47 protein-coding genes, 3 tRNA genes and 1 pseudogene (2 of these 51 running past the window's edge) are annotated in these 57,398 nt (G+C 69.6%); 18 read left to right on the top strand and 33 right to left on the bottom strand.

Annotated features, from left to right (window positions below):
- The 4 genes from Q0863_RS16445 to Q0863_RS16430 all read left to right on the top strand — a co-directional run.
- On the top strand, positions 1–818 hold the 3' portion of the coding sequence (locus Q0863_RS16445; protein WP_298580983.1) for an acetyl-CoA carboxylase carboxyltransferase subunit alpha. 142 nt of this gene lie to the left of the window's left edge; 818 of the gene's 960 nt are visible here — the last part of the coding sequence; its start codon lies beyond the left edge, outside the window; its stop codon occupies positions 816–818.
- A gap of 67 nt (positions 819–885) precedes the next feature.
- Positions 886–2,208: a tRNA lysidine(34) synthetase TilS gene (gene tilS, locus Q0863_RS16440; RefSeq protein WP_298580980.1), complete on the top strand. Its 1,323-nt coding sequence runs from the start codon at positions 886–888 to the stop codon at positions 2,206–2,208.
- Between the two features lie 46 nt (positions 2,209–2,254).
- On the top strand, positions 2,255–2,524 hold the full coding sequence (locus Q0863_RS16435) for an exodeoxyribonuclease VII small subunit (protein ID WP_298580977.1): 270 nt from the start codon (positions 2,255–2,257) through the stop codon (positions 2,522–2,524).
- Complete coding sequence (locus Q0863_RS16430) at positions 2,511–3,416, top strand: farnesyl diphosphate synthase (RefSeq protein WP_298580975.1); 906 nt, start codon at positions 2,511–2,513, stop codon at positions 3,414–3,416. The genes Q0863_RS16435 and Q0863_RS16430 overlap by 14 nt, the downstream gene beginning before the upstream one ends.
- A gap of 30 nt (positions 3,417–3,446) precedes the next feature.
- On the opposite strand, the gene Q0863_RS16425 is transcribed toward Q0863_RS16430, so the two are convergent.
- From Q0863_RS16425 to pmbA, 3 genes are all read right to left on the bottom strand, one after another.
- Positions 3,447–3,875: a DUF4870 domain-containing protein gene (locus Q0863_RS16425; RefSeq protein WP_298580972.1), complete on the bottom strand. Its 429-nt coding sequence runs from the start codon at positions 3,873–3,875 to the stop codon at positions 3,447–3,449.
- 156 nt (positions 3,876–4,031) lie between these two features.
- A complete protein-coding gene (locus Q0863_RS16420) occupies positions 4,032–4,388 on the bottom strand; it encodes a DUF4870 domain-containing protein (RefSeq protein ID WP_298580970.1) in 357 nt (118 codons plus the stop codon).
- 85 nt (positions 4,389–4,473) lie between these two features.
- Positions 4,474–5,850, bottom strand: a complete 1,377-nt coding sequence (pmbA, locus tag Q0863_RS16415; protein ID WP_298580968.1) for a metalloprotease PmbA — start codon at positions 5,848–5,850, stop codon at positions 4,474–4,476.
- A 17-nt stretch (positions 5,851–5,867) separates the two neighbouring features.
- On the opposite strand from pmbA, the gene yjgA reads away from it, so the two are divergent.
- The gene (yjgA, locus tag Q0863_RS16410; protein WP_298581010.1) at positions 5,868–6,431 is read left to right on the top strand and encodes a ribosome biogenesis factor YjgA; all 564 of its coding nucleotides are present in this window, start codon (positions 5,868–5,870) and stop codon (positions 6,429–6,431) included.
- Between the two features lie 17 nt (positions 6,432–6,448).
- On the opposite strand, the gene tldD is transcribed toward yjgA, so the two are convergent.
- From tldD to Q0863_RS16390, 4 genes are all read right to left on the bottom strand, one after another.
- Positions 6,449–7,906, bottom strand: a complete 1,458-nt coding sequence (gene tldD / locus Q0863_RS16405; protein WP_298580964.1) for a metalloprotease TldD — start codon at positions 7,904–7,906, stop codon at positions 6,449–6,451.
- A 52-nt stretch (positions 7,907–7,958) separates the two neighbouring features.
- Positions 7,959–11,864, bottom strand: a complete 3,906-nt coding sequence (locus Q0863_RS16400) for a YhdP family protein (protein ID WP_298580962.1) — start codon at positions 11,862–11,864, stop codon at positions 7,959–7,961.
- 102 nt (positions 11,865–11,966) lie between these two features.
- Complete coding sequence (gene rng, locus Q0863_RS16395; RefSeq protein ID WP_298580959.1) at positions 11,967–13,451, bottom strand: ribonuclease G; 1,485 nt, start codon at positions 13,449–13,451, stop codon at positions 11,967–11,969.
- A 7-nt stretch (positions 13,452–13,458) separates the two neighbouring features.
- Complete coding sequence (locus Q0863_RS16390; RefSeq protein ID WP_298580955.1) at positions 13,459–14,079, bottom strand: Maf family nucleotide pyrophosphatase; 621 nt, start codon at positions 14,077–14,079, stop codon at positions 13,459–13,461.
- Between the two features lie 184 nt (positions 14,080–14,263).
- On the opposite strand from Q0863_RS16390, the gene Q0863_RS16385 reads away from it, so the two are divergent.
- The 3 genes from Q0863_RS16385 (at position 14,264) to Q0863_RS16375 (ending at position 16,205) form a co-directional block, all read left to right on the top strand.
- Positions 14,264–14,926 (top strand): SIMPL domain-containing protein, encoded by a 663-nt coding sequence (locus tag Q0863_RS16385; RefSeq protein ID WP_298581007.1) that lies wholly within the window; start codon positions 14,264–14,266, stop codon positions 14,924–14,926.
- A 2-nt stretch (positions 14,927–14,928) separates the two neighbouring features.
- Entirely contained in the window at positions 14,929–15,093 is a 165-nt protein-coding gene (locus Q0863_RS16380) for a hypothetical protein (protein WP_298580952.1), read from the top strand.
- A gap of 425 nt (positions 15,094–15,518) precedes the next feature.
- Positions 15,519–16,205 carry an energy transducer TonB gene (locus tag Q0863_RS16375; protein WP_298580949.1) on the top strand — a complete coding sequence of 229 codons (687 nt, stop codon included), beginning with the start codon at positions 15,519–15,521 and terminating at the stop codon, positions 16,203–16,205.
- A 112-nt stretch (positions 16,206–16,317) separates the two neighbouring features.
- Here the strand turns inward: Q0863_RS16375 and rlmH are convergent, their stop codons facing one another.
- Positions 16,318–16,788: a 23S rRNA (pseudouridine(1915)-N(3))-methyltransferase RlmH gene (rlmH, locus tag Q0863_RS16370; protein WP_298580947.1), complete on the bottom strand. Its 471-nt coding sequence runs from the start codon at positions 16,786–16,788 to the stop codon at positions 16,318–16,320.
- Between the two features lie 185 nt (positions 16,789–16,973).
- Here rlmH and Q0863_RS16365 point away from each other — a divergent pair, with 185 nt between their 5' ends.
- The 4 genes from Q0863_RS16365 to dxs all read left to right on the top strand — a co-directional run bounded on the left by Q0863_RS16365 (position 16,974) and on the right by dxs (position 21,754).
- Positions 16,974–17,774: a S1/P1 nuclease gene (locus Q0863_RS16365; protein ID WP_298580944.1), complete on the top strand. Its 801-nt coding sequence runs from the start codon at positions 16,974–16,976 to the stop codon at positions 17,772–17,774.
- A 159-nt stretch (positions 17,775–17,933) separates the two neighbouring features.
- Complete coding sequence (locus Q0863_RS16360; RefSeq protein WP_298580941.1) at positions 17,934–18,608, top strand: HNH endonuclease; 675 nt, start codon at positions 17,934–17,936, stop codon at positions 18,606–18,608.
- Positions 18,609–18,741: 133 nt separating this feature from the next.
- Positions 18,742–19,794, top strand: coding sequence for a hypothetical protein (locus tag Q0863_RS16355; protein ID WP_298580937.1), 1,053 nt, complete (start codon positions 18,742–18,744; stop codon positions 19,792–19,794).
- Positions 19,795–19,846: 52 nt separating this feature from the next.
- Entirely contained in the window at positions 19,847–21,754 is a 1,908-nt protein-coding gene (dxs, locus tag Q0863_RS16350) for a 1-deoxy-D-xylulose-5-phosphate synthase (RefSeq protein ID WP_298580934.1), read from the top strand.
- 10 nt (positions 21,755–21,764) lie between these two features.
- Here the strand turns inward: dxs and Q0863_RS16345 are convergent, their stop codons facing one another.
- From Q0863_RS16345 to thrS, 13 genes and pseudogenes are all read right to left on the bottom strand, one after another.
- Positions 21,765–22,838, bottom strand: coding sequence for a TraB/GumN family protein (locus Q0863_RS16345; protein WP_298580931.1), 1,074 nt, complete (start codon positions 22,836–22,838; stop codon positions 21,765–21,767).
- 43 nt (positions 22,839–22,881) lie between these two features.
- On the bottom strand, positions 22,882–23,349 hold the full coding sequence (locus Q0863_RS16340) for a cupin domain-containing protein (RefSeq protein ID WP_298580928.1): 468 nt from the start codon (positions 23,347–23,349) through the stop codon (positions 22,882–22,884).
- A 55-nt stretch (positions 23,350–23,404) separates the two neighbouring features.
- Positions 23,405–23,599, bottom strand: coding sequence for a hypothetical protein (locus Q0863_RS16335; RefSeq protein WP_298580925.1), 195 nt, complete (start codon positions 23,597–23,599; stop codon positions 23,405–23,407).
- 75 nt (positions 23,600–23,674) lie between these two features.
- Positions 23,675–24,612, bottom strand: a pseudogene (locus Q0863_RS16330) (manganese catalase family protein).
- Positions 24,613–24,969: 357 nt separating this feature from the next.
- A tRNA-Pro gene (locus tag Q0863_RS16325) sits at positions 24,970–25,046 on the bottom strand.
- Between the two features lie 87 nt (positions 25,047–25,133).
- Positions 25,134–25,490 (bottom strand): MerR family transcriptional regulator, encoded by a 357-nt coding sequence (locus Q0863_RS16320; RefSeq protein ID WP_298580921.1) that lies wholly within the window; start codon positions 25,488–25,490, stop codon positions 25,134–25,136.
- On the bottom strand, positions 25,483–25,785 hold the full coding sequence (locus Q0863_RS16315) for an integration host factor subunit alpha (RefSeq protein WP_280942356.1): 303 nt from the start codon (positions 25,783–25,785) through the stop codon (positions 25,483–25,485). The genes Q0863_RS16320 and Q0863_RS16315 overlap by 8 nt, the downstream gene beginning before the upstream one ends.
- Before the next feature lie 22 nt (positions 25,786–25,807).
- Positions 25,808–28,195, bottom strand: a complete 2,388-nt coding sequence (pheT, locus tag Q0863_RS16310; protein WP_298580919.1) for a phenylalanine--tRNA ligase subunit beta — start codon at positions 28,193–28,195, stop codon at positions 25,808–25,810.
- A gap of 122 nt (positions 28,196–28,317) precedes the next feature.
- Positions 28,318–29,313 (bottom strand): phenylalanine--tRNA ligase subunit alpha, encoded by a 996-nt coding sequence (gene pheS, locus Q0863_RS16305; RefSeq protein ID WP_298580916.1) that lies wholly within the window; start codon positions 29,311–29,313, stop codon positions 28,318–28,320.
- Between the two features lie 202 nt (positions 29,314–29,515).
- Positions 29,516–29,875 carry a 50S ribosomal protein L20 gene (rplT, locus tag Q0863_RS16300; RefSeq protein ID WP_298580913.1) on the bottom strand — a complete coding sequence of 120 codons (360 nt, stop codon included), beginning with the start codon at positions 29,873–29,875 and terminating at the stop codon, positions 29,516–29,518.
- A gap of 13 nt (positions 29,876–29,888) precedes the next feature.
- Positions 29,889–30,086, bottom strand: a complete 198-nt coding sequence (gene rpmI, locus Q0863_RS16295; protein WP_024889803.1) for a 50S ribosomal protein L35 — start codon at positions 30,084–30,086, stop codon at positions 29,889–29,891.
- A 362-nt stretch (positions 30,087–30,448) separates the two neighbouring features.
- On the bottom strand, positions 30,449–30,970 hold the full coding sequence (gene infC, locus Q0863_RS16290) for a translation initiation factor IF-3 (RefSeq protein ID WP_298581004.1): 522 nt from the start codon (positions 30,968–30,970) through the stop codon (positions 30,449–30,451).
- A gap of 94 nt (positions 30,971–31,064) precedes the next feature.
- A complete protein-coding gene (gene thrS, locus Q0863_RS16285; RefSeq protein ID WP_298580903.1) occupies positions 31,065–32,969 on the bottom strand; it encodes a threonine--tRNA ligase in 1,905 nt (634 codons plus the stop codon).
- Between the two features lie 322 nt (positions 32,970–33,291).
- Between thrS and Q0863_RS16280 the strand changes: the two genes are divergently transcribed.
- A complete protein-coding gene (locus Q0863_RS16280) occupies positions 33,292–34,332 on the top strand; it encodes a LacI family DNA-binding transcriptional regulator (RefSeq protein ID WP_298580900.1) in 1,041 nt (346 codons plus the stop codon).
- 150 nt (positions 34,333–34,482) lie between these two features.
- Here Q0863_RS16280 and Q0863_RS16275 read toward each other — a convergent pair whose 3' ends face one another.
- Positions 34,483–36,267, bottom strand: a complete 1,785-nt coding sequence (locus Q0863_RS16275; protein WP_298580897.1) for an alpha-amylase family glycosyl hydrolase — start codon at positions 36,265–36,267, stop codon at positions 34,483–34,485.
- A gap of 1 nt (position 36,268) precedes the next feature.
- Positions 36,269–37,774, bottom strand: coding sequence for an MFS transporter (locus tag Q0863_RS16270; RefSeq protein ID WP_298580896.1), 1,506 nt, complete (start codon positions 37,772–37,774; stop codon positions 36,269–36,271).
- Between the two features lie 275 nt (positions 37,775–38,049).
- Between Q0863_RS16270 and Q0863_RS16265 the strand changes: the two genes are divergently transcribed.
- Positions 38,050–39,702, top strand: coding sequence for an alpha-glucosidase (locus tag Q0863_RS16265; RefSeq protein WP_298580893.1), 1,653 nt, complete (start codon positions 38,050–38,052; stop codon positions 39,700–39,702).
- 148 nt (positions 39,703–39,850) lie between these two features.
- A complete protein-coding gene (locus tag Q0863_RS16260; protein ID WP_298580890.1) occupies positions 39,851–42,601 on the top strand; it encodes a TonB-dependent receptor in 2,751 nt (916 codons plus the stop codon).
- 553 nt (positions 42,602–43,154) lie between these two features.
- Here Q0863_RS16260 and Q0863_RS16255 read toward each other — a convergent pair.
- A tRNA-Val gene (locus Q0863_RS16255) sits at positions 43,155–43,229 on the bottom strand.
- A 298-nt stretch (positions 43,230–43,527) separates the two neighbouring features.
- Positions 43,528–45,561: an excinuclease ABC subunit UvrB gene (gene uvrB, locus Q0863_RS16250; protein ID WP_298580888.1), complete on the bottom strand. Its 2,034-nt coding sequence runs from the start codon at positions 45,559–45,561 to the stop codon at positions 43,528–43,530.
- Between the two features lie 130 nt (positions 45,562–45,691).
- Here uvrB and Q0863_RS16245 point away from each other — a divergent pair, with 130 nt between their 5' ends.
- Positions 45,692–46,243 carry a GspH/FimT family pseudopilin gene (locus Q0863_RS16245; protein ID WP_298580886.1) on the top strand — a complete coding sequence of 184 codons (552 nt, stop codon included), beginning with the start codon at positions 45,692–45,694 and terminating at the stop codon, positions 46,241–46,243.
- Between the two features lie 57 nt (positions 46,244–46,300).
- Positions 46,301–46,377 (top strand) — tRNA-Asn (locus Q0863_RS16240).
- Between the two features lie 47 nt (positions 46,378–46,424).
- On the opposite strand, the gene Q0863_RS16235 is transcribed toward Q0863_RS16240, so the two are convergent.
- The 6 genes from Q0863_RS16235 to Q0863_RS16210 are packed head-to-tail and all read right to left on the bottom strand — an operon-like array spanning position 46,425 to position 52,920.
- Positions 46,425–46,856 carry a type IV pilin protein gene (locus Q0863_RS16235; RefSeq protein ID WP_298580883.1) on the bottom strand — a complete coding sequence of 144 codons (432 nt, stop codon included), beginning with the start codon at positions 46,854–46,856 and terminating at the stop codon, positions 46,425–46,427.
- A gap of 2 nt (positions 46,857–46,858) precedes the next feature.
- The gene (locus Q0863_RS16230) at positions 46,859–50,464 is read right to left on the bottom strand and encodes a PilC/PilY family type IV pilus protein (protein WP_298580880.1); all 3,606 of its coding nucleotides are present in this window, start codon (positions 50,462–50,464) and stop codon (positions 46,859–46,861) included.
- 44 nt (positions 50,465–50,508) lie between these two features.
- Positions 50,509–51,033 (bottom strand): PilX N-terminal domain-containing pilus assembly protein, encoded by a 525-nt coding sequence (locus tag Q0863_RS16225; RefSeq protein ID WP_298580877.1) that lies wholly within the window; start codon positions 51,031–51,033, stop codon positions 50,509–50,511.
- A 53-nt stretch (positions 51,034–51,086) separates the two neighbouring features.
- Entirely contained in the window at positions 51,087–51,902 is an 816-nt protein-coding gene (locus Q0863_RS16220; protein ID WP_298580874.1) for a prepilin-type N-terminal cleavage/methylation domain-containing protein, read from the bottom strand.
- Between the two features lie 23 nt (positions 51,903–51,925).
- Entirely contained in the window at positions 51,926–52,336 is a 411-nt protein-coding gene (locus Q0863_RS16215) for a type IV pilus modification protein PilV (protein ID WP_298580871.1), read from the bottom strand.
- Positions 52,337–52,389: 53 nt separating this feature from the next.
- On the bottom strand, positions 52,390–52,920 hold the full coding sequence (locus Q0863_RS16210; protein WP_298580868.1) for a GspH/FimT family pseudopilin: 531 nt from the start codon (positions 52,918–52,920) through the stop codon (positions 52,390–52,392).
- 142 nt (positions 52,921–53,062) lie between these two features.
- Here Q0863_RS16210 and Q0863_RS16205 point away from each other — a divergent pair, with 142 nt between their 5' ends.
- Positions 53,063–54,097 carry a histidine kinase gene (locus Q0863_RS16205; protein ID WP_298580865.1) on the top strand — a complete coding sequence of 345 codons (1,035 nt, stop codon included), beginning with the start codon at positions 53,063–53,065 and terminating at the stop codon, positions 54,095–54,097.
- 69 nt (positions 54,098–54,166) lie between these two features.
- On the opposite strand, the gene ppnN is transcribed toward Q0863_RS16205, so the two are convergent.
- Positions 54,167–55,561, bottom strand: a complete 1,395-nt coding sequence (gene ppnN / locus Q0863_RS16200) for a nucleotide 5'-monophosphate nucleosidase PpnN (protein ID WP_298580862.1) — start codon at positions 55,559–55,561, stop codon at positions 54,167–54,169.
- 102 nt (positions 55,562–55,663) lie between these two features.
- A protein-coding gene (locus Q0863_RS16195; protein ID WP_298580859.1) for a TonB-dependent receptor crosses the window boundary here: on the bottom strand, positions 55,664–57,398 show its 3' portion. Its footprint extends 1,439 nt past the window's final position; the window shows 1,735 of its 3,174 coding nt (coding positions 1,440–3,174); its start codon lies beyond the right edge, outside the window; its stop codon occupies positions 55,664–55,666.

Here is a 57,398-nt window from a genome sequence, read left to right as displayed (position 1 = left end):
CCGCGCACATCTTCCGCGACCTCAGCCCCTGGCAGGTCTCGCAGCTCGCGCGGCATCCGATGCGTCCGTACACGCTGGACTACATCAAGGTGTTCTGCGACGGGTTCGAGGAACTGGCCGGCGACCGCGCCTACGCCGACGACCCGGCGATCGTGGGCGGCCTGGGCCGGATCAACGGCCGGCCGGTGGTGATCATCGGCCACCAGAAGGGCCGCGACACCAAGGCCAAGGTGCGCCGCAACTTCGGCATGCCGCGCCCGGAGGGCTACCGCAAGGCGCTGCGGCTGATGAAGATGGCCGAGCGCTTCAAGCTGCCGCTGCTGACCTTCATCGACACGCCTGGCGCCTATCCCGGCATCGGCGCGGAGGAGCGCGGCCAGTCCGAGGCCATCGCCCGCAACCTGATGGAAATGGCCGAACTCAGGACCCCCGTGATCTGCACCGTGATCGGCGAGGGCGGCTCGGGCGGCGCGCTGGCCATCGGCGTGGGCGACCGCACCATCATGCTCGAGTACAGCACCTACTCGGTAATCTCGCCCGAGGGCTGCGCGTCGATCCTGTGGAAGGACGCGGGCAAGGCGCGCGACGCCGCCGAACAGCTGGGCCTGACCGCCCGCCGGCTGCGCGGGCTGGGCCTGGTCGACAAGGTCGTGCGCGAGCCGATCGGTGGCGCCCACCGCAATCCGCGCCAGACCGCGGTGCGGCTCAAGACCGTGCTGATGAACGAGCTCGACGCGCTGCAGCAGCTGCCGCTCGACGAACTGGTGCAGCGCCGCTACGAGCGCCTGCGCGGCTACGGCGCCTACGACAACGCCTGAGCCGCGCGTCGCGGGTGCCGGCGCGCGCGGGCAACAGGGGGAGGCGGTGACCCGGTCCGAACGCAGCATGGCAGCCGCGGCGCCGCTCGTCCTGGCGGCGGCGCCGCTGGAACGGCCGCTGCTGGTGGGCTACAGCGGCGGCCTCGACTCGACCGCGCTGCTGCACCTGCTGGCCAGCGACGCCGCCGCGCGCGCGCGCGGCGTGCGCGCCATCCACGTCCACCATGGCCTGCATCCCGATGCCGGCAGCTGGGCGCGGCACTGCCTCGACACCTGTCGCGGGCTGGGCGTGCCGCTCGAGGTGGTGGAAGTGAGGGTCGCGCGCGACGGCGGCAGCGGCCTGGAGGCGGCCGCGCGGGCCGTGCGCCACGCCGCCTTCGCCGATGCGCTGGGCGCGGACGAGGTACTGGTGCTGGGCCACCACCGGGACGACCAGGCCGAGACCTTCCTGCTGCGCGCCCTGCGCGCCTCGGGCGCCGACGGACTGGCCGCGATGCGCCCGTGGCGGCGTTTCGCCGGCGGCTGGATGTGGCGGCCGCTGCTCGGGCATCCGCGCCAGGCGCTGCTCGCCCATGCGCAACGCAACGCCCTGCGCTGGATCGAGGATCCGTCCAACGACAGCGAAGCGCACGACCGCAATTTCCTGCGCCACCAGGTCATGCCCCTGCTGCAGGCCCGCTGGGCGCACGCCGGCGCCGCGTTCGCACATGCCGCCGCGCTGCAACGCGAGGCTTCCGAACTGCTGGAGGAATCCGACGCACAGGCGCTCGCCCGCCTGCGTGGCGTCGATCGGAACTGCCTGCACGTCGCGCCACTGGCCGCGCTGCCGGCCGCGCGTCGCGCCCGGGTGCTGCGGCGCTGGGTGGACGAAACCGGCCTGCCGCCGCTGCCGTCGCGCGGCGTCGCGCAGCTCGCGCCGCTGCTTGCCGCCGGGCAGGACGTGCGCGGCGAGTTCGCCTGGCACGGCGCGGTCATCCGTCGCTGGCGCGACCTGCTCTACGCCGGCATGCAGCCGCCCGTGCCCGAAACCGCGCCCCGGGCGTGGGACGGCCGCGCACCACTGCACTGGGGGGGCGGCACGCTCGCGCTGGAGCCGGCGCTGGCGCCTGGCGAAACCTTCGAAACGCAGGAGGATGCCGACGCACCCGCCTTCATGGCGCATCCGCGCGGTGGCGGCGAGCGCATCGTCCTGCCCGGCCGCGCCCACTCGCACGCGCTCAAGCACGTGCTGCAGGACCTGGGCGTGCCGCCCTGGACCCGCGAACGCCTGCCGCTGCTCTCCGATCGCGCCGGCACGCTGCTCGCCGCCGGCGATCTCGTGCTGTCGGGCCGCTTCGATGCCTGGCTGCGCCGCACGGGTCGGCGACTGCGCTGGGATGGCGCGGACTGAGCGCCACGACCATGTCGTCCGCCGGCGCCTGGCTTACACTGCGCGCATGGGCCAGAAAGCCGAAACCGCCGCCTCCGACGCGTCTCCCGTCGCCGACTTCGAATCCTCGCTCGACCAGCTCGAACAGCTGGTGGAGAAGATGGAACACGGCGAGATGAGCCTGGAGGAATCCCTCGCCGCCTACGAGCGCGGCGTGGGCCTGTATCGCCACTGCCAGCAGGCGCTGGAACAGGCGGAGCTGCGCGTGCGCCTGCTCGCCGACCCCGACGCTCCGGAACGGGCCGAACCCTTCCCCGGCATCGATGGCGAGGCCTGAAGCCGGCGGGGCCGGGCTCGAGGGCATCCTCGCCGACTGGCGCCGCCGCACCGACACGACGCTGGCAGCCGCGCTCGACGCGCTCGACGGCCACACCGAACCCCGCTTGCTCGCGGCCATGCGCCATGCCGTACTGCTCGGCGGCAAGCGCATGCGTCCGCTGCTGGCCTATGCCAGCGGCCACGCCTGCGGGGCCGGCGCCGGCCAGCTGGACGCGGCCGCGGCCGCCGTCGAACTGGTGCATGCCTATTCGCTGGTGCACGACGACCTGCCCGCCATGGACGACGATGCCCTGCGTCGCGGCCAGCCCACCGTGCACGTGGCCTTCGACGAGGCCACCGCGATCCTCGCGGGCGACGCGCTGCAGTCGCTGGCGTTCACGTTGCTGGCCGGCGCGCCGCTGCCGGACGCCACCCGCGTGGCGATGCTTGCCGAACTGGCCGGCGCGGCCGGCGCGGCCGGCATGTGCGGTGGCCAGGCCTTCGACCTGGCCGCAACCGGGACCGCGATCCCGCTCGGGGCGCTCGAGCGGCTGCATGCGCTCAAGACCGGGGCCCTGCTGCGCGCGGCGGTGCGCCTGGGCGCCATCGCCGCCGGGGGCGACGCGCAGGCGCGCCAGGGACTGGACACATTCGCGCAGGCGCTGGGCCTGGCCTTCCAGATCCGCGACGACCTGCTCGACATCGAGGGCGACAGCGCCACGCTGGGCAAGACCGCCGGCAAGGACGTCGCCCAGGACAAGGCGACCTTCCCCGCCCTGATCGGCGCCGACGCTTCGCGCGAACGGCTGGCCGGACTGGCGCGGGACATGGCGCAGGCGCTGGACGCCCTGCCCGGCGACACCGCGGCCCTGGCCGCGCTGGCCCGTCGCGCCATCGAACGCGACCACTGAAGAAGGCGCGGCATCGCCGCCCCGTTGCGCTCAGAGCAGGCGCAGGGTCAGCGGATAGCGGTAATCCTCGCCGTTCCAGGCCCGCACCGCGGCCACGATGCCGCACGCCAGCCACATCACCGCGATCGCGCCAGCCGCAACCAGCAGCATGAGGCCCGCCGGCAAGGTCAGGATCAGGCCGAGGCCCAAGGTGAGCACGGTCGCGCCGAGCAGCAGCGCGCCGACCAGGCACACCGCGCAGGCATACAGGAACATGCTCAGGTTGAAGTTGAACGCCTCGCGGGCGTGCGCGGCGATGAACGGCGATTCGTCGCGCTTGAGCAGCCAGACCAGGCCGGCGGCGAGCATGCCGGCGAATCCGGCGGTCCAGCTGGTGAGCAGCGCCAGTACCAGCGCGGCCACGTGCGCGCCCGCGGCCCACTGCCGATCGGCCGGCGACGCGTCTTCACGATGCAGCATGGCATTCATCGTCCGTCTCCCGCCGGAAACGGTCCGGCGCAGGAACGATGTTGCTCCCGCCAGCGGGGAACTCAACCCAACTGAAGCACTAGGGCGCGCATGGCGCCGTCGCACGCCGCGGGAGCAGGCTCCCGCGGCGGCAGTCGGTGCAGCCGGTCAGTTGATCAGGCGGATGGCGAACGGATAGCGATAGTCCTCGCCCTTGTTCGCGGCCAGCCCGGCGATGATGCTGAAGATGATGCAGACGATCCACAGCAGGAGGTTCAGCAGCGCGCCGATCAGGATGATCGACAGCACCATGCCGATGATGTAGCCGAACAGCAGCGTGATCTGGAAGTTCAGCGCTTCCTTGGACTGGCTGACGAGGAAGGCGCGATCGCCCTTGTCCTTGTTGATCAACCAGACCACCAGCGGCACGATGAAGCCGAGGATGATCCCGGACAGATGGGTCAGCATCGCAATGGTGCGGTCGTCCTGGCTGGCGCCGCCTTGAACCGGATTGGTGTCGCTCATGTGTTTCCCCTGGGCTGTGGATGGGGCGGATGGAATGGCCACGCCACGCTTCGCGTCCCCTGCGCGGCCAGGTCCAAGCATACCGTCAATCCGCGCCAGCCACCGTCATCCGCCCCAGCAGCATCGAACCGCAGCGGATGTGCGAACGCGGATCGACGTCGCGGCCCACCGCCTCGATGGCGAGGAACATCTCGCGCAGGTTGCCGGCGATGGTGATGCCGTCGACCGGATGCACGATCTGCCCGTTCTCGACCAGGAAGCCGGCCGCGCCGCGCGAGTAGTCGCCGGTCACGGTGTTGACGCCCTGCCCCATCAGTTCGGTCACCACCAGGCCGCGCCCCATGTCCCGCAGCAGCGAGTCGAAGTCGTCCGCATTGGCGCCGATCTCCAGGTTGTGCACGCCGCCGGCGTTGGCGGTGGTCTGCAGCCCCAGCTTGCGCGCAGAGTAGCTGCCCAGCACATAGCGCTGCAGCACGCCGCCATCGACCAGCGACGAGGCGCGCGTGGCCACGCCCTCGTTGTCCCACGCGGCCGAGCGCAGGCCGCGGCGCAGGAACGGGTCCTCATGGATCGAGAACCACGCCGGGAACAGCTGCGTGCCCACGCTGTCGAGCAGGAAGCTGGCGCGGCGGTACAGCGCCCCGCCCGAGACGGCACCGAGCAGGTGGCCGACCAGCGAGCGCGCCACTTCGGCTGGCAGCAGCACCGGATATTCGCCCGTCGCGATCGGCCGCGGCTGCAGCCGCGCCAGCGCGCGCTGCGCCGCGCGGCGCCCGATCGCGGCCGGCGCCTCCAGGTCGTCGGCGGCCAGGGCGAAGCTGTACCAGCCGTCGCGCTGCATGTCCTCGCCCTTGCCGGCGATCAGCGCGCAGCCGATGCTGTGGTGGGTGCCGCGTTCGCTGCCGACGAAGCCATGCGAGTTGGCGTACACGCTCAGCGAGGCGCTGGTGCTGACCGAGGCGCCGTCCGAATTGTCGATGCGCGCGTCGGCGTCGCGGCCTGCGGCCTCGCAGGCCAGGGCCAGGTCGACCGCGCGGTCCGCGCCGAGCGCCCAGGGATGCCAGTCGTCGAAGTCGGGCCAGCCGGCGGGGCCCGGCCGCGCCATCAGCCCGGCATCGGCCAGGCCGGCGGCGGCGTCGTCCTCGGTGAAGCGGGCGATCGCGCAGGCCTGCGCGACCGTGGCCTCGAGGCTGGATTCGCGCAGGTCGGCGGTGCTGGCGCTGCCCTTGCGCTTGCCGAAGTACACGGTCACCCCGATCCCGCGGTCGCGGGTGGATTCGACCGTCTCGACCTCGCCCATGCGCACGCCCACGCTCAGTCCGCGCTCCTCCGAGCACGAAACCTCGGCCTGGCTGGCCCCCTGGGCGCGGCAGGCGTCGAGCAGGCGCGCGGCCAGCGTCTCCAGTCGCTGCAGCCGGTCGAGGCTGTCGTCTTCGGTCACGGGCACGGCAACGCTGTTCAATGGCTTATCCTGATGCGATGAGAGGAAAGGACGAAGACACCGGCGAGTTCCTGTCGCCCAGCCGCAGCCAGCAGCGTCGCGAGGCGCTGGACGTGCTGGCGCTGGCCGACACGCTCACCGAACTCGAGCCCGGCCGGCTGGCCAAGCTGCCGGTGCCCGAACACCTGCTGCCGCACATCGCCGAGGCGCGGCGCATCACCTCGCACATCGCCCACAAGCGCCAGCTGGCCTTCCTGGCCAAGCAGATGCGACGCGAGGACGACGAGGTACTGGACGCGATCCGCGACGCGCTGGATGCCGGCGGCGAGGCGGCCCGGCAGGAAACCGCGCTGCTGCATCGCGTCGAGCGCTGGCGCGAACGGCTGCTGGAAGACGGCGATGCGGCGCTGGGCGAACTGCTGGACGCGCACCCGCGCGCCGACCGGCAGAAGCTGCGCCAGCTGGTGCGCAACGCGCTGGACGAGCGCACGCGCGGCAAACCGCCGCGCGCGTTCCGGGAGATCTTCCGCGAGGTGCGCGAGCTGCTGGTCGAAGCCGATCCCGCGGACGCCGACGGCGACGCCCCCGACGACGGGGCATGAGGGCACCGCGGCGGGACTCACGCCCGGGTCCCGCCCACCGTGATCTGCGACACCAGCAGCGAAGGCTGGCCCACGCCCACCGGCACGCTCTGGCCGTCCTTGCCGCAGGTACCCACGCCCTCGTCGAGCGCCAGGTCGTCGCCGACCATGGTCACGCGCTGCATGGTTTCCGGGCCATTGCCGATCAGGGTCGCGCCCTTGACCGGCGCCGTGATTTTCCCGTCCTCGATCAGGTAGGCCTCGGTCGCCGAAAACACGTACTTGCCGCTGGTGATGTCGACCTGACCGCCGCCGAAGTTGACCGCGTACAGGCCCTTCTTCACCGAGCGGATCATCTCCTCGCGCTCGTGCATGCCGGCCAGCATGTAGGTGTTGGTCATGCGCGGCATCACCAGGTGCGCGAACGACTCGCGGCGGCCGTTGCCCGTGGGCGCGACGCCCATCAGCCGCGCGTTGAGCGTGTCCTGCATGTAGCCGGTCAGCACGCCGTCCTCGATCAGGGTGGTGCAGGCCGTCGGCGTGCCCTCGTCGTCGATGTTGAGCGAGCCACGGCGGCCGCCCAGGGTGCCATCGTCGACGATGGTCACGCCCGGGGCCGCCACGCGCTGCCCCATGCGCCCGGCGTAGGTGCTCGTGCCCTTGCGGTTGAAGTCGCCTTCCAGGCCGTGGCCCACGGCCTCGTGCAGCAGCACGCCCGGCCAGCCGTTGCCCAGCACCACCGGCATGTTGCCGGCCGGCGCGTCGATGGCCTCGAGGTTGACCAGGGCCTGGCGCAGCGCCTCGCGCGCGAACTCCTCGGGGCGCCCGTCGGCCAGCAGCACGTCGTAGCCGTAGCGGCCGCCGTAGCCGGCGTAACCGCTCTCGCGGCGACCGCCCTGCTCGACGATCACCTGCACGTTGAGCCGCACCAGCGGACGCACGTCGCCGGCCAGCACGCCGTCGCTGCGCGCGACGAGCACCGTGTCGACGCCGCCGGTCAGGCTGACCATGACCTGCTTCACCCGCGGATCGGCCGCGCGCAGCGCGCGGTCGACCCGGCGCAGCGCTTCGACCTTGGCGGCGTTGTCCATCGCATCGACCGGATCGCGCGCCGGATACAGCCCGCCGCCGCCGCGTCCCGCCACCTCCAGGCCACGCGGCATGCGCGTGGCGCCGTCGCGCGCGATGGCGCGCGCCGAGTGCGCCGCTTCCAGCAGCGCCGCGCCATTGATGTCGTCGGAATAGGCGAAGCCGGTCTTCTCGCCGCTGATCGCGCGCACGCCCACACCCTGTTCGATCGAGTGCGCACCATCCTTGACGATGCCGTCTTCCACGCTCCAGCTCTCGCGCCGCGAATGCTGGAAATACAGGTCGCCGAAGTCGATGCCGGGCCCCAGCAGCGCGCCGAACATGCGTTCGAGCTGGGGGGCGTCGAGGCCGGCCGGCAGCAGCAGGCGCGACTGGGCGAGGGTGAGCGCGGATTCGGTATTGTCCATGCGGGCAGTCTGGGGGTTGCGACGCCGATCGCAAGCCCGGCGGCGTGAGGGGTCAGTGGATGCGCGACGGCAGGCCTGCCGGCGGCGCGGCGGCAGCCTGCGGCGCCGAGGGCGCTTCGACCACTTCGACCTTCGGATCCTTCCACGGACCGGTTACCCGATAGGTGCGCGCGTTCATCTCGCCCAGCGGGCGCTTGAGCATCGCGTTGGCCACCGCGCCCACCGCCGCGCCCACCGGGCCGCCGGCGATCGCGCCAACTGCGGGCAGCAGGTTGCCGGTGCGCGGATGCACTTCGATGATCTGGTCGTGGGTCTGTTCGCGCAGGTCGCTGCGGCCGCGCATGCGGATCTCCGCGGCCGGGCCGTCGATGGCCATGCCGTCGCTGCGCGCGGTCCCCGCCGCGAAGCTCACCGTGCCGTCGATCCGGTCGAAGGCGAAGCCCTTGGAGAAGAAGTCGCGGAAGTCGAGCATCAGCCGTCGCGGCAGCTGCGCGACGCCGAGCAGGCCGAGCACGCGGCCGGCACCGGGTTCGACCTCGGCCAGGCGTCCGTCGGCGATCGACACCGTCAGCTCGCCGCGGATCGCGCCGAGCGCGAAATCGGCCGGACTGCGCGGCCATTCGGCTTCGAAGCGCAAACGCCCCTCGCCGCCGTCGATGCTGTTGCCGAAGCCCATCCCGGCCATCAGCTCGCCGAAATCGCCGCTCTCGGCATCGACGTGCAGCCGCGTGCGCGCGGACGCGCCGCGCCCGGTCCAGCTGCCGCCCGCGTCCAGGCGCTGGCTGGGGGAGCGCGTCTGGAGCTGCTCGATCTCCAGGCCATGGGCCGTGGCGCGGGTGCGCAGTTCGAGCTGGCCCAGGGCGAGCGCGCCAAACCGGAAATCCTCCACCTGCAGCTGCAACGGCGGCACCCGGGACGGATCGATCTCCGCGTCCGCCGGTCCGGACGGCGTCTGCCCGGGCGCCGAAGCCGGCGCCGTCGCAGACGCCTGCGCGCCCTCCGCCGCCGGCTGCGGCGACAGCAGCGCGGCCGGCTGCCAGTGCAGGCGCTCGAAACGGCCCGTCACCGCGCCACGCGGGCCGCGCGGGACCTGCAGCGCGCCGGCCAGCGTTTCGCCGTCGAAGCGGACACTGGTCAGCGCCGCATCCTGCGACACCTGCACGCGGGTGGCGGGGAAACGCGTGCCGAGCAGCCGCAGGGTGCCGACCGCCACGTCGATGCCGCGCAGCGCCAGGCCGCCATCCTCGCCGCCACCGTCGCCACCGCCCGCCAGCGCCGTCCAGCCCAGCAGGTCGAGTTCGGGGGTGCGCCCGCCCACCACCAGGCCACTCGCCGGCGGCGGCTCCGGCACGGCTGAGGCGCCCAGCAACACCCGGATGCCGGTGCCGGCGCGCGTACTGCGCGCGCGCAGCGCCAGGCGGTTGCCCATTGCCACGGCGACATCTGCATCCTCCAGCGGCAGGGTGGCGGTGACCGTCGTGGGCAGGGTGTCCGCGGCCGGCTTGCGCAGCGGCTCGGGCAGATCCAGCGCGGTGCCGACCAGGTTCGAGCGCAGCTGCAGGCGGGTGGCGGCGGCGCCGGGGCGTGCGCTGCGCGCCACCGTCACGCCCACCTGCCACTGCGAGCGCCCGGACATGTGCGGCCGCAGCCAAGCCAGGCGCGGCGCCTGCTCCAGCAGCTCGGCCGTCGACAGTTCCGCATCGAGCGCGGCCTCGAACGCGGCGCCCGGATCGCGCACGTGGCCGCGGCCGGCGCGCAGCGACAGCGTCGACGCGCGACCGTCGTGCATGGCCGCCAGGCCCTCGCCGCGGAAGCCGTGCCGGTCGTAGCGCGCCAGGCCCCGCACCCGCTGCAGTTCCAGGTTCCAGCGCGCCTCGCCCATGGCCACGCCGCGCAGGTCCACCTCGCCGTCCACGCCGGGCGGTACCCCGCTGCCGTCCAGCGGCAGCGACAGCGCGAACGTCGCGGCCAGCGGCCCGGACGCCGACAGGCTGTCCAGCGTGTCCTCGATGCCCTTGCGCAGCGGACTGTGCCGCAACAACGCCAGCACCTTGCCCGCATCGCCCGCCGGACGGGCGCGCACATCCAGCAGCGCCGTGGAGTAGTGGTCCAGCCGGGCCCGGATATCGTCCACCTCGACGCCGGCGATCGCTCCGGCGCCCTGCACGCTGAAGCCGTCGTTGACGAAGGCCACGTCGGCGTCGAGCTTCTCGAGCGCCGGCCAGCCCTCGTGGAAGCGCACGGTGGCGTCGTCCAGCCGCGCCCGGGCGTCGAAGATGCCGCGATGCTGCCCGCCTTCGCGCGTGCCGAACGGCCAGTCGTCCAGGTCGCCGCGCAGCACCGCCCGCCCCCCGCGCACGCTGCCCGCGACCAGGGCGTCGTCGAGCCAGCGCTCGGCGGCGTCCGGCATCAGGTGCCGTACCCAGAACCGTCGCGCCACCGACACCTGCGCATCGTCGAGTTCCGCCGCCAGGTCCAGTACCGGCCGGGTTCCGTCGTTCTGGAACCAGATGCCGCCGCGCACGTCGGCCGCGTAGCCTTCGCCCTGCACCCGCAGCGCCGGCGTCCCGATCCGCAGGCCCTCGCCTTCGCGCCAGCCGACGACCTCGCCGCGCAGGGTCACCGGATGCGGCGCGCCGAATCCGGACGGCCAGTCGAAGCGCACCACCGCGTCGGCGTCGGGCACGAACCGGAATCCCTGCGCGTCGCCCGACAGCGTCCCCGCCAGGCCGTCGAGTCCCGGCGTATCGCCGACGCTGGCGAAGCGCAGCGCCCGCACGCTCGCCTGCGCCTGCATGCGGCCGTGCCCGTCGCGGGCCACCGCCAGGTCGCGGATCACGGCCTGGGGCGCGGCGCCGAGCAGCCAGCGGCGCAGGCCCGGGTCGAGGCGATCGCCCAGCGCCAGCAGCGACAGCAGCGGCCCGGCGTCGATCTGCCCGGCGCGCAAGGCGAAGCGCTCGCCACCGGCCGCGGCCAGGCCGTCGAGCACCTGCGGCGCATCGGCCGTGCCCAGGCGCAGCTGCGGCGCATCCAGCCGCCAGCCTTCGGCCGACTGCTGCCAACGCGCGCGCGCCTCGACCCGTTCGAATGCCAGTCGCGGCGGTTCGTCCCGACCCGGCAACGCTGCGCCGCGCAGGCCGACACCGGTCAGCGCGGCGTCCAGCGTGGCCTGGGTGACGCGCTTGTCCTGCAACTGCAGCCACAGCTGCGCCCGTCCCTGGCCGGACTCCACCGCTGCGCCGGCGAAGCGCAGCAGCGGCGCCCAGGCCGCGGCATCGGCGCGCAGCGCGGCGACGTGGACATGGCCGTCGCCCGCGTGGCGGTCGAGATCGAGCGCCAGGTCCAGCGGCGGAGCGGAGACGTCGATCCAGGCACGCGCGGCCGCACGCACCTGCGCACCGTCGACCTGCAGGCGCAGGTCGATGCGCGGCAGGGTGGTCGCAGGTCCGAAGGCGGGCGCATCCACGGTCAGCGCCCCGTCGATCACCTGCAGCTCACCCAGGCGTTCGAGCATGGCGAGCGGATCGCCATCGGCCTGCTCGGCGCCGGGCAGGCCGCGCACCTGCCAGCGTCCGTCCCCGGCGCGCTCCAAGGTCAGCTGCAGGCCGCGCAGGCGCAGCTCGGTAAAGGATCGACCCGGCAACAGGCCCGCGTACTGCGACACCAGCATCTCGGCCGCGCCAATGCGCACCGCATCCTCGCCCGCGCCGATCCGCAGGCCGTCGAAGCGCAGCAGCGGACCGCGTCGCGTCCACTCGGTGCGCAGCCGGTCGAAGGCCACGGGACGTCCCGCGCGGTCTTCCAGCCACGCGGCCACCCGGTCCGGATGGCGCTCGGCCAGCGGCAGCAGCCGGCTCACCGCGCCCGCGACCAGCGCCAGCAGCACCAGCGCGGCCGCCAGTGCATACCACGCGCCGCGGCGCGCCAGCCGCAGCCGGCGACGAAGCGGCGTGGTCATCGGCGGCACGCTCCGCGCGCCGCAGGGATCGGGGATCGGGGATGCGGGATCCGGATGCGCCCGACTTCCCGAATCCGGTATCCCGAGCCACAAATCCCGGCGTCACAACAAGACGACATCGAACTGTTCCTGCAGGTACTGCTCGTCGGCCTGGAAGCGGATCGACTTGCCGAGGAACTCCTCCAGCTCGGCCACCGCGGTCGATTCGTCCTCGGTGATGCGTGCGACCACCTTGGGCGAGGCGATCACCAGCAGCCGCTCGGCCTCGAACTGGCGCACCGCGCGCACGATCTCGCGGAAGATCTCGTAGGTCACCGTTTCCGGCGTCTTGACCATGCCGCGGCCGCCGCAGGCATTGCAGGTTTCGCTGAGCTGGCGCTGCAGGCTCTCGACCGTGCGCTTGCGCGTCATCTCCACCAGGCCCAGCGGCGAGAAGTCGTAGACGGTGGTCTTGGCGTGGTCCTTGACCAGCGATTTTTCCAGCGTGCGCAGCACCTGCCGGCGGTGCTCGTCGTCGACCATGTCGATGAAGTCGATGATGATGATGCCGCCGAGGTTGCGCAGCCGCAGCTGCCGCGCCACCGCCTGCGCGGCTTCGAGGTTGGTGCGGTACACCGTTTCCTCGAGGTTGCGCTGGCCCACGAACGAGCCGGTGTTGACGTCGACCGTGGTCATCGCCTCGGTCTGGTCGATCACCAGGTAGCCGCCGGATTTGAGCGGTACCTGCTTGTCCAGCGCGCGCTGGATCTCGTCCTCGACCCCGTACAGGTCGAAGATCGGGCGGTTGCCGGTGTACAGCTCGATGCGCTCGGCCAGCACCGGCATGTACTTGGCCACGAACGCCTGCAGGCGGTCGAAGGTCTCGCGCGAATCGACCTTCACCTTTTCCACGTCCTTGCGGATCAGGTCGCGCACCGCACGCAGCGGCAGGCTCAGGTCCTCGTAGATGCAGGTCTGCACCGGCGCCTCGCGCGAACGCCGGGCGACGATGTTCCAGACCCGCGACAGGTAGGCCAAGTCCTCGCCCAATGCGTCGGCCGGCTGGCCTTCGGCATTGGTGCGCACGATGTAGCCCAGCGGCTCTTCCGGCGTCGACGCCTGGGCGACCAGGGCCTTGAGTCGCGCCCGCTCGGCCTCGTCCTCGATCCGCGCCGAGACGCCGATCACCCGCGACTGCGGCAGCAGCACCAGGTAGCGCGAGGGAATGCTGAGCTGGGTGGTCAGCCGCGCGCCCTTGCTGCCGATCGGGTCCTTGACCACCTGCACGATCACTTCCTGCCCGTCGCGCAGCAGTTCGGTCACCGGGCGCACCGGCTGCGGCACCGGCGGCAGGGTGTCGTCCACCGCTTCCGGCTGCGCCGGGCGCACCACGTCGTTGGCGTGCAGGAACGCGGTGCGCTCCAGGCCGATGTCGACGAAGGCGGCCTGCATGCCCGGCATGACCCGCTGCACCCGGCCCTTGTAGATGTTGCCCACCACGCCACGGCGCCAGCCGCGCTCGATGTGCAGCTCCTGCAGCATGCCGTTCTCGACCACCGCCACGCGGGTCTCGCGCGGGGTGACGTTGACCAGGATTTCTTCCGACATCAGCCGATCACTCCCCTGCCCCGCCCGTGGACGAGGATGCCGGCGCGGGCGAGGGGAAGGCGGTCGCGACCCCGAACCCGTGCAGCAGCGCCGCCGTTTCGTGCAGCGGCAGCCCCATCACGCCCGAATAGCTGCCCTGGAGCCGCCGGACGAACCGTTCCGCGCCACCCTGGATGGCGTAGGCGCCGGCGCGGCCCATCGGCTCGCCGCTGGCGACATAGGCCGCGATCTCCCGCTCGTCCAGCGGCGCGAAGCTGACCTGCGAGATGCAGACCACCTGCGCCTCGCGGCCCGCCGACACCAGGCTGACTGCCGAAATCACCTCGTGGGTGCGCCCGGACAGGCGGCGCAGCATGGCCGCGGCATCGGCCCCATCGCGCGGCTTGCCGAAGACCTCGTCGTCCAGCACCACCTCGGTGTCGGCGCCCAGCACCAGCGCGCCCGGCACCGCCACCACCTCAAGCAGGCCGGCCCCGGCCTTCTCGCGGGCGACGCGGCGCACGTAGTCCCCGGGCGGCTCGCCCGGCGCGCGCTGTTCGGGAACGTCCACGTCGACGACGCCGAAGTCCACGCCGAGGCGCGCCAGAAGCTCGCGCCGGCGCGGCGATTGGGAGGCAAGATGCAGCATCCGGGAAGGATACCCGTGGCAGCCGGTCCGCCGGCCGGGGATGCGGGGTCAACCCCGTTCAGGCTCACGGGCCGTTCACCGGATCCTGACGACCCTTCCCTGCCACTCCCCGGAGATCATCATGTTCCGATCCACCTCCGCGCGCCTCCTGCTCGCCGGACTCCTCGCCCTGGGGCCCTTCACGATGACCCATGCACAAGACCTCGCCGCCGCCTCCCGCGACGGCACCCTGCTGTCGGTCAGCGCGCAGGCCGAGGCCAGCCGCACCCCCGACATCGCCAGCCTGTCGACCGGCGTGGTGACCCAGGCCACCGACGCCGCCGCCGCGCTCCAGGCCAATTCCGCGCAGATGGCCAAGGTGGTGGCCACCATCCGCGCCGCCGGCGTGGCCGACCGTGACATCCAGACCAGCGGCATCAGCATCCACCCGCAATACCGCCATGCCGAGAACCAGCCGCCGACCATCACCGGCTACCAGGCCAGCAACACGGTCGAGATCAAGGTGCGCGACATCGGCAAGCTCGGCCAGGTGCTCGACGCGCTGGTCGCCAGCGGCGCCAACCAGGTCCACGGCCCGAGCTTCGGCATCGACAAGCCCGAGGCCGTCTACGACGAAGCCCGCCAGGCCGCGCTCAAGCAGGCACAGGCGCGCGCGGAGATGTACGCGCAGTCGCTGGGCCTGCGCGTGCGCAGGATCGTGAGCATCAGCGAGGGTGGCGGTTTCCAGCCGCCGATGCCGATGATGAAGACCATGGCGATGGATGCGCGCATGGAATCGGCCCCGGTGTCGCCCGGCGAGACCACGCTCTCGGCCAACCTCGACGTCGTGTTCGAACTGGGGAAGTGACCATGCCGAAGGATCCACGCAAGTCCGACGACCGTTCCGGCTATCGCGAGTCCGAGCCGCGCGACCAGGAGGAAGCGCGCAAGTCGGGCGCGACCAGGCAGCCCAATCCCGATGCCGGCGGCCTCGACCGCGAACCCGAAGGCGACGGCAAGAACGAAGGCGACTGAGCGGCGGACACGCTCCCTGGCGGTGGCCGCAGGCGCGGCCGCCGCCGGGCGGCGCGCCGACCCTGCTTTTTCGTTTTCGCCCGCACGGGCGAAGCGCGACCGTTCTTATCGCCGACGGGACATGGGCGGCGACTGGCTGCCGGCCCGGCCTCCTCCAACCCGCGAACGGCTCCGTGACCTGGCCGCATGGCCCACGCCGCTGGCCGCACGCGTCCGTCGCGCCCCCGGCGCCGCCCATCGGCGCACCTCGCACCTTCCACTTCCGTCGCATTGCGGTCGCTGCGCCGCGGGCGTAGCGTCGAGCTGCAATCGAGGTCGCGCGCCACCGCGGGACACCAGGCTCCATCGCAACCCCGCTCCCGCCGGCGGCGCGTTCACAGCCAGACGACGGCCTTGCCGGCCGTCGGCCAACGCGGAGGTGGACCATGGTGTTGCAGCAGACGCACTCGACACGACACGGCGCGCAGGCGCCCGGCCTGGACGTCAACCGTATCCTCGGCATCAGCAGCACGCTCGCGCTCAACGTGCTCGCGCTGGCGATGCTGCTGGCGCCGATGACCCTGCCGGCGCCGCCAACGCGGGCCGAGCGCACGCCGGACCTGCAGGTGGTCCCGATCGTGCCGATCGAACCTCGCACCCTGCCGCCGCCGGAAGTGGTGCCGGTGACGCCGCCTCGCGTGCAGCCGCGCCCGACGATGCGCGAGACCGTCGTCGCGCCGCCCGCCGTGGACGTGCCGATCCTGGTCGAGCAGGGCGTGTTCATCGAATCCGTGCCCGATACGCCGGCGACGCCGGGCGAGGTGGTCCCGATGGCGCCGTCCGGGCCGGTCACCGGCATGCAGCTGCAGTACGACCGGGCGCCTTCGCCGGACTATCCGCGCCTGGCCATCCAGCGCGGGCTGGAAGGCGTGGTGCTGCTGCGGATCCTGGTCGACACCGATGGCCGTCCGCTGGAGGTGCGGATCGAGCAGAGCAGCGGCCACGCCATCCTCGATCGCGAGGCGCTGCGCCACGTGCAGCGCCACTGGACGTTCCGCCCGGCCCTGCGCGACGGCCAGCCGGTGCAGGCCGTGGGCATCGTGCCGATCGACTTCCACCTCGACCGCGGCTGATCCTGCGTCGCGCGTCCCGAAAAGCCCGCCGCCAGGCGGGCTTTTCGCGTGGTGGCCGCCGCGCGACCCGCCGAGCCTCGCGCCGGTCGTGCCCGTTACGGCGCAAACCCCTTCAGGCGCGATGGTAGGGATGGTTGGCCAGCATCGCCGCGGCGCGATACAGCTGCTCGGCCAGCACCAGGCGCACCAGCATGTGCGGCAGGGTCAGCGGACCGAGCGCCCAGGATTCGTCGGCGCGCGCCAGCACGTCGGGCGCATGCCCCTCGGGGCCTCCGATGAGGAAGGCCAGGTCGCGGCCCTGCCCGCGCCAGTGTTCCAGCCGCTGCGCGAGCTGTTCGGACGACCAGGCCTTGCCGCGGCCGTCCAGCGCGACCACCAGGGTGTTGCGCGGCACCGCCGCCAGCACCCGCGCGCCCTCGTCGTGCATCGCGCGCACCGCGTCGCGCCCCTTGCCGCGAAGGCCCGGCTCGACCTCCACCAGCTCCAGCGGCAGCCAGTGCGACAGCCGCTTGCGGTATTCGGCAAAGCCGTCCGCGACCCAGGCCGGCGCACGCTCGCCTACGGCGACCAGACGCGCCTTCAAGGCGTGTTCCCGGCGTGGCGGCGGCAGCGGAGGCGGGCCTGCATCGCGCCAGTATCCCATCCACGCCGCATGCGGCCCACCACGACGGCCGCCAACGCGCCATTGCAGGAGGCCTGCGTGCCCGCGATCGCCAACCCGCCGCCGCGGCCGGCGACGCAGGCACCACATCGGATAGAGTGCGCGCCATGCGCCGTTCCCCTGCCGCCCTGCTCCTGTTGTGCCTGTTCGCCTGTACCAGCGTTGCCCACGCCTGGAACGGCTACGGCCACCGCCTCGTCGCCGACCTGGCCGAACCCCTCCTCGACCCGCAGGCGCGCGCCGAAGTGCAGCGCCTGCTGGCGCTGGAAGGCGCCTCGTCGATGGCCGAGGTGGCCAGCTGGGCAGACGACCTGCGCAGCAGCGGCACGGAGCTGGGGCGCCGCTCGGCCGGCTGGCACTTCGTCAACATGGCCGAGGACGGCTGCGCCTTCGATGCCGCGCGCCACTGCGCCAACGGCAACTGCGTGGTCGCCGCGATCCGCGAGCAGGCCGCCATCCTCGGCGACCGCGCCCGGTCCGACGCCGAGCGCCTGCAGGCGCTGAAGTTCGTCATCCACTTCGTCGGCGACGCCCACCAGCCCATGCACGCCGGCTACGGCCACGACCGCGGCGGCAACCGGGTGCAGGTGCACGTGCACGGCAAGGGCAGCAACCTGCATGCGCTGTGGGACGACACCCTGCTCGGCTCGGCCGGCCTGGGCCAGGCGGCCTACGCCGACAGGCTGCAGCTCAGGCCCGACCAGCTGACCCCGGACGTGGGACCGTACACCCCGTCCGCCCCTGCGGTGTGGGCCGAGCAGTCCTGCCGGATCGCCACCGCGGCTGGCGTGTACCCGGACAAGGCCAGGATCAATGAGGCGTACCTGGCGCGGCATCGTCCCACGGCGGAACAGCAGATGCAGCTTGCTGGCGCGAGGCTCGCGGTTCTGCTGAACGCGTTGACCTGAGGATTCAACAGCGCGACTTCCGGCGATGCCACGACGGCGTCGTGCCGGTCGCGGTTTCGCCCACGATTTCCGCTCCGCGGCATCCGCAAGGATGAACGCGAACCCGGCGGTCGGACCGGTCGCGCAATCGTCACCGAATCGCGTTATGCTCGGATTCCGATGGAGTCTGACAGAGCGCAGCTTCGCGTGGTTCCGACCGGAATCCCTGGGATTCCGACCGGCTTCGTCGCTTCCGGACTTCCCCGCCCGCACGCCCTGCCGCATCGTCTAGATTCGGTGCGCCTGCTCTCGCTCGATGCCCACGGCCGCGCGCTCAACTGGATCAGCTGGCAGGACGCGGCCTGTCTGTACGCGCGCGAGGCGGTGGCCTGGACACTGGGCGATCCCTGCCTGAGCGTGCGCGGCGGCACCAGTCGCGAAACCGGCGCGCGCACGACGCTGGACCTGCATCCGATCATCGCTGCGCGCGGGACGGTGCGTCCGCAAGCGCTCGATCCCACGCCCGCGCTCACCAACGCCTCCCTGTTCGCGCGCGACCAGCACCTGTGCATGTACTGCGGCAAGGACTACAGCCGCCAGCTGCTCACCCGCGACCACGTGGTGCCGCTTTCGCGCGGCGGCCGCGACATCTGGGAAAACGTGGTCTGCGCCTGCTTCCACTGCAATTCGCGCAAGGGCGGGCGCACGCCGCAGCAGGCCTCGATGCCGCTGCTGGCGATTCCCTACCGGCCGAGCTGGATCGAGCACCTGATCCTGTCCAACCGCAACATCCTGGCCGACCAGATGGCCTTTCTGCGCTCGCACCTGCCCAAGCGCAGGCGGCGGCGCCAGTAGCGCGGACGCCGCCAGGCCCGGCAGGCATCGCAGCGGACACGGCGTCCCACCTTGCCCCACCAGACGCCTTGCACGGGCGCGGCCGCGGCGCGGTCGGCTACACTCGCCCGATCATCCGTAGTGAAACCGCGCAATGCCCCTGACCATCGGCCTGGCCGGGATGGACCCTGCAACCGAAACCGCCCTGCAGGCGGCCTTCCTCGAAGCCAACCAGCGTCTCGGCGAGCGCTGGGAACTCCTGCCGGAAACCCGCGCCGACCACATCGTCGTCGACATGGACAGCATGTACGGACCGATGAGCTGGCTGCGCCTGCATGCCTCGGGCAAGCGCGTGGTCGGCCTGACCTCGGCCTCGCGCGCGCAGACCGATTTCCGGCTCGGCCGCCCGTTCAGCGTCGACTCGCTGACCACGCTGCTGGAGGAGATCGCCGCGCAGGCCGATGCGCCGCCGGCGCCGGAACAGGCCGCTGCGGAGACGCCGCCAGCCGCCGCACCCGCCAGCGTCGCGGACACCGAACCGGCTGCCGTCGCCGCGCCTCCAGCCGAGTCCCCGTCGATGCCGGCAGCACCGCCCGCAGAAGCCGTGCCGGCGCCAGCCGCGCCGGCCGTCCAGGCGCCCGAACCGGCCACCCTGTTCAGCCACCTGGCCTCCGGCCGACTTGCCGGCCACCTCCGCTACCGCCGGCCCAGTGGTCCGACCCTGCTGGTCGACGCCGACGCGCGCACCTACCACGGCCCGGCCGCGCTCAAGCCGCTGCTGCCTTATTTCGAGGGCGAGCTGGCGGATGGGGCACTGGAGCCGCTGGACGCCGCGACCTTCGAGCGCGAAGCCGCCGCGGCCGGACCGGCCCAGCCCCTGTCGCGCCTGCTGTGGCTGGGCGCGCTGGCCAGCGGCCAGGGCAGCCTGCTGCCGGGCCATGACCCGGACGCGAAGTACCGGCTCAACCGCTGGCCGCAGACCGAGCGCGAGTTCCCGCGCCATTTCCGCATCGCCACGGCGATGATGAAGGCACCGGCGACGCTGGCCGAGGTGTCCGCCGCCAGCGGCATCGCGCTGGAGGAAATCGTCGATTTCGTCAACGCCAACCTCGCCACCGGGGTAGCCGAAGCAGTGGCCGAAGCGGCGCCGGAGCCGGTGCCACAGACGCGCAGCGGCGGGCTGCTGGGGCGCCTGCGCGGGCGCTGATGCCTCCACCGCCCTGCACGTCGCGCGGGTGGTGGGGGATTACAATGCGCGGATGATCGATTCCAAGCGCTATCCGCGCCTTTCGCGCGTCGGCAGCCCCGCCGAACTGCGCGGCTTCGACGAAGCGGAACTGCCCGCCATCGCCGACGAGCTGCGCAACTACCTGATCGAGTCCGTCGGCAAGTCCGGCGGCCATTTCGGCGCCGGCCTGGGCGTGGTCGAACTGACCACGGCCCTGCACTGGACCTACGACACGCCCGGCGACCGCATCGTCTGGGACGTCGGCCACCAGTGCTATCCGCACAAGATCCTGACAGGGCGTCGCGACAGCATCCACACCGTCAAGCAGAAGGACGGCGTGGCGCCGTTCCCCAAACGCGAGGAAAGCGAGTACGACACCTTCGGCGTCGGCCACTCCAGCACCTCGATCTCGGCCGCGCTCGGCATGGCGATCGCCAACGCCCGCGCCGGCCGCGAACGCAAGGTGGTCGCGGTGATCGGCGACGGCGCGATGACCGCGGGCATGGCCTACGAGGCGCTCAACCACGCCGGCGGAATGGATCCGGAGCCGGACATCCTGGTGGTCCTCAACGACAACCGCATGTCGATCAGCGAAGCGGTAGGCGGCATGACCCGCATGCTCGGGCGCATGACCGGCAGCCGCACGCTCAACGCGTTGCGCGAGGGCGGCAAGAAGCTGCTGGGCGACAAGAACAAGCCGCCGGCCAGGTTCGTGCGCCGCTGGGAAGAGCACTGGAAGGGCATGTTCGTGCCCTCCACCCTGTTCGAGGAAATGGGCTTCCACTACACCGGGCCGATCGACGGCCACGACGTCAAGGCGCTGGTGGAAACGCTGCGCACGCTCAAGGGCCTCAAGGGCCCGCAGCTGCTGCACGTGATCACCACCAAGGGCAAGGGCTACGAGCTGGCCGAGGGCGACCAGATCGGCTATCACGCGGTCTCGCCGTTCGATCCGTCCAAGGGCGTGGTGGCCAAGGGCGGCACGTCCAGACCCACCTACACCGACGTGTTCAGCGACTGGCTGTGCGACATGGCCACCGCCGACGAGCGCCTGATGGGCATCACACCGGCGATGCGTGAGGGCTCGGGCCTGGTTCGGTTCTCGAAGGAACATCCCGAGCGCTACTTCGACGTCGCCATCGCCGAGCAGCACGCGGTGACGCTCGCCGCGGGCATGGCCTGCGAGGGCGCCAAGCCCGTGGTCGCGATCTATTCGACCTTCCTGCAGCGCGGTTACGACCAGCTGGTGCACGACGTGGCGATCCAGAACCTCGACGTGCTGTTCGCGATCGACCGCGGCGGCGTGGTCGGGCCCGACGGCGCCACCCACGCCGGCAACCTCGACCTGAGCTACCTGCGCTGCGTGCCCAACATGGTACTGATGGCGCCGGCCGACGAGCGTGAGTGCCGGCAGATGCTGAGCACCGGCTTCCGCCACGAAGGCCCTGCGGCGGTGCGCTATCCGCGCGGCACCGGACCGGGAGTCGCCGCGGGCGAGACCCTGGACACGCTGCCGATCGGCAAGGCCGAACTGCGCCGGCGCGGCGCGCGTATCGCCCTGCTCGCCTTCGGCGCGCTTGTGCCGGCGGCCGAGGCGGTGGCCGCGGACCTCGGCCTGACGGTGGTCAACATGCGCTTCATCAAGCCGCTCGACCGCGCCCTGCTGCTGGAACTGGCCGGCTCGCACGAGGGTTTCGCCACCCTCGAGGACAACGTGGTCATGGGCGGCGCCGGTTCGGCGGTCCTCGAACTGCTGCAGGCCGAAGGCATCACCCTGCCGGTGCTGCAGCTCGGCCTGCCCGATGCCTTCCAGCACCATGCCAGCCGAGACGACCTGCTCGCCGAAGCCGGACTGGACCGGGCCGGCATCGGGGACGCGTTGCTGCGCCGCTGGCCCGCCCTGGGCGAATCGCCGCGCGCCACCGCCGCGGCGGGCTGAGGCCTGCGCGTCAGCGCAGGGCGTCCTCGCCATCTTCGGGTGCGGGCGCCACAGCGAACTGCGGCGCCTGGACGTCGTAACCCTTGGCCGCCAGCTGCGCCAGGTAGCCCTGCGGGCTGGTCACCAGCGACAGTGGCAACAGCGCCAGGCTGGTGCCGTGCTGTTCGAGTGCCTGTTCCGCGGCTTCCATCCACATCGCCTGCAGGCGTGGCTGCAGGTCGTCGATCCCCAGTCGGGGCGCCAGCCCATTGCCGGTGAGCGCATCGATGCACGCCCGGTACTGGCTCTCCACCGGCAGCGCCTGCAGGGCCTGCACATCGCCCATCGCCCAGGCGTTGGCGCGGCGGCGCATGGCTTCCAGATCGGTCTCGATGCGTGCGAGCGTGCGGGCGAAGCAGTCGGTGTCGGCCAGCGTGGTCGTCTGGAACTCGCGGATGAGGGTCTTGGGATCTTCGACCTGCGCCTTGAAGTTGACGCCGCGCAGTGGCACGTCATGGCGCCTGGCCATGCGTTGGACCTCCTTGTCCACCACATTCTCGATCTCGAGGCCCGAGCGGCGCATCGCCGCCTCGTACAGCTCCTGCGCGGCGAAGATCGGCCGCCAGCGCTCCACGCCGCGATCGCGTCCGAGGTAGCGCTGCTTGAGCGGTACCCAGCGCGCGTAGAGCGCGGGCGGGACCACGTCCTGCAGGCGGCGCCCTTCGGGGTTGCGACGGGCCTTGAGCAGCGAGGGCACCAGCATCAGGCCGCGGAATACGCCGACGTCGGCATCGAGCGTGAACGACGGCGGCAACAGCACCTGCCCCGAGCGCGCCACCACCGATTCCACCCCCGCCGACTCCCATTCCATGCGCTTGGGCAGCGGCGAAACGGTGGCCAGGACATACAGCGTGTGGCCGTCCCTGCGCACCTTCCACAGTCCCGGACCCGGCAACGCACCGGAGACGACGACGGTTTCGTGATCCACGATCGAGGGGCCGGCTCCGGTCGCCGAAGCAGCCGGAGCCGCCTCCTCGGGGCCGGCGGTCTGGGCAAGCACGCCCGCCGGGCACAGCAACAGGGCCAGCCAGGGCAGCCAGTTCATTCGCATCATGCAGTCCCTTGCGGTGGCGAGCGGCCACCGGCGCTCAACGCTGGACCACGACCAGCCGCTGCAGTTCCGCAGCCAGCGCAGCCTTGGGGTCGAGCAGCTCGAAACCCTCCCAGACGAAGCCCGGCGCCACCACGCACGTCACCAGCACGTGGCCCTCCAACGCACACGCCGACTGCCAGACGCCCGCCGGTACGATCCACGAGCGCCTGCCGCCCGGATCCGGCCCCAGCACCACGCGCTCGATCGCGCCGCCGCCCTCCCGTTGCTGCAGCAATTCAAGCGCGCCGCCGTCGTTCCAGTGCCAGGACTCGTCCGCATCGACCCGGTGCCAGGCGCTGCGCTCGCCCCGGTCCAGCAGGTACTCGATGGCGGTCATCGCCGGTCGCTGTCGGCCACAGGCCTCCACGACAATGGGCGAGGCATGGATGCGCCGGTAGTGGCCGCCCTCCGGATGCGGCGCGAGGCCCAGGGCGTCGATGCAGCGGCGCGCGGAATCGTCCATGGCAGGAGTATCCGCCATGGACGGGTTGCCTGCCGCTCGCGCGCGTCGGCGCGTATCAGGAGCGCTTGCGGTCTCCGCGATCGCCCTGCCCCGACTTGACCTCGGTCTTGGCTGACTTCCTGACGTCCTGGGCTAGCGAACGCCCGAGGTCGTCGCTCTCCTTGAACTTCCCGTCCTCGTCGCGACGCACCAGCCGCTTGTCGCCGTTGGGTGCGATCAGTTCGCGCTTGCTTCTCTTCTTGGTCGCCATGCCTGCGTCTCCTGGAACCTCTGAATCAGCCGCCCGTCGGCAGGCCGATGCACTGGGCATCGGCGCCGTTGCGGGTCACTCTCCAGCCTTCGGATCCTGCGTCTCGGCCTCTTCCTTCACCGGGACCGTACGCGCCATCGTGCCGTCGGCCTTGCCCAGTTCGATGCCGGTGACCGGATTGAAATCAGCCGTGGACGCAAGCCGCACCGTCATCGCATCGAGCAGCTTGGCTTCCGCTTCGGGGAGCATCACGGTGGCCTCGCCGTCGCCACCGTCGACCGCGGTGAACTCGTCCGGATCGCTAACGAAGCGGAAGTTCTCGTCGCTGTTCCAGGGCCCGCGCATGTCGCCCTCGCCCTGCGAGGTGTTGACGTACATCTCCTGGAACTGCGGCATGCCTGCCAGCTTGCCCGGCGGGAAATTCGGTTCGATCGAATACAGCGCCTTCTCGAACGACTTCTGGTGCGCCATCTCGCGCGTCATCAGGAAGGTGAGCGCATCCTTGACTCCCGGGTCGGCGGTGACATTGATCAGCCGCTCGTACACGATCTTGGCGCGGGCTTCGGCGGCGATGTTGGAACGCAGGTCGGCGGTGGGTTCGCCGATGCTGTCGATATAGCCGGCGTTCCACAGCTGGCCGCCCGAGTTGATGAGCGCGGGGCCGCCGCCATAGAGCACCTGGGTGACGTGCGAGCTGCAGCCGTTGCCCTGCAGCGAGCGGAACAGTTCGCCTTCCTCCTCCACCGCTTCGGCGAGGCGGCCCTTGGCGCCCTTGTTCAGCATCCCGACCAGCGAACCGATCACTTCGAGGTGGCTGAGCTCCTCGGTCGCGATGTCCAGCAGCATGTCGCGGCGCCCGGGATCCTCGTCCGACAGCGCCTGGGTGAAGTAGCGCATGGCCGCGGCCAGCTCCCCCTGCGGACCGCCGAACTGCTCGAGCAGCAGGTTGGCCAGCGCGGGGTTGGGTCGGATACGCGGACGGTGTACTGCAGCCTCTTGTTATGCGTGAACATCGCTGTCTCCGTGCGAGGCCTTGGGGGGCGCGAGCGGAGGACGCTAGCAGGGGGCATGTCGCGACCATGTATCGGGATGGCGCTGTCTTCGGTGGCACCGGACCGACGGACGCGAAGACGGAAATGTGGGAGAACGGCGCGGACCCATCGGGTTGGAGGCACGCGCGGAAGTCCGCCGTGCAGCTGCCGCCGCCACATCCGCGCAGTGCCATCGTCGGGCGCGATACCGGACGTGCCAGCGCCAGACGATGCGGGGGCGACACGACTGCCGCACGCCCGCAAGACACGTCCCCAACGAAAAACCCCCGGCGCGGGCCAGGGGTTTTCGGATCGTCCGGACGTGGCCGGACGCTGAATTGGTCGGGGTAGCCGGATTCGAACCGACGACCACTTGTCCCCCAGACAAGTGCGCTACCAGGCTGCGCTATACCCCGGATTGGTTGGCGATTATACGCGACGCGACGGGCCGGCGGGCCTGCCCGGCGTCTGGATCGCCAGGCGAACGACCGTGGGGAGGTGCGTCAGCGCTTCAGCAGCGCCAGGACTTCTTCCAGCTCCATGCGCACCTGGCGCACGATCTGGCTGCTCATCGCCGATTCCTGCCTGGCGCCCTCACCCTCCAGGCGCAGGCGGGCACCGCCGATGGTGTAGCCCTGCTCGTACAGCAGGCCGCGGATCTGGCGCACCATCAGCACGTCGTGGCGCTGGTAGTAGCGGCGGTTGCCGCGCCGCTTGACCGGCTTGAGGCTCGGGAATTCGGTCTCCCAGTAGCGCAGCACGTGCGGCTTGACGTCGCACAGTTCGCTGACCTCGCCGATGGTGAAGTAGCGCTTGGCCGGGATCGGCGGGAGTTCTCGGTTGCTGCCCGGATCAAGCATCGCGCGGCCCGGTGTAGGTTTCCACGCGTTCCTTGAGCTTCTGGCCCGGGCGGAAGGTGACGACGGTGCGCGCGGAGATCGGGATCTCCTCGCCGGTCTTGGGGTTGCGGCCCGGCCGCTCGTTCTTGCGGCGCAGGTCGAAGTTGCCGAAGCCCGACAGCTTGACCTGCCGCCCCTGCTCCAGCCCTTCACGCAGCACACCGAAGAACGCGTCGACGAATTCCTTCGCCTCGCGCTTGTTGAGCCCGACTTCCTCGTAGAGCTTCTCGGCCATTTCCGCCTTCGTCAACGCCACGCCATCCCCCCCGACCGCCCTGCTAGCTTCTGATCCTGGCGCCATGCTCGCGCTGCAGCGCGGCGATGACCGCAGCCACCGCGACATCCACGTCACCTTCGGTGAGAGTGCGCGAATTGTCTTGGAGAATCAAGCCAGTTGCGAGACTTCTGAATCCTGGATCGACCCCTTTCCCGACATAACGGTCGAACAGGCGCAGTTCGGACAGCAGCGGGCCCGCGGCCTGGCGGATGCTGGCCTCCAGCGCCGCCCAGGGCACGCCTTCGGGGGCGGTGAACGCCAGGTCCCGGCGCACCGACGGGAAGCGCGACAGCGGCGCCGCGCGCGGCACCACGCGCGGGCGCAGCGTCGCCAGGTCCAGCTCGAACGCGAGCAGCGTGCCCTCCAGGTCGAGCGCACGCAGCAGCCGCGGGTGCAGTTCGCCGATCCAGCCCAGGCGCACGGGTGCCTCGCCGTCCACGCGCACGACCTCGGCGCTGCGTCCAGGGTGGCCGTGCGGCGCATCCGACGGGCGGTATTCCAGGCGCGCGCCAGCGCAGGCGGCCAGGCTGTCCAGGTCGCCCTTGAGGTCGTGGAAGTCCGCCGCACGCACGGTCGCGCCCCACTGCTCGGCCTGCGCGCTGCCCTGGATCACCGCGGCGATGCGCGCGGTCTCGACTGGCGCTTCGCCGTCGTCCGCGCGCGTGAACACCTTGCCCAGTTCGAACAGGCGCACGCGTGCCTGCTGCCGCGACAGGTTGCGCGACGCGGCCGCCACCAGGCCCGGCAGCAGCTGCGTGCGCATCACGCCCAGTTCGGCACTGAGCGGGTTGGCGAGCGGCACGCCGCCGGCGTCGGCCTGCCAGGCGTGCAGCAGGGCCTGGTCGACGAAAGCGAAGTTCACCGCCTCAAAATAGCCGCGCGCCACCATCTGTGCGCGCAGTTCGTCCTCGCCCACGCGGGTTTCGCTGGGTACCGCGATGCGCGCGGCACCGCCGGGCAGCGTGGTGGGGATCGCGTCGTAGCCGTGAATGCGGGCCACTTCCTCGATCAGGTCCTCCTCGATGGCGATGTCGAAGCGACGGCTCGGCGGAACCACGCGCCAGCCGTCCTCGCCGACGGTGACGTCCATGCCCAGCGCGCGCAGGATCCGCGTCACTTCGGCGTCCGGCACGTCGAGGCCCAGCACGCGCGACAGGCGCGCGCGGCGCAGGCCGATCGGCTGCGCCTGCGGCAGGTGCGCCTCGAGCACCGCCTCGATCACCGGCCCTGGACGGCCGCCGGCGATATCGAGGATCAGCCGCGTGGCCCGCTCGATCGCGGTGCGCGGCAGCTGCGGGTCCACCCCGCGCTCGAAGCGGTGCGCGGCGTCGGTGTGCATGCCCAGCCTGCGGCTGCGGCCGATGATGGCGGCCGGCGCGAAGTGCGCCGCTTCCAGGAAGACGTTGCGCGTGGCGTCGGTGACCCGCGTGTCGAAACCGCCCATCACCCCGGCCAGCGCGACGACGCGATCGCCGTCGGTGATGGCGAGGAACTCGTCGTCCAAGGCCGCCTCGCGCCCGTCGAGCAGCTTGAGCGTTTCGCCGGCGCACGCGCGGCGCACGCCGACCGGGCCGCCGAGCAGGTCGCGGTCGAATGCGTGCATCGGCTGGCCCAGTTCCAGCATGACGTACTGGGTGACGTCGACCAGCAGGCTGACCGGGCGGACGCCGCAGCGGCGCAGGCGCTCGGCCATCCACAGCGGCGTCGGCGCCGCGGCGTCCACGCCCTCGATCACGCGGCCGAGATAGCGCGGCGCGTCCGCGCCGGCTCCGAGCACGACCGGCAGCACCGCGTCGGTCGCGGCCGGCACCGGCTGCGCATCGAGCGCGGCGACTTCGCTGCCGACCGCCGCGGCGACATCGAAGGCGATGCCGCGCAGGCTGAAGCAGTCGGCGCGGTTGGGCGTGAGCTTGATCTCGATGCTGGCGTCCGGCAGCCCGAGATACTCGGCCAACGGCGTGCCGACGGGCGCGTCGTCGGGCAGTTCCAGCAGGCCCGAGGCGTCTGCGTCGATGCCCAGCTCCTTCGCCGAGCAGAGCATGCCGTTGGACTCGACGCCGCGCAGCTTCGCGGCCTTGATCGTGAGCTCGCCGACCTTCGTGCCGATCGTGGCCAGCGGCGCAACCAGGCCGGCGCGCGCGTTCGGCGCGCCGCACACGATCTGCAGCAGCCCGTCCTGGCCGGCGTCGACCTGGCACACCTGCAGCCGGTCGGCCTCGGGATGCCTGTCCGCCGACACGATCCGCGCGACCACCACGCCGTCCAGCGCCTCGCCCAGCACCGAGACGTCCTCGACCTCGAGGCCGATCGCGGTCAGCACCTCGGCCAGGCGCTCGCGCGCGGCGTCGGTGGGGACGTGTTGGCGGAGCCAGTTTTCGGAAAATTTCATGCTGAAATTTCGGGATAGGAGATTGGGGATTCGGGATTTGGTAAAGCGGTTTCACAGGATCCGGCCGGCACCGTGGATCCGCCCTTCCGAATCCCCAATCCCGAATCCCGAATCCCCGGCACTCAAGCGAACTGCTTCAGGAACCGCAGGTCGTTGTCGAAGAACGCGCGCAGGTCGTCCACGCCGTAGCGCAGCATCGCCAGCCGTTCCACGCCCATGCCGAAGGCGAAGCCGGTGTAGCGCTCCGGATCGATGCCCACGGCGCGCAGCACGTTCGGATGCACCATGCCGCAACCCAGCACCTCGAGCCAGCGCGTGCTGCCGTCGGGCCGCTGCCAGGCGATGTCGACCTCGGCGCCGGGCTCGACGAACGGGAAGTAGCTGGGGCGGAATCGCATCTCGAAATCGCGCTCGAAGAACGCGCGCACGAACTCGGCCAGCGTGCCCTTGAGGTCGGCGAAGGTCGAATGCTCGTCCACCAGCAGCCCTTCGCACTGGTGGAACATCGGCGAATGGGTCTGGTCCGAATCGGATCGGTACACCTTGCCCAGCGCGATCATGCGCAGCGGCGGCGCGTGCTGGCCCATGTAGCGCACCTGCACGCCCGAGGTGTGCGTGCGCAGCAGGCGGCCGTCGCCGAAGTAGAAGGTGTCGTGCATGGCGCGCGCCGGATGGTGCGGCGGGAAGTTCAGCGCCTCGAAGTTGTGCCAGTCGTCCTCGATCTCGGGACCGTCGGCCAGGTCGTAGCCCAGGCGGCCGAAGATGTCGGCCATGCGCTGCATGGTGCGGCTGATCGGGTGGATGCCGCCGCGGCCGGCGTCGCGCCCCGGCAGGGTCACGTCGATCGACTCGCCGGCCAGGCGCGCATCGAGTTCGGCATCCTCGAGCGCGGCCTTGCGCGCCGACAGCGCCTGCCCGACCGCATCGCGCACCCGGTTGATGGCCTCGCCCGCGGCCTTGCGCTGGTCCGGCGGGAGCGCGCCCAGCGACTTGAGCTGGGAGGTGATGCTGCCGCTCTTGCCCAGCAGGGCCACGCGCAGCGATTCGAGCGCGTCGGCGGTGGGCGCCGCCTCGATGTCGGCCAGTGCCTGCCTGGACAGTGATTCGATGTCGCTCATCTGCAGTCCCGTAACCCCGTGGGAGCGCCCTCGGGCGCGATGGCCTTTGCGGGAACCGCATCGCGCCCGAGGGCGCTCCCACGAAAACAAGGCCCGAAAAAAACGAATGGGGAAGGACTTGCGCCCTTCCCCATGCGTGTACCAGCCTGTTTCCCGGCGACCGTCGGCGCCCTGCGCCGACAACCACGACGGGACACGTGCATTACGCAGCGAGCGCGCCCTTCGCCTTTTCGGTCAGGGCCGCAAACCCGGCCGCGTCGTGCACGGCGATGTCCGCCAGCACCTTGCGATCCAGGGTGATGCCGGCCTTGAGCAGGCCGTTCATGAAGCGGCTGTAGCTCATGCCGTTGATGCGCGCCGCCGCGTTGATGCGGGTGATCCACAGCGAACGGAAATTGCGCTTCTTCTGCTTGCGGCCGATGTACGCGTACTGGCCGGCCTTGATGACGGCCTGCTTGGCGACGCGGAACACCTTGCGGCGGGCGTTGTAATAGCCCTTGGCACGGCCGATGACCTTCTTGTGGCGACGGCGCGCCTGTACACCACGCTTGACTCTTGCCATTGTTCAGCCCTCCTCAGAGATACGGAAGCATGCGGTCCAGACGGCCCGCGTCCTCGGCACGAACGTGGTTCGTCTGCCGGAGGTTGCGCTTCCGCTTGGTCGCCTTCTTGGTGAGGATGTGGCTGCGGTTGGCGTGGCCTGCCTTGTACTTGCCGGAAGCGGTCTTCCGGAAGCGCTTGGCCGCGCCCCGATGCGTCTTGATCTTGGGCATTGCGATGTCCTTGGGGTCGTTTCTAGTACTGGCCCGGGCGGCGTCCGCGATTGCGGAAGCTCTTTCCATCCTGCCTGGCCGGTGTGTAAGCCTCTGATTTCCGCGGGAAACCAGGGCCGGTCCAAAGTGTTGCGTACAGCATCCCCGGAGAACCGGGCCGGCCATTATGCCTGCCCGCGGGCGTGCCTGCAATCCAGCAGTCCGCCGTGCTGCCTCACCGCTCGCGGGGGAGGGCCGGGGTGGGCCCGCCGGAGCGAGGCTGCCAGAAAAGCGAAGCGCGCCTGACGGCGCGCTCCCCCACCCTTGCCCTCCCCCGCAAGCGGGCGGAGGGGAACGGTCGGTATCGCTGCCTGCGGCAGCGATTATTTCTTCTTCGGGGCAATCATCATCACCATCTGCCGGCCTTCCAGGCGCGGGCGCGATTCGATGACGATGTCCTCGCCCAGGTCGGCCTCGATCCGCGCGGCCATCTCGCGGCCCAGCTCCTGGTGGCTCATCTCGCGACCACGGAAGCGGATGTTGACCTTGATCTTGTCGCCTTCCTCCAGGAAGCCGCGCATCTTGCGCAGCTTGATCTGGTAGTCGCCCTCGTCGGTGACCGGGCGGAACTTCACTTCCTTGATCTCGACCTGCTTGGACTTCTTCTTGGCCTCGTTGGCCTTCTTCTGCAGGTCGAACTTGAACTTGCCGAAGTCCATGATCTTGCAGACCGGCGGATCCGCGTTGGGCTGGATCTCGACCAGGTCGAGGCCTTCGTCCTGGGCCTTCTGCAATGCTTCGTCGCGCGACAACACGCCGACCATTTCTCCGTCGGACCCGATCACGCGTACGCGCGGTACGCGGATCTCGTTGTTACGGCGATTCTGCTTGTCCTGGGTGCTAATACTGCGTCTCCGGAAATGGGGTGGCGGGGCACTCGGGGCGCCCGCCGGGTCTGTAGGGACGGATTTTTAACGTATTCGGGCCGCGATACAACTGTCAGGCCGTGGTTTCCGACGACAGGCGCGCGGCGAAGTCGCCGATCGCCATGCTGCCCAGGTCCTCGCCCGCACGGGTCCGGACCGCCACGGCCCCGGCCTCCTTCTCGCGGTCGCCGACCACCAGCAGGTAGGGCACGCGCTGCAGGGTATGCTCGCGGATCTTGTAGCCGACCTTCTCGTTGCGAAGGTCCACATCGACCCGGAATCCCTTCGAATTCAAGGCCTTGGCCGCGGCCGCGGCGGCATCGGCCTGGGCATCGGTGATGTTCATCACCACCGCCTGGACCGGCGCCAGCCAGGCCGGGAACGAACCGGCATGGTGCTCGATCAGGATGCCGATGAAGCGCTCCATCGAGCCGACGATGGCCCGGTGCAGCATTACCGGGGTCTGCCGCTGGCTGTGTTCATCCACGTATTCGGCGCCGAGGCGGCCGGGCATCATGAAATCGACCTGCATGGTCCCCAGCTGCCAGGTGCGCCCGATCGCGTCCTTGAGGTGGTACTCGATCTTGGGCCCGTAGAACGCGCCCTCGCCAGGCAGCTCCTGCCACTCCACGCCCGAGGCGCGCAGCGCGTTGCGCAGGGCATCCTCGGCGGTGTCCCAGGTGGCGTCGTCGCCCAGCCGTGGCTCGGGACGCAGCGCGATCTTGATCTGGATGTCCTCGAAGCCGAAATCGGCGTACACCCGCAGCGCCTGCTCGTGGAACGCGCGCACCTCGTCCTCGACCTGCCCGGCGGTGCAGAACACGTGGCCGTCGTCCTGGGTGAAACCACGCACGCGCAGGATGCCGTGCAGCGCGCCCGAGGGTTCGTTGCGATGGCAGGCGCCGAATTCGCCATAGCGGATCGGCAGGTCGCGGTAGCTGTGCAGGCCCTGGTTGAACACCTGCACGTGGCCCGGGCAGTTCATCGGCTTGAGCGCATAGGTGCGCTTCTCCGATTCGGTGAAGAACATGTTGTCCTGGTAGTTGTCCCAGTGCCCGGACTTCTTCCACAACTCCACGTCGAGGATCTGCGGGCAGCGCACCTCGCCGTAGCCGGTCTCGCGATAGACGCGACGCATGTACTGCTCGACCACCTGCCAGACCGCCCAGCCCTTCGGGTGCCAGAACACCAGGCCCGGGGCTTCTTCCTGCAGGTGGAACAGGTCCTGCGCCTTGCCGATCCGGCGATGGTCGCGCTTCTCGGCTTCCTCGATGCGCTGGATGTAGGCCTTGAGCTGCTTGTCGTCGGCCCAGGCGGTGCCGTAGATGCGCTGCAGCTGCTCGTTCTTCGAGTCGCCGCGCCAGTAGGCCCCGGAAATGCGGGTGAGCTTGAAGGACTTGAGGAAACGCGTGTTCGGCACGTGCGGGCCGCGGCACATGTCCACGTATTCCTGGTGGTGGTACAGGCCCATGGCGGTGACTTCCGGGCCCATGTCCTCGATCAGGCGCAGCTTGTAATCCTCGCCGCGGGACTTGAACACCTCGACCACGTCCGCGCGCGGGGTCACCTGCTTGACCACGTCGTAGTCCTGCGCGATCAGCTCGCGCATGCGCGCCTCGATCGCGGCCAGGTCGTCCGGGGTGAACGGGCGCTCGCTGAAGATGTCGTAGTAGAAGCCGTCCTCGATCACCGGGCCGATCACCATCTTGGCGTCCGGATACAGCTGCTTCACCGCATGGCCGACCAGGTGCGCGGCGGAGTGGCGGATGATCTCCACGCCCTCGGCATCCTTGGGGGTGAGGATCTGCAGCGTCGCGTCGCGGTCGATGAGGTCGCAGGCGTCGACCTGGCGGCCATCGACCTTGCCGGCCACGGTGGCCTTGGCCAGGCCCGGCCCGATCGAGCGGGCGACGTCCATGACCGTGACGGGATGTTCGAACTCGCGGCGGCTGCCGTCTGGGAGGGTGATGGTGATCATCTGAAAGGCCGGGATTCGGGATTGGGGATTCGGGATGGGGACAGGCAGGGATCCGGCGCGCCGAATCCCCAATCCCTACTCCCGAATCCCGTGGCCGCAAAGCGGCCAAAAAAAAACGCCACGAGGGCGCCCTGCGGGTGACCTCGGCGGTGTTCAGCGCTGGGCGGTGGTAGTGCTCATGTCGCACGCTCGGCCGGCGTTTCCGCTGGCCACCTCGGGCGGATCTCCCGCGATTCTACCCCGGATCGGCGATTGCTGCGCTGCACAGGCCGGCCTGCGCGGGTCGGTGGCATGATGCGGCCAGCCATCCGCAGCGGGCCGCATGAACATCCGGGGAAAAGCCACCTCGCTCGACATCGCGCACCTGGCGGGCGTCTCCCAGCCGACGGTCTCGCGCGCCCTGCGCGGCAGCCCGATGGTGAACGAGGAAACGCGCCGGCGGATCCTGGCGATCGCCGAGCAGCTCAACTACAAGGTGGACAAGAACGCCTCCAACCTGCGTGCCCAGCAGTCGGGCACGCTGGCGTTGCTGCTGTTCGAGGATCCGACCTCGGACGAGTCGCACATCAATCCGTTCTTCCTGCCGATGCTCGGCTCGATCACGCGCGCCTGCGCGCGCCGCGGCAAGGACCTGCTGATCTCGTTCCAGCAGCTGTCCAACGACTGGCATGCCGACTACGGCGACAGCCACAAGGCCGACGGCCTGATCCTGCTCGGCTACGGCGACTACCTGGCCTACCAGGGCAAGCTGGCCACGCTGATGTCGCAGGGCACGCCGTTCGTGCGCTGGGGCGCGGTGCTGCCTGGGCAGCCGGGCCTGTCGATCGGCTGCGACAACATCGGTGGCGGACGCCAGGCCGGTGCGCACCTGGCGCGGACCGGGCGCCGCCGCGTCGCGTTCCTGGGAGATGCGTCCAGCCACTATCCGGAATTCCTGGAGCGCTACGAGGGCTGCGATGCGGCGCTGCGCGAGGCGGGGTACGGCCTGGACCGGGCGCTGCAGGTGGACGCGGAAAGTTCGGAGGACTCCGGCTACGCGGCCGCGCAGGTACTGCTTGCGCGCGGACTGCCGTTCGACGCAGTGTTCGCCGCCAGCGACCTGATCGCGATCGGCGCGATGCATGCGCTGGCCGGCCAGGGGCTGCGCATCCCGGAAGACGTGGCGGTGGTCGGTTTCGACGACATCCCCGCCGCGCGCATCGCCACGCCCGCGCTGACCACCATCAACCAGAACACCACGCTGGCCGGTGAGCTGCTGGTGGAGCGGCTGGTCGCCCTGGTCGAGGGCACGGCAGCCGACAGCGAGCGCCTGCCGGCGACGCTGGTGGTGCGGGGATCGAGCTGCGAGGCACCGCCGGACTGACGGTGGCGGCGCTGTCCGGCGGACCATCCGGCTGCGTGCAGCCAAACCGTGCTTCACGCTGGCGTGCCGCACCGCCCACGTCCTGGCGCCGATATCGACGGCGCCTGTCTCGAGGCGGAACGCTACCTGCCCGAACGCGTGCGGCGTCGGTCAGCGCTGTGCGCCGCCGGCATGCGCCCCGGCCATCGCCTGCGTCAGCGCCTGCAGCAGGCCGGCATCGTCCAGCGGCGCGTCTCGCAGCAGCACGCGCACGCCATGCGCGGGCACCTCGATGTCGATGCGGTCGGAGATCTCCACCGGGCTGCCGTCGAAGCCGTCGCGCCAGGTGCCGCGCTGCACCGGCCCGTCCACCACGAGGCGCGTCGCGTCGGCGCCCTTGTTGAGCAGGACCAGTGCGGTCTGGGCGACGTCGCCGCGCTGGTAGACCCGGTAGAACGCGGCACGATCGCCTTCGAGCACCAGGTTGAGCTGGAGCCCGCGCTGCAGCGCCGGCGAGGCGCGGCGCAGGCTGGCGATGCGCTGCAGCGGCGCGAAGATCGGACTCTGTGCGGCGGCGTCGATCCGCGCCTGCCCGTAGTAGTTGCGGTTGCCGGCGTGCTCGGCGCGGCCGCGCATGAAGCCGGTTTCCGATCCGTAGTAGATCACCGGGATCCCGCGCGCGGTGAACAGCCAGTTGTGCGCGTCGATGAAGCCCTCGTCGCTGGCATCCATGCGCGGCATGTCGTGGTTGTCGTAGAACGTGGCCAGGTCGTAGGGATTGGCGTAGGGCCCGTCCCGCAGGTGCAGCGTGGGCGCCAGCCGCTCGTAGCCCGCGCCCTTGCGGCCGAACACCTCGTCCATGGCCTGCTTCATCGGGAAGTCGAGCACGCTGACCTCGCCATGCCCCTTCTGCGTGTGCACGGCGATGTTCCGGGCCTCGTAGTCGAAGGCCTCGCCGAACATGAAGAAGCCGGGACGCTTGCGCCGGATGCGATCGCTGAACTGCTGCCAGAAGGCGCCCGGCATCCAGCCGATGGTGTCGATGCGGAACGCATCGGCGCCCTGGTCGATCCACTGCTCGTAGGCACTGGCCAGGTACTCGAGCACCTCCGGGTTGGCGGCGTCGAAGTCGGACAGCTGGGCCAGGTTGCCGTCGTAGATCGAACCCTGCGCCGCATCCACAGGGCCCACGTTGCTGTAGAAGGCGTGCAGCGGATTGCCGGCCGGATCGAGTTGCGCCGGCGGAAGATTCTGGTGGTCGGCCAGCAGCCGCCCGTCGCGGTCGTACACGCGACCGAACATCGGCTGGTCCCTGGGCATCGACCACGCGGGCGAGCCGTGGTTGCCGACAATGTCCAGCACCAGCTTCATGTCGCGCGCATGCATTGCGCTGGCCAGCGCCGGGAAGTCCATGCCCGGACTGGGCAGGTGTTCGTCCACGCGATGGAAGTTCACGCCCCAGTAGCCGTGGTAGCCCGACTTGCCGCGGTCGCTGAGAATGCTGCCGCAGCCGGGCGCCGTGCCGCCGGTGAACGCCTCGTCCGGGTTGTCGACGACGGGCGTGATCCACACCGCGCCAAAGCCCATGCCGTGGATGTAGTCGAGGTTGTCGGCCAGCCCCCTGAAATCGCCGCCCAGGTAGCCGATGTTGCCGGCCACGCCGTCGCAGGGCGGCAGCGGGATATCGAAACTGCGGTGGGCGCCGCCCTGCTCGCGCTGGTCGTTGCCCGGATCGCCGTTGACGAAGCGGTCGGTGAGCACGAAGTACACCGCGTGGCTGGCGAACGGTTCCAGCGTGCCGTGGAATTCATGGGCGACGGATGCGTCGGCAACCGGTGCGGTGGCGGTGGCGGTGGCGGGCGCGACGGCGCGCGCGGCGACGGCACCCGGCCGCGCGCCACCGCAGGCGGCGGACAGGCAGGCGCCGGCCAGGACGGCGAGGATCGATGGACGCATGTCAGGCTTCTCCAGTGGCGGTGCGCGGCAGGGCATGCGACTGCGGCAGGCGCACCCGCAGCGTGCACAGCCCGGCGATGAACAGGCAGGCGCCGCCCAGCATCAGCACGCACAATGGATCGCCATCGAACAGCCTCGCCAGCAACACGCCCAGGGTGCTCACCGCGACCAGTTGCGGGATCACGATGAAGAAATTGAAGATGCCCATGTACACGCCCATCTTCGCCGCGGGCAGGCTGTCGGACAGCATCGCGTAGGGCAGCGACAGGATCGACGCCCAGGCGAAGCCCACCCCGACCATCGACAGCAGCAGCCATTGCGGGTCGCGCACCAGCGCGATCGACAGCAGGCCCAGACCGCCCAGCCACAGGTTGAGCAGATGGCTTCCGCGCAGCCCGATGCGTCGCGCCAGCCACGGGATCGCGATGGCCGCGAGCGCGGCGAAGCCGTTGTAGGCGGCGAACAGCACGCCCACCCAGTTCGCGCCCTCGTTCCAGGCCGCCGATGCGGTGTCTGTGGCCGCGTAGTGGTGCCGGGTCACCGCGGCGGTGGTGTAGATCCACATGCAGAACAGGCCGAACCACGAGAAGAACTGCACCAGCGCCAGCTGCCGCATGGTGCTTGGCATCGCATGCAGGTCGGCGGTCAGTACCGGCAGCAGGGCATCGTGGCGGAGCCGTGGCGCGAGCAGGCGCAGCAGGCCGTACGCGAGCGGCAATGACGCGAGCACGTACAGCAGCCGGTCCCAGCCCAGCAGCCAGACCGCGCACACGCCGGCTGCGCCAACCAGCAGCCAGGGCAGTCCGCCACGCGCCGGCGGCACCTGTGCGGCAACCACCTGCCCGGCACCTTCGGGTTCGGCGTCGTCGAACGAGCGCAGCACGTCGGGCGGGTACTCGCGCGTGCGCAGGATCGTCCACAAGATCGCCAGCAGCAGCACGGTGCCGCCGGCGTAGAAGGCATAGCGGACGGTATCGGGCACTTGCCCCGGCGGCGCGGTGTTCGCCACGCCCCACTTCGCCAGCAGCCACGGCAGCAGGCTGGCCACGACCGAGCCGACGCCGATGAAGAAGCCCTGCATGGCGTAGCCGGTCGGGCGCTGCCGGGGCGACAGCTGGTCGCCGACGAAGGCGCGGAACGGCTCCATCGACACATTCAGCGAGGCATCGAGGACCCACAGCATGCCCGCCGCGATCCACAGCTGCGGCGAGTTGGGCATGACCAACAGGGCGAGCGTCGAGAAGATCGCGCCCCACAGGAAGTACGGCCTGCGGCGGCCGAGCCGCGTCCAGGTGCGGTCGGAGAAGTAGCCGATCACAGGCTGCACCAACAGCCCGGTCAGTGGCGCGGCGATCCACAACCCGGGCACCTGCTCCATGTCGGCGCCGAGCGTCTGGAAGATGCGGCTGACGTTCGCGTTCTGCAGGGCGAAGCCGAACTGGATCCCGAGGAACCCGAAACACATGTTCCAGATCTGCCAGAACGACAGTTGCGGCTTGCTCGCCATGCGACCTGCTCCCCGTTTGCGCCGCGCGCATTGTCACCGCTTTGGCGGCGACCGTGCGCGCCGCGGCGCAGCACCCGGAAGCGGCCCGCGCGACCACCGAAACCGCACGCGGACCCTTGTTTTCAGGCCTGTCGTGCCCGTCGATGGCGACCTTGCCACGGCGGGCCGCGCATCGCGCTGCATACGTATTCATACGCCGGCGTGGCCCGCGGCGGGCGCCGCGACGCAACCCTTGTGGAATAGTGCCGTCCGTCCAGAGCAGGTCGGAGTCGCGTGTGGCAACGGAGGTTTCAGCAACCGAATGGTGGCGCGGCGCGGTGATCTACCAGGTCTACCCGCGCAGCTTCAAGGACACCGATGGCGACGGCGTGGGCGACCTGCCCGGGATCGTCGAGCGGCTCGACTACATCGCCTCGCTGGGCGTGGACGCGATCTGGATCTCGCCCTTCTTCCGTTCGCCCATGGCCGATTTCGGCTACGACATCGCCGACTACCGCGACGTCGATCCGCTGTTCGGCACGCTGGAGGATTTCGACCGCCTGCTGTCCAAGGCCCACGGCCTCGGCATCCGCGTGGTCATCGACCAGGTGCTCAGCCACACCTCCGACCAGCACGCCTGGTTCCGCGAGAGCCGCATGGACCGCGACAATCCGAAGGCCGACTGGTACGTCTGGGCCGACCCGCGCGAGGACGGCACCCCACCCAACAACTGGATGTCGCTGTTCGGCGGCGTCGCCTGGCGCTGGGAACCGCGCCGCGAGCAGTACTACCTGCACAACTTCCTGGCGGCCCAGCCCGACCTCAACTTCCACAATCCGGACGTGCAGGCCGCGACCCTGGACAACGTGGCGTTCTGGCTCGAGCGCGGCGTCGACGGCCTGCGCCTGGATGCGATCAACTTCTGCTTCCACGATCGCCAGCTGCGAGACAACCCGCCCAAGCCCGCGCACCTGCGCGCGGGCCGGGGCTTCAGCACCGACAATCCCTACGCCTACCAGTACCACTGGCACAACAACACGCAGCCGGAGAACCTGCCGTTCCTCGAATCGCTGCGCGCCCTGCTCGACCGCTATCCGGGCGCGACTACGCTCGGCGAGATCTCGTCGGAAGACTCGCTCGCCACCACCGCCGAGTACGTCAACCCTCAGCGGCTGCACATGGGCTACAGCTTCGAGCTGCTCACCAGCGATTTCAGCGCGGACTACATCCGCGGCACGGTCGAGCGCCTCGAGGCGGCGATGACCGACGGCTGGCCGTGCTGGGCAATCTCCAACCACGACGTGCAGCGCGCGGTCACCCGCTGGGGTGGCGCCGACGCCGGCCCGGATTTCGCGAAGATGCTCGTGGCCCTGGTGTGTTCGCTGCGCGGCTCGGTGTGCCTGTACCAGGGCGAGGAACTGGGGCTGCCCGAAGCCGAGGTGCCGTTCGAAGCGCTGCAGGATCCCTACGGCGTTGCGTTCTGGCCCAACTTCAAGGGCCGCGACGGCTGCCGCACGCCGATGCCGTGGGACGGCGAACCACTGGCGGGCTTCACCGCCGGCACGCCCTGGCTTCCGGTGCCTGCGGAACACCGCGCCCTGAGCGTCCAGGCGCAGGACGAAGATGCCGGTTCCGTCCTCAATGCCGTGAGGGCATTCCTTCGCTGGCGCCGCGGACAGTCCGCGCTCGTGCACGGCAGTATCCGCTTCATCGACGCGCCCGCGCCGCTGCTGGCCTTCGTGCGCGAGAGCCAAACGCAGTGCGTGGTCGCCGTGTTCAACCTGTCGAACGAACCGGCGACGTTCCCCCTGCCGCCCGAGCTGCGTGCGGCCGCCACGCTCGAAATCGCGTCGCTGCCGCACTGCGTCGCCGGATGCGACAGCGTCGAACTCCCGCCCCATCGCGCGTGGTTCGGCGCGCTCGGAGCGGACGCGCAAGACGGCGCGTGAGCGCGCGGCAGAGGCTGGATCTGCGCATGAATACGTATGCAGGACGGCTCCGGTGCTGCGCACCACGCCTACCATTCACCCGGACAACCGCACAACCGCCGGCGCACTGTCGGCGTCTTCAGAAACAGCATTCCTTCGGGAGGGGACAATGTTGAAACCAGAACGCAACCTGTTGAGCGTGGCGCTGGCATCCGCCATCGCGCTGGCAGCCGCCAATGCGCACGCACAGACCGCCGACGCGCAGGACCCGCAGGAGGCAGGCGAAGTGGCCGAGCTGGAGACGGTGGTGGTGACCGGCATCCGTCGCGGCATCGAGGACGCCATCTCCACCAAGCGCGAAGCGACGTCGATCGTCGAAGCGATCTCGGCCGAGGATATCGGCAAGCTGCCCGACGTCAGCATCGGCGAGTCGATCTCGCGCCTGCCGGGCGTGTCCGCGCAGAGGGTCGCCGGTCGCGCCCAGGTGATCAGCGTCCGCGGCCTGTCGCCCGACTTCTCGACCACGCTGCTCAACGGCCGCGAGATGGTCAGCACCGGCGACAACCGAAGCGTCGAGTTCGACCAGTATCCGTCGGAGCTGGTGAGCGGCGTGACGATCTACAAGACGCCCGACGCAGGCCTCATCGGCCAGGGCCTGTCCGGCACGCTGGACATGCAGACTGCGCGTCCGCTGAACTTCTCCGACACCGTGGTCGCCGTCAGCGGCCGCTACCAGGAAAGCTCGCTGGGCCCGGCCGCCAACATCGGCGACGACGGCAGCCGCTTCAACGCCAGCTACATCGACCAGTTCGCCGACGGCACGATCGGCCTGTCGATCGGCTGGTCGCATTCGAACACGCCCATCCAGGAGAACCAGGTGGGTCTGTACGAGCCCTGGCAGGCGATCGGCGACAACTGGCGTCCGGGCGTTCCCGAAGGCACCTACTACTCCGACGGCATCAAGGCGCTGCGCCGTACCGGCAAGCTGGAGCGCGACGGCGTGATGGCGACCCTGCAGTACCGCCCGTCCAACGCCTGGACCAGCACCCTGGACCTGTTCTATTCCAAGGCCGAGCAGGTCGATACCGCGAACCAGTTCGAGGTCCACATCGGCGATTACAACGGCGGCTTCGACCGGCTGGACGTCACCGATCCGCGCATCAACGCCAGCAACACCTTCACCGGCGGCACCGCCAACAACGTCTACCCGCTGGTGCGCGGCATGTACAACAGCCGCGAGGACAAGATCGAAGCCTTCGGCTGGAACAACGATTTCAGCGTGGGCGCCGCCCGGGTGGTCGCCGATGTCAGCTGGTCGCGCACCACGCGCGACGAACTGAGCCTGGAGAACAACACCCAGCTGTTGCCGCAGCCGCAGCTCGACAGCGTCGAACTCGACATCCGCACCGACGGCTTTTCCCAGCTGGTTCCGGGTCGCGACTACTCCAACCCCGAGTCCCTGTACCTCACCGGCACCATCTACGGTTCCGGCTACGGCAAGACGCCGCGCGTCGAGGATGAGCTGACCGCGTTCAAGCTCGCCGCCTCGCTGCCCATGGACGGCTTCGTATCCGACCTCGACCTCGGTCTGAACTATGCCGACCGGTCCAAGAACAAGCGCCAGCCGGAAGGCAACATCAACCTCGGGGCCCAGGGCGACACGGCCATCGCCGGCGATCTCCAGTACGGCCTGGTCGACCTCGGCTTCGCCGGTGTCGGCTACATCCCGTCGTGGAACGTGCCCGGCGCCGTCGCCCGCTACATGACCTTCAACCCGGTCGAGGACCTCGACTACCTGATCCCGAAGGCCTGGACCGTCGACGAGCAGATCAGCACCGCATTCGCCAAGGCCAACATCGACACGGTCTGGGGCAACGTCGGCGTGCGCGGCAACTTCGGCCTCCAGGTCCAGCACACCGACCAGTCCTCGAGCGCCAACTACTGGGACGGCTCGCAGCCCGTGGGCAGCCAGGTGATTCCGATCATCAAGGGCAAGACGTACACCGACATCCTGCCGAGCCTGAACCTCGCCTTCCTGTTCGACAACGAGAGCACCCTGCGCGTCGCCCTGGCCCGCCAGGTCGCGCGTCCACGCGTCGACCAGCTGCGGGCATCGTTGGAGTTCGGCGTCGACACGACCACCTGGATTCCCGGCGCCAGCGGCGGCAATCCCGAACTGGATCCGTGGCGTGCGAACGCCTTCGACATTTCCTACGAGAAGTACTTCGGCAACCGTGCCTACGTCGCCGCCGCCTACTTCTACAAGGACCTGCGCAGCTACATCTACACGCAGACGCGAGACGACTACGACTTTACCGACCAGGTCGCCTCGTGGCTCGAAGCCAACGAAGTGCCGCCCGGAGTGGTGATTCCGAACGTCGGTCGCTATACCGCGCCCTTCAATGGTGACGGCGGCAAGCTGCAGGGCCTGGAGTTGTCGGCATCGCTACCGCTCGACCTGGTGTTCGGCGACGCGATGCGCGGTTTCGGCATCATCGCCAGCGCCAGCTTCAACGACAGCGACATCACCATCCTCGCACCGGAGAACCAGAGCAGCGTCGGCACCGATCCGATCACCCTGCCCGGACTTTCCGACCGGGTGTACAACCTCACCGCGTACTTCGAGCGCAACGGTTTCGAGGCGCGCGTGAGCCAGCGCCGGCGTTCGGACTTCATCGGCGAGATCGGCAATTTCTCCGGCGAACGCACGCTGCGCTACGTCGTCGGCGAGAACATCACCGACGCGCAGGTGAGCTACAGCTTCGGCGATGGCAGCGCCCTGGCCGGCATGACCCTGCTGCTGCAGGCGAGCAACCTGACCGACGAGTCCTACCGGACCTACTCGGGCAGCAAGGATCGTCCCCTCGAGCGCATCGAATGGGGCCGCACCTACCTCCTCGGCGTGAACTACCGGTTCTGATTCCCTCCCACCGGTCACGCTTCCGCCCCCGCCGGATTCCTCCTCCGGCGGGGGTTTTTCTTGTCTGCGCGTTGCGCGACTGCCAACGGCGAACGTCCCTCCGCCGAACCCCTGGGCCGAAACGGCTGCTTGGGCGCGCAGTCGCCCTTCAACGCTTTCGCAACGCAGCAGCGGGGATGCGGGGCGCACCCTCCGACCGGAATGCCCCGCCACTTCGATCCAGCGGCTGCCCCCTGCCCGATGCCGCCCGCGTGCTTCGTCCCCAAGACAACGCCGGAACGGGCGCGACACGATCTGCGACATGACCATAGGCGCGCAGAAGCACGGCAACACCATGTCCGCCACGACACCGAAGCCGAGACTTCATCCAGTCGGGAAGGCGCGCGACCGCGTCCTGCCGATGCCGAACTGGTGCTGCCCGCGGTGCAGGTCGACATCGCGCCGGCGCGCTGCCGGGGGCGCAAGACAAGGCGGTGCGCACCGGGAATACCCTGGGCACACGGCAGCCCCAGCGACCGCCGGGGCAAGATGGAAAATGGGTCCACGCATCGCGTGGTGGGCGGTACAGGGTTCGAACCTGTGACCCCTACCATGTCAAGGTAGTGCTCTACCGCTGAGCTAACCGCCCGAAGATCCGGCACGCGACCGGGCCAGGCCCGGTGCTCCCCCACCCCGTTGGGGTTGGAGGCCCCGCCATCGCGGCGGGAGGCGAATTCTATCCGAAGCCGGCGGGAGTTGCCATCCGCCATCGCCATCCGGCCATCACGCGACGGACAGGGGGTTGGAGCGACCCGCCGGGCGCCACTTCGTCCATCGCTCCTGCGTGCCTGCCCAGTCGGGGGCGGCGAAGAGGGAGTCCGGCCGCCGCCATAGCGCGCCTCGCCACGCCGGCCTTCACATCGCCGGGCGCGGGAGCGAGCGGCCGCTTACCCCACCAGCGTCGCTTCCCTGATCTTGCGGATCTCGTCGCGCACCCGCGCCGCATCCTCGAATTCCAGGTCGCGGGCGTGCTGGTACATCTGCTGCTCCAGCGCCTTGAGCCTGGCCGCGAGCCTGGCCGGGTCGAGCGCGGCGTAATCCTCGGCCTGGTCGGCCACCCGGCGGGCCTTGCCGGCCGCGGCGCGGGCCGCCGCCGGCTCGTCGCGGGCCCCTTCCATGATGTCCATGACCGCACGCACCACCGACTGCGGGGTGATGCCGTGCTCGGTGTTGTACTCCACCTGCTTCTGCCGGCGGCGGTCGGTCTCGTCGATCGCGCGCCGCATCGAGTCGGTCACCCGGTCCGCGTACAGGATGGCCTTGCCGCGCAGGTTGCGCGCCGCCCGGCCGATGGTCTGGATCAGCGAACCGGTCGAGCGCAGGAAACCTTCCTTGTCCGCGTCGAGGATCGCCACCAGCGACACTTCCGGCATGTCCAGGCCTTCGCGCAGCAGGTTGATGCCGACCAGCACGTCGAACTTGCCCAGGCGCAGGTCGCGGATGATCTCCACCCGCTCGACCGTGTCCACGTCCGAGTGCAGGTAGCGCACCCGCACGTCGTGCTCGCCCAGGTACTCGGTGAGGTTCTCGGCCATGCGCTTGGTCAAGGTGGTGATCAGCACGCGGTCGCCCATCGCCACGCGTTCGTGGATCTCGCCGAGCACGTCGTCCACCTGGGTGGCGACGGGACGGATCTCCACCTGGGGGTCGATCAGGCCGGTCGGGCGCACCACCAGTTCGGTGCCCTGGCCTTCCGACTTTTCCAGTTCGTACTTGCCCGGCGTGGCCGACACGAAGATCGTGCGCGGCGAACGCAGCTCCCACTCCTCGAACTTGAGCGGGCGGTTGTCGAGCGCAGATGGCAGGCGGAAGCCGAACTCCACCAGCGTTTCCTTGCGCGAGCGGTCGCCCTTGTACATCGCACCGACCTGCGGCACGGTCACGTGCGACTCGTCCACCACCAGCAGCGCGTCCGGCGGCAGGTAGTCGAACAGGCACGGCGGCGCTTCGCCCGGCATGCGGCCGGTGAGGTGCCGCGAGTAGTTCTCGATGCCGTTGCAGTAGCCGACCTCGGCCATCATCTCCAGGTCGAACTGGGTACGCTGCTGCAGGCGCTGCGCCTCGACCAGCTTGTTCTGCGCATAGAACTGCTCGAGCCGCAGCGGCAGTTCTTCCTTGATCGCATTGATCGCGTCGAGCACGGTGCGCCGCGTGGTGACGTAGTGCGACTTGGGATAGATGGTGTAGCGCGCCAGCGAGCGCCGGGTCTCGCCGGTGAGCGGGTCGAACTGGGTCAGCTTCTCGATCTCGCCGTCGAACAGCTCGATGCGCAGCGCCTCGTCGTCCGACTCGGCCGGATGCACGTCGATCACCTCGCCGCGCACCCGGTACGTGCCGCGGCGCAGTTCGGTATCGTTCCGCGCGTACTGCATCTCGGTCAGCCGGCGGATCAGCTCGCGCTGGTCGATGCGCTCGCCGCGCACCATGTGCAGCACCATCTTGAAGTATTCGTTGGGGTCGCCCAGGCCATAGATAGCCGACACCGTGCAGACGATGATCGCGTCGCGCCGCTCCAGCAGCGCCTTGGTCGCGGACAGCCGCATCTGCTCGATGTGCTCGTTGACCGAACTGTCCTTGTCGATGAAGGTATCGGTGGACGGAACGTAGGCCTCGGGCTGGTAGTAGTCGTAATAGCTGACGAAGTACTCCACCGCGTTGTGCGGGAAGAACTGCTTGAACTCGCCGTACAGCTGCGCCGCCAGGGTCTTGTTGGGCGCCATCACCAGCGTCGGCTTCTGCACCTGCTGGATCACGTTGGCGATCGTGTAGGTCTTGCCCGAGCCGGTCACGCCCAGCAGGGTCTGCCGCGCCAGCCCGCTCTCGAAGCCATCGACCAGCTTCTCGATGGCCTGCGGCTGGTCGCCGGCGGGCTGGTAGGGGGCGACGAGCTGGAAGGTGGCGGGGTGCAGGGTCTCGGACATGGGGAACGCGGGGGCGGGAGGCCAGTTTAGCGAGTGTCCGTGATGGGGACGGAAGCGGCGTTTTCCTACCCCGGCGGCCGCCCGCGTCCGACGGCGCGCGGGCGCGCGCCCGTTCATCCTGTGGGCCCCCATGGCCATGGAGGGCGATGTGATGGACGCAAGGATGCGGGGATTCACGCTGGTCGAGACGGTACTGACGACTGTCCTCGTGGCGGTGTTCGCAGCGGTCGCGGTACCGGCCTTCAGCGGACTGCTGGAGCGACAGCGGGCCAGCGCCGCGATGGGCACGCTGTCCACGCAGATGCAACTGGCGAGGATGGCCGCCATTACCTACCGCAGGCCCGCGGTCCTCTGTCCCTCGCGGAGCGGCGCCACCTGCGACACCGGCACCGACTGGAGCGGCGGCTGGATGCTGTTCCTGGACCGGGACGGCAACTTCCGTCCGGATGCGGCGGACGAGATCCTGCAGGTCGAGTCTGCCCCAGGGCCGTCTCGGCTACGGGTGGTTTCGACCACCGGCAGGCCCCGGGTACGCTACCTGCCCGACGGGCGCAGCGCCGGCAGCAACATCACCATCTCCGTGTGCAGCGCCGAGGGCAGCCTGCTCGGGGCCGTGATCGTGAACAACATGGGGCGCCCACGGTCGTTCCGGCCGGCCGCCCCTGCGCCCTGCCCCGCCTGAACCTGATGGGCCAGCGGCTTGCCGGCTGCCCGGACGACGTCTACAATTCCCAGCCCCGCCCGAATAGCTCAGCCGGTTAGAGCACTTGACTGTTAATCAGGGGGTCGTTGGTTCGAGTCCAACTTCGGGCGCCAGATTCGGATGTAAAAAGCCCGCGGCTTGCCGCGGGCTTTTTTGTTTCTCACCAGCAACCAGCCGTTGCCGGGGATTTGACCCCCGCATGGGTGAGGCCGAGATCTCCGCAGGAGTCGCCTTGCTGACGCCCGATCGGCTCAGCGGTAAGCGTGTATGACTTTGCGCCGTATGCGGCGTTAACGAAACGGTACGAGTCGCGGGCGTCCGGCTCGCAGCGATCATCCAGCACCGAAGCCGCCGGCGCACCGCTATAGGTCAGGCGCGCCGTATAGAAACGTTCGAGTTGCTGGGACATCGTCACCAGGCACGCGCTGCCCGCCGCCCGACGGGCCTTGCGCATGTGCTCGGTATAAGCCGGCAGCGCGATGGACGCGAGGATGCCGATGATGGCGACGACCACCATCAACTCGATGAGCGAGAACCCCCGGGCGTTCCCCACCCGGTTGCGCCATACGCATTCCATGGAATCCCCCGTCATCGTCATTCGCTCCTGACTTCGCGCCAGGAGACGCGATCCCACCGCATGGCGGCGGTGCCTGAGCCCCTGCCCGCACCGGCGCCCGAGGCCTCGTCGCCTCCGATGTCGGTTCCGGACACCACCAGCAGGCCACGCAGCAGGTTGGGCAATGTTGGCATGCCCACACCGTAGTCGACCGAACCCACGGGCTTGTCCGCGACCGTCTGGTCCGCAGTCGAGCCATCGTTGTCCAGGTCAAAGAACGAGGACCCCGTGCTGGTGCCGGTAAATGCGTCGAGCGCGTTGATGTAACCGGAGCCCGCTGCCTCGCAGGCGTCGCCCGTCGGCATCATGCTGGCCGTGACCAGTACGTTGGAGACGCGCTGGGCATCCTGCACGATCCGCTCGCCATCGGCAGGCAGGTCGATGTACCAGCCCATCGAGCCTTCGGGCAACGGCGCCTTGTCCTCGAACGCACGCACCGCGTAGCCGTCCGACGAGCCGGACGTCACCGCCAACGTACGGGTGGTCAGGTCCGAACGGTCCAACGCGGTCTCGCCCTCGATGAAGCCATACATGCTCTGGGTGGTGGCGTTCTCAGGATCCGCATCCTCGACCGTGAGGAAACGGCCCGTGCCGAAGAACACCCAGCGCTTGCGCGTACGCGGATCGACCGCCAGGGTCAGGCCCGCGCTGATCGGCTGGGCGTTGCCGCTGCTGTCGCTCGCGGTGAACAGCCTTGTCGCCGACCACGCCGACGAGGCCTCGGCGGTGAGGTCGAACTTCCACACGTTGCCGAGCATGTCGCCCGCATAGGCATAGCGCAGGGTCCTGCCGTCGGCGCCATACACGCCTACCGGCGCCGAAAGCCCGTTGGGCTGGGCCACGGAGCCGGCGCCCGTGTCGATTTCCTTGATGACTGCTCCGGTGTCGGCGTTCATCACCACGAGCACCGCGCGTCCCCGCGTGCTGTTGATGCCGTTGCCGATGACGACGGAAGGCGTGCCGCCGACGCTCGCCAGGATGGGCCTGCCCATCACCAGCCCCATGTTGTTGCCGGGCGTCTCGGCGCGCTCCCACTTGAACAGCCCGGCAGCGGTCGCCCCCTCGGGATCGGTCACGTCGAGTGCGTACAGGCCCTTGCCACCCTTGCCCAGCGTGCCCACCAGGACGTTCCGGTTGGTGGTCAGCTGGCGACTGGTCACCGCGACGGGACCGTCCACGAACCACTTGTGGGCGTAGTCGCCGCGGCTGAGCGTGGCCAGATCGTGGATGTTGATGATCCCCGGGACATAGGCGAACAGTTCGCGCCCCGTGCTGGCATCGAAGGCGTGCAGCATGCCGTCGTTCGCGCCGACGTACAGGGTATCGGTGTCCTTCACGTAGGCCGGAGAGGATCCGATGATGTCGCCAAGCAGGGACGTGCGATTGCGCAGGTTGCCGACGCCCCTGCGGTCTTCCAGGCTGGTGTCGCCCCTGATGTAATCGGCATTGTCCTCGCCCGACACCTCGTAGTTGGCGGGGCCGCCGGTCCGGGCGAGCGCGGTTTCCTGCGCGGTCGTCGGGAACGACGTGCCGACCGTGCCGCTGGTGGTGAACACCTTGCGCCCCGAGGTCGGGATCGAGGACACCCACTCGACCTCGCTGGAGACGCCGGTCCGGGTCACCCTGCGCGCGTTGACGGTACCGGTCCAGGTGCCCGCGACATAGCTGGCGCTGAAAGTCATCGTGTCGCTGTCGAGGGACACCGAGTTGGTGGCCACGTTCGAATAGGTGCTCGTCCGCTGCTGGATGGCCGACAGCGCCTGGCGCAGGCCTGAGGTGAACTCGTCCGGGTTGGACGCCGGCACGAAGGCGCCGCGGCTGTTGACCGCTGCGTGCAGCAGGTCGTCGATGCGATCGGCGTCCTCGGTGTCGGTCGGATCGTTCCAGGTGGCGTCGGAAGGCACGTCGGACACGGCCGACCAGCCCTTGCGCCCCGCCAGGCCGATGGAGATGCCGAAGGTCACCATGTGCTGCCAGAAGGCCGGGTTCACGTTCTCCGTCGACGGCACGTTGTTGGCCAGGTCCGTGCGCAGATCGGTCTTCCAGTACTTCATCGCCACGTCGGCCAGGGTATTGGAATAGCTGTCCTGGTAAGGCGCGGAGGGCGAATACTGGTAACTCTTGCCTCGCGGACCGGTGATGGCGGAGCCGTCGCTGTTGTCCTGGTTGTGCACGTTGATGCCGACGTTGTTCCAGTAGCCGTCGGTCGTCAGGATCGCGAAGTTCTGCCGGCACGAGTACTGGCCGTTGCCCGCCTGTGGCCCATAGGGACCGGAACTACTGGAATCGCTGAAATACTCACCCGCATCGTCGAGCGCGCCGTGCAGCGGGGTGCCGTTGTAACCGATCACGCTCTGCAGACGGCTGTACCACGTCGACCGCGAGGTCGTGGTCACATCGCCCGTGCTGTCGATGAATCGGCCGTCATTACCATCGCCGACGGGAATGTTGAACGTGGTGCCGGAGCGCCCCCAGATCGCGCGGAAGCCCACGCGCACCTTGCCATCGAGCGTCGCGAACGCCTCGCTTGCGCCCGCCTTCGCCGCCTTCATGCGGCTGCGGTGGTAGGAGAACCAGGTCGCGTAGTTGCTCAGTTCCTGGTCAAGCGTGCGGCTGCTGGGCAGAACAGGTGAGCAATCGATCCAGTCGTTAGCTCCCGTGCCGGTTCCGCAGCGGTTGCTGGTTTGGTGGGACGCGGTAATCGAATAGGAAGCGTTGTTGTTCCTCCGATCCCAGCGCCGGACAACGAGGCTGTACGCTCCTGCATCCGTCTGTGAAACCGTGCAGGTTTCGGCATTCCCCTCGTCGACGGTTCCGCTGCAGACGGCGCCGCCTCCCGGGTTCCTGAGTTCGTAGTCGACACTACGCGAGGAAGAGCTGATGTTGACCGTCAGCCTCCCGTTGGCGGGAACCGTGGCAAGGTTGTGGGTGTTCGTGTCGTTGCGCCTGACGCTGCCCGAGTCCGGCGAAACCGCAACGCCGTTGTTTGACTGCACAACCTGGCCCCAGACCGAGCGCACGATATCAGTGCCGCCTTCGAGGATGTCGTACCGGTAGTAGTTGGTGCCATTGCCCAGGTAGGTCGCGCCGGTCTGGGCGGTATCCTTGGGCACATAGAACGTCTGTCGCCCGCCGCAGACCCGGGTACCGCTGTTGCTCCAGCTGTCGAACTCGTCGGTGGTGGCGTTGTTGTTGTAGTTGAACCGGCGGCAGCTGCCAGAATCTCCGAGATCGATGGTTCCTCCGCCGACACGGTTGAAGCTGCCGTAAGCGGCGCGGTAGCTGGTCCCGCCCGTCATCCGCAAGCCGTTCGCCTGGACCCACGGCCTGTAGGTGGTCGCGGGATTGTACGAGAGCGTGTTGCGCGTGTAGGCGTAGCGCGCCACGTTCGGCGGACTGGTGGAGGGGATGGAGTCCGGCATGTAGTCGAACGCCATCGATCCCGAATCGTCCAGGATGAACAGGATGTTGGGCGCGACCCGGCTGCCGGTGGTGAGCGGGTCGTCCGGGATCGGGAGGGTGGCTGCGGCGGGCAAGGCCACCAGCGTGGCCAGCAGGGAGGCGAGTGCAGCCTTCAGCTGCATGGTCGGTTCCCTGCGGAAATCTCTATGCTTACTCATCGCGGCGCTCACAGCTCTGGCACTCGGTTGACGACGTTGGCCTGCAGGACGACTTCCGCCCGGCCTTCTCCAGCGCTCCGCGCGGTCACACGGAGCATGCGGCTCTGGCAGTTCGCGGGCGGATTGGCGCTCGCGTCGCGGAGATGCACCAGGCAGTTGTTGTCGGGATCGGATTCGCCCGGCACGACGCCAAGGTCTTCCATCCAGTACTCGGACGTCGTGGACGGCGTGGCACCGAGGGTCGGGCCAGGCTGCCACGAGGGGTTCGAACCGGCGGCGCACAGGCCCTCGTTGTTGCAGGACTGGGTGTCCGGCGTCCAGTTGTCCCAGGTCACGTCCGGATCGGCAGGATCAGGCGCTACGCCCAGGACATTGTCCTGCGCCTCACGCAACGCCGCTTCCGTGGTCTGGAAGGCCAGCGAGCGGTCGCGCATGTTCGCGCTCATGCGTTCCTGCATGCCGGAACTGCGCAGGATGGCGATGCCCAGCACGGACATCACCAGCAGCAGGACCAGGACGATGACCAGGGACATGCCCTGCTGCCTGCCAGCCAGGCCGGGGCCGCGGAAAGTCTGATGTCGGGTATTCATAGGGAACGGTCCCGGAGGTTGACCACACTGGTGACGGTGCGCTCCAGCGTCTCGCCTTCTACCGTGTTCTGGGCCTGCAGCGTCAGCACCATGCGCACGGCGCCCACGTTGTTCCAGTTCGCAGGCGCATTGGTGTAGGCCCCACCCACGAGGTAGGAGAACTGCACGTCCTCCACCCCCTCGGCCACTTCCTCCTGCGCTCCCGCGGCACGGGAGACGAAGAGCGAGTTGCTTCCACGCACATTAGCGCCTACGAACCAGCGCGTGCTGCGGAAACGGCCCAGCATCACCGACACGGGATAGTGGAACGTGGCCGACGGCGAGAAGGTCACCGTCCGGTTCGCGAGACCAGTGACCGTCGCGACGAAGGTCTTCTGCGCATCGCATAGCACCACCACGTCACCGACATCGAACGCGTCGGCGGCGGCATCCAGTTCGCCCTCGGCGATCGTGACCGTGCTCGCGGTCGATGCCTCGGTGGCGTATGCCAGCTCCGAGCCGGAGACCACGGTGACTTCGTTTGCGTCGCCGAATACCGGCGTGCGGTCGAGCAGGACCGATTCGGTATCGTTGGTCTCCATCGTCGCCAGGTTGGAGCAGGCCGATCCGCCGGCGGCGCGGATGTCGCGCGACATCAGCTCCACGGCCGTGCGTGCGCTCTCCTGGATCCGGTTGAGTCCTTCGTTGGCGCGATAGGTGTTCTGGTTGGACATGAACACGGCGAAGGCCGCCCCCATGACCAGGATGCCCAGCACCATGGCGATCATGAGCTCGACCAGGCTGAAGCCGCCTGTCCGTCTGTTGCCTGTCATGTGGAACGTCCCGGTTGCCCTGCTCATAGCTGCGTTGCCGTCACGATTTCGCGCTGGCCTGCGCCGCCCGCCCGCGAATCGTCCCAGCGGACGGTGATCACGCACGCGTCCGGGCAGCCGGCGATCTGCCCACAGGTCGTCTCGTCGTCCTCGGTGCCGATCGAGGTCTTGAGATCCTCGAGCCAGGCCTCGACGATCGCGTGGCCGCCCGCAGCCTCGGTGCAGCGCATCGCACCCGTATTGAATGCGTTCGCGGTGGCCCGGTTCACCCGCATCGCCTCGAGGATGGCATTGGTCTGGATGACCGCCTGCGTGCTTTCGAGCGAGCTCTGCCCACCACGCAGTGCCACCGCCTGCATGGCCGCGACGCCAAGCAGCCCGACCGCGAGGATGAGTACGGATACCATGACCTCGATGAGGCCGATTCCGCGCATGGACGCCGGGGAGCGCAGTGCGAAACCACGCCGCCGACCCATCGATCCTGCCCTCAACACGATCCACCTCCACCCTTCTTGGCCGTCGCCACGCCCCCGCCCACCATCAGCGTGATCTCACGGATGTTGAGCGGCGGGTTTGCGACCGGAATGCACGCCGTCAGCGTCTGCTGGGCAGCGACGGTGCCCGACGGCCGGAAAACGATCTCGTCCACCGAACTCTCGACCTCCACCCCACCCGGGAACTCGAACCGGCGGATCACGGCCGGGTCGTCACCCGTGCCGTCGTCGTGTTTCACGATCACCTGGCCCCAGGACGCGGAGCCGGTGCAATCGTCCGAGCCATCGGTTCCGCCGCACACGGTGACCACGCGGTTCCGGCGGATGGCTTCGGATTTCGCCAGCTGGAGGCTGGCGGTCAGTTCTTCGCTCGCGCCCGCCAGGCGGCTGGTGTTCACGAAGCCCACCATGCTGGGGACGGCGACGGTCGCCAGGATCCCCACCACCGCAACGGTGACCATCAGTTCGACCAGGGTGAAGCCCCGAGCCAGCGGCGCTGGCGTCCTGTCAGACGTACTCGGCATGGTTCCTCCCCTGATCCCACGCAAAGGCTAGGTCGGCGCCCGGGGTTTGACCACCTGCAGCCGATGGGCGGCCGGTTCGCCGGCTTCGGCGGCATGGCCCTATCATCTGCGGATGCAGAAGGGGGAACCAGGACCGCGCAGGATGGGGACCGACCCCCGCCAGCATCCGCTCCATGCCCTGTTCCAGCCGTCGGCGCTGATCGCCGTGCTGCTGGCGGGCGAAGCGCTTGCCCTGGTGATCAGCCTGGCGCCAGGCATCGACGAGGGCCTGCTGGTCCGGTTCGGACTGGCTTCGCTCGCCATCCAGTGGGTGGCGATCGGCACCGTAGGCGCGCTGTACCTGCTCAGGCCGGCCCTGGTGCGCCTGTCGCCGCTTGCATCGGCACCGGTCGGCCTCGGCCTGCTTCTTCTCACGACGCTGGCAGTCGCGGCCGCGGCCCTGCAGGTGTTCGAGTTCGCGAGCCTGCCGGAACCCGGGCAGTCCCCCATGCTGCTTGTCGTCAGAATGCTCGCGATCGCGCTGGTCGTCGGACTCGTCGGACTGGTCGCGTACCGCAACTACTGGGGCGCCCGCCAACTGGCCGTGCGGGCCAAGCAGGCGGAGGTGGATGCGCTGCAGGCGCGGATCCGGCCGCACTTCCTGTTCAACGCGCTCAACACGGGCATCGCGCTGGTGCATGCGCGGCCGCAGGCGACCGAGCAACTGCTGCTGGACCTGTCGGACCTGTTCCGCGCGGCGATCTCGGGCCGCGAGCAGGTGCCGCTGGCCGAGGAACTGGCACTGACCCAGCGCTACCTGGAGATCGAGCGCCTGCGTTTCGGCGACAGGCTGCAAGTGCAGTGGGACGTTCCCACCCTGCCAGGCGCCCTGGATGACGTCGCGATTCCCCCGCTGTCGATCCAGCCGCTGGTCGAGAACGCGATCAAGCACGGCATCGAACCCAGCCGCAGCGGCGGCCATGTCGCCGTGTCGCTGCGCAGCACCCCCACGTCGATCGCGATCGACGTGCGCAACTCGCTGCCCGCGGGCGGCGAACGCTCGTCGGGCGGATACGGGATCGGACTGAACGCGGTGCGTTCGCGCATCCAGGTCTTCACCGCCGGGGAGGGCGGCGTCGACATCCACGAGGCCGATGGCGAACACGTCGCCACCCTGACCCTGCCCCGGCGGACCTGACCGTCCTCGGCCACGTGCCGGATCCGCGCGCGACAGCGGAATGCAGCGGCGCTGCAAGCATGGACGCCGCTAGGCGATCACCTGGTAGCAGGGCCGGTACTCGCCCGAGATCTTCATGCGGCGCTGCTGCACGAACGCACGCAGCAGGGCGTCGAGCGCCTGCATGATGTCCTGGTCGCCGCGGATCTGGAACGGCCCGTACTGCTCCACGCGGCGCATGCCGTCCTCCTTGACGTTGCCGGCGACGATGCCCGAGAACGCGCGACGCAGGTCGGCTGCGAGGTCCTGCGGGCGGCGTCCGTGGCGCAGGTCGAGTCCGGCCATGGCCTCGTGGGTGGGCACGAAGGGCTGCTGGCAGTCCAGCGGCACGTCCAGGCCCCAGTTGAAGTAGAACGAGTCCTTGTGCGCGATGCGGTATTCGCGCACGTCGCGGATGCCCTCGCCCATGCGCCGGGCCACCTTCTCGGGGTCGGCGACGATGATCTCGTAGCGCCTGGCCGCCGCTTCGCCCAGGGTGAGCCGGATGAACTGGTCGATCTGCTCGAAATACGGCGCCGCGGCGGTGGGCCCGGTGAGGATGAAGGGGAACGGCAGGCCCGCGTTTTCCTCGCGCAGCAGGATGCCGAGCAGGTACAGGATCTCCTCGGCCGTGCCGACGCCGCCCGGGAACACGATGATGCCGTGGCCGAGCCGGACGAAGGCTTCCAGGCGCTTCTCGATGTCCGGCATGATCACCAGGTGGTTGACGATCGGGTTCGGCGACTCGGCTGCGATGATCCCCGGCTCGGTGATGCCGATGTAGCGGGTGCGGCGGCGGCGCTGCTTGGCATGGGCGATGGTGGCGCCCTTCATCGGCCCCTTCATCGCGCCCGGGCCGCAGCCGGTGCAGATGTCCAGGCCGCGCAGGCCCAGCTCGTAGCCGACGTTCTTGGTGTACTGGTATTCCTCGCGGCCGATCGAATGGCCGCCCCAGCAGACCACCAGATTCGGGTCAGCCGGCTGCAGGATGCGGGCGTTGCGCAGCAGGCCGAACACCGCGTTGGTCAGGCCCGCGGAGGTCTGCAGTTCGGCCTCCATTTCCGGGCCCAGCTCGATCGCCGTCCAGGCCAGGTCGCGCACCACCGCGAACAGCAGTTCGGCCACGCCGCGGATGATGTGTCCGTCGACGAAGGCCATGGCCGGGGCGTTGATCAGTTCGATGCGCACGCCGCGGTCCTGCTGCAGGACCTGGATGTCGAAGCTGGGATACAGCTCCTGCGCGGCGCGCGGGTCGTCCGAGGCGCTGCCGCTGGTCAGCACCGCCAGCGCGCAGCGGCGCAGCAGTTCGTGCATGCCGCCGCTGGAGGCGTCCTTGAGGCGCGCGACCTCGTCGCGCGAGAGGATGTCCAGGCTCCCCCGCGGGTAGATCCGGGCGCTGACCACCGGCAGGGAAGTCGCTGCCGCTTCGCTTCTTGCTTGTTCCATTCGTGCTCTCTCGTCAGTCGGGCGACTGTAGCGCAGCCGCCCCCGCAAACGGAAACGGCCGGGTTGCCCCGGCCGTTTCCCGATCCAGGGATCGAGTGTTGCTTAGAACTGGTAACGCAGGGTCAGCATCGCCGACCAGCGCGACACGACGCGGGACGGGTACGAGCTGTTGGCATCGTACGGGACCAGGCTCTCCCAGGTCGGGCTGCTGGCCGAGCCGAGGTTGTAGGTGTACGTGCCATCGGCGTTGACCGCGGCCAGACGGGCCAGGTACCGGGTGTTGTCGGAGAAGGTCTCGCCCATCGTCTCGCCCCAGCCGCTGTCGAGCAGGTTGAGGAAGTTGTAGATGTCGAGGCGGATCACCGACTTGTGGTCCTTGAAGAAGCCCGGCATTTCCTGCTGGAAGCTGACGTCGAGCTGGTTCACCCACGGGTAACGGTCGCCGTTGCGGTCGGCGATGCTGCCGCGGCGCGCGGCCAGGTACGGGTTGTGGTCGATGTAGGAGTGGAACGCCGCGATCTGCTCGGGAGTGGCGGATCCGTAGCTCACGTTCGGATCGTTCACCAGCGGGATGTATGCCGGATCCTGGAAGATGCCGTCGCCGTTGGTGTCGCCGTTGACGGTCCAGGTGTACGGCAGGCCGGAGCGGCCGTTGTAGTAGGCGGCAATGCTGGTCTTGTAGTCACCGAACAGCGCCTTCTCCCAGCCCAGGGTGGCCTTGATCGAATCGCGGACCATGCGGCCGGCACGCGTGGCGATTTCCTGGTTCGGGTTCACGCGCGAGACGTACTGGTAGCTGGACCAGGCCTGCGAGCTGCCGTCCGAAGCCACTTCCTCGGCATCGGTGAAGGTGTAGCTCAGGCTGCCGAACCAGTTGTTGGACAGCGGCTTGTTCAGCGCGAACGTGACCGAGGTGGCCGAGCCCTTGTTGGTGTTGCCCATCACCGTGGAGTTGGTGGTGAAGTCCCGGTTGGCGCCGCAGGTGCGGTTGCTGCTGCTCGTGCTGCCCAGCTCGCACCAGAAGTACTGGCGCCCGTCGGCCAGGGTGCCCTGCGCGGGACCGAGGTTGAGGGCCTGGTAGAACACCGCGTCCTTGGCCTGGATCTGCTGCAGTTCGACCGTGCCGATCACGCCCATCCACGGCAGCTCGGCGTCGTAGCCCAGGCTGAACTTGTAGACGGTGGGCAGCTTGAAGTCCGGATCGATGGAGTCGATCTGATAGGTCGGGCGGCCACCGGCGGGCACGTTCTGGTTGTACGGGTCGGGGCTGAACGCGGCGCTGTCCGGATCGAACGAGCGGTACGACAGCGAAGTCACGCCGTTGTTCTGGTACGGATTGGCCAGCCACACGAACGGCGGGATGCTCTGGAACACGCCGGCGCCGCCGCGCAGCTGCGAGTAACGCTCGGTGTCGAACATGTAGTTGAACGAGATGCGCGGCATCACGACCTTGTTGTCCGAGCCCAGCTTGTAGTCGTTCGGGAAGCCGAACGCCTCCTCGAAGCCCGGGGTCCGGACCGGCGCCTTGTCGGCGCGCGGGATGTTGACGCGCACGCCGTAGGTCAGCGACAGCTTGTCGTTGACCTGCCAGGTGTCCTGCAGGAACGGGCTGAACTGGCTGTACACCAGCGCGGCGGCGGTGTCGGCCTCGGTGTAGCCGGCCGACGGGCGGCGCAGGTTGTACACGTCGTAATCGCCGTTCGCGAAGTCTTCGAGGCTGGTGAACACGTACGAGCCGTGCAGGTCGCGGCCGTAGAGGTTGAACACGTCGTGGCGCAGGTAGTCGAAACCGCCCTTGATGGTGTGGTTCTCGGTGTAGTACGTACCGAAGGCCGAC

Origin of the sequence: uncultured Luteimonas sp. (genome assembly GCF_947492465.1) — a bacterium.
Classification (GTDB): Bacteria; Pseudomonadota; Gammaproteobacteria; order Xanthomonadales; family Xanthomonadaceae; genus Luteimonas.
This window is presented reverse-complemented; position numbering and strand designations above follow the sequence as displayed.

What these genes read in the sequence shown, in the direction of transcription:
- tilS (WP_298580980.1), top strand. Translation starts at nt 886, where the DNA reads ATGGCAGCCGCGGCGCCGCTCGTCCTGGCGGCGGCGCCGCTGGAACGG.
- Q0863_RS16435 (WP_298580977.1), top strand. Translation starts at nt 2,255, where the DNA reads ATGGGCCAGAAAGCCGAAACCGCCGCCTCCGACGCGTCTCCCGTCGCC.
- Q0863_RS16430 (WP_298580975.1), top strand. Translation starts at nt 2,511, where the DNA reads ATGGCGAGGCCTGAAGCCGGCGGGGCCGGGCTCGAGGGCATCCTCGCC.
- Q0863_RS16425 (WP_298580972.1), bottom strand. Translation starts at nt 3,875, where the DNA reads ATGCTGCATCGTGAAGACGCGTCGCCGGCCGATCGGCAGTGGGCCGCG.
- Q0863_RS16420 (WP_298580970.1), bottom strand. Translation starts at nt 4,388, where the DNA reads ATGAGCGACACCAATCCGGTTCAAGGCGGCGCCAGCCAGGACGACCGC.
- yjgA (WP_298581010.1), top strand. Translation starts at nt 5,868, where the DNA reads ATGAGAGGAAAGGACGAAGACACCGGCGAGTTCCTGTCGCCCAGCCGC.
- tldD (WP_298580964.1), bottom strand. Translation starts at nt 7,906, where the DNA reads ATGGACAATACCGAATCCGCGCTCACCCTCGCCCAGTCGCGCCTGCTG.
- Q0863_RS16400 (WP_298580962.1), bottom strand. Translation starts at nt 11,864, where the DNA reads ATGACCACGCCGCTTCGTCGCCGGCTGCGGCTGGCGCGCCGCGGCGCG.
- rng (WP_298580959.1), bottom strand. Translation starts at nt 13,451, where the DNA reads ATGTCGGAAGAAATCCTGGTCAACGTCACCCCGCGCGAGACCCGCGTG.
- Q0863_RS16390 (WP_298580955.1), bottom strand. Translation starts at nt 14,079, where the DNA reads ATGCTGCATCTTGCCTCCCAATCGCCGCGCCGGCGCGAGCTTCTGGCG.
- Q0863_RS16385 (WP_298581007.1), top strand. Translation starts at nt 14,264, where the DNA reads ATGACCCATGCACAAGACCTCGCCGCCGCCTCCCGCGACGGCACCCTG.
- Q0863_RS16380 (WP_298580952.1), top strand. Translation starts at nt 14,929, where the DNA reads ATGCCGAAGGATCCACGCAAGTCCGACGACCGTTCCGGCTATCGCGAG.
- Q0863_RS16375 (WP_298580949.1), top strand. Translation starts at nt 15,519, where the DNA reads ATGGTGTTGCAGCAGACGCACTCGACACGACACGGCGCGCAGGCGCCC.
- Q0863_RS16365 (WP_298580944.1), top strand. Translation starts at nt 16,974, where the DNA reads ATGCGCCGTTCCCCTGCCGCCCTGCTCCTGTTGTGCCTGTTCGCCTGT.
- Q0863_RS16360 (WP_298580941.1), top strand. Translation starts at nt 17,934, where the DNA reads ATGGAGTCTGACAGAGCGCAGCTTCGCGTGGTTCCGACCGGAATCCCT.
- Q0863_RS16355 (WP_298580937.1), top strand. Translation starts at nt 18,742, where the DNA reads ATGCCCCTGACCATCGGCCTGGCCGGGATGGACCCTGCAACCGAAACC.
- dxs (WP_298580934.1), top strand. Translation starts at nt 19,847, where the DNA reads ATGATCGATTCCAAGCGCTATCCGCGCCTTTCGCGCGTCGGCAGCCCC.
- Q0863_RS16345 (WP_298580931.1), bottom strand. Translation starts at nt 22,838, where the DNA reads ATGAACTGGCTGCCCTGGCTGGCCCTGTTGCTGTGCCCGGCGGGCGTG.
- Q0863_RS16340 (WP_298580928.1), bottom strand. Translation starts at nt 23,349, where the DNA reads ATGGACGATTCCGCGCGCCGCTGCATCGACGCCCTGGGCCTCGCGCCG.
- Q0863_RS16335 (WP_298580925.1), bottom strand. Translation starts at nt 23,599, where the DNA reads ATGGCGACCAAGAAGAGAAGCAAGCGCGAACTGATCGCACCCAACGGC.
- Q0863_RS16320 (WP_298580921.1), bottom strand. Translation starts at nt 25,490, where the DNA reads ATGCTTGATCCGGGCAGCAACCGAGAACTCCCGCCGATCCCGGCCAAG.
- pheT (WP_298580919.1), bottom strand. Translation starts at nt 28,195, where the DNA reads ATGAAATTTTCCGAAAACTGGCTCCGCCAACACGTCCCCACCGACGCC.
- pheS (WP_298580916.1), bottom strand. Translation starts at nt 29,313, where the DNA reads ATGAGCGACATCGAATCACTGTCCAGGCAGGCACTGGCCGACATCGAG.
- rplT (WP_298580913.1), bottom strand. Translation starts at nt 29,875, where the DNA reads ATGGCAAGAGTCAAGCGTGGTGTACAGGCGCGCCGTCGCCACAAGAAG.
- rpmI (WP_024889803.1), bottom strand. Translation starts at nt 30,086, where the DNA reads ATGCCCAAGATCAAGACGCATCGGGGCGCGGCCAAGCGCTTCCGGAAG.
- thrS (WP_298580903.1), bottom strand. Translation starts at nt 32,969, where the DNA reads ATGATCACCATCACCCTCCCAGACGGCAGCCGCCGCGAGTTCGAACAT.
- Q0863_RS16280 (WP_298580900.1), top strand. Translation starts at nt 33,292, where the DNA reads ATGAACATCCGGGGAAAAGCCACCTCGCTCGACATCGCGCACCTGGCG.
- Q0863_RS16275 (WP_298580897.1), bottom strand. Translation starts at nt 36,267, where the DNA reads ATGCGTCCATCGATCCTCGCCGTCCTGGCCGGCGCCTGCCTGTCCGCC.
- Q0863_RS16270 (WP_298580896.1), bottom strand. Translation starts at nt 37,774, where the DNA reads ATGGCGAGCAAGCCGCAACTGTCGTTCTGGCAGATCTGGAACATGTGT.
- Q0863_RS16260 (WP_298580890.1), top strand. Translation starts at nt 39,851, where the DNA reads ATGTTGAAACCAGAACGCAACCTGTTGAGCGTGGCGCTGGCATCCGCC.
- uvrB (WP_298580888.1), bottom strand. Translation starts at nt 45,561, where the DNA reads ATGTCCGAGACCCTGCACCCCGCCACCTTCCAGCTCGTCGCCCCCTAC.
- Q0863_RS16245 (WP_298580886.1), top strand. Translation starts at nt 45,692, where the DNA reads ATGGCCATGGAGGGCGATGTGATGGACGCAAGGATGCGGGGATTCACG.
- Q0863_RS16235 (WP_298580883.1), bottom strand. Translation starts at nt 46,856, where the DNA reads ATGACGGGGGATTCCATGGAATGCGTATGGCGCAACCGGGTGGGGAAC.
- Q0863_RS16230 (WP_298580880.1), bottom strand. Translation starts at nt 50,464, where the DNA reads ATGCAGCTGAAGGCTGCACTCGCCTCCCTGCTGGCCACGCTGGTGGCC.
- Q0863_RS16225 (WP_298580877.1), bottom strand. Translation starts at nt 51,033, where the DNA reads ATGTCCCTGGTCATCGTCCTGGTCCTGCTGCTGGTGATGTCCGTGCTG.
- Q0863_RS16220 (WP_298580874.1), bottom strand. Translation starts at nt 51,902, where the DNA reads ATGACAGGCAACAGACGGACAGGCGGCTTCAGCCTGGTCGAGCTCATG.
- Q0863_RS16215 (WP_298580871.1), bottom strand. Translation starts at nt 52,336, where the DNA reads ATGCGCGGAATCGGCCTCATCGAGGTCATGGTATCCGTACTCATCCTC.
- Q0863_RS16210 (WP_298580868.1), bottom strand. Translation starts at nt 52,920, where the DNA reads ATGCCGAGTACGTCTGACAGGACGCCAGCGCCGCTGGCTCGGGGCTTC.
- Q0863_RS16205 (WP_298580865.1), top strand. Translation starts at nt 53,063, where the DNA reads ATGGGGACCGACCCCCGCCAGCATCCGCTCCATGCCCTGTTCCAGCCG.
- ppnN (WP_298580862.1), bottom strand. Translation starts at nt 55,561, where the DNA reads ATGGAACAAGCAAGAAGCGAAGCGGCAGCGACTTCCCTGCCGGTGGTC.